Genomic DNA, 57,671 nt, shown 5'->3' on the forward strand with positions numbered 1-57,671 from the left:
GCCCAGCGGCAGCAGGGCCGCGACCGCGCTGCCGAAGACCATCACGAGCAGCACCAGGGTGATGGGCAGCGCGATGAGCTCGGCGCGGGTCAGGTCCTCCTTGATGATGCTCTGCATCTCGTGCCGGACCGCGACGATGCCGCCGACCTTCACCCGCACCGGGCCGTGCGTGCCCCGGTAGTGGGGGGCGATGCGGTCCAGGGTCCTGCCCATCGCGCTCTCGTCGCCGGTGATGCGGGCGGCGATCAGCGCCTCGTGGCCGTCCTCGGCGCGCAGGGCGGGCGACTCGCTCCGCCAGTAGGAGCCGACGCCCGTGACCCCCTTCTCCTCCGCCAGCCGGGCGGTCAGCTCCCGGGCCCGGGCGGCCACCGCGGGATCGTCGACCGAGGCGCGGCCGGCGTCGACCAGGAGCAGCAGGTTCGGCTGGGAGCCGGGGAACTCGCGCTCCAGCGCCTTGGTCGCGTACGTCGACTCGGCCGCCGGGTCCTCCCAGCCGCCGCTTCCGAGGCGGTCGGCGACACCGCTGCCGGCCACCACGGCGAGGGCGGTGAGCAGCAGGGCCACCAGCAGCGACAGGCGCGGCCGCGCGGTCACGAGCCGGGTCCAGCGGCCGGGCCGGGGTGGGCTGTTGACTTCGGTCATCCTGCGGTGTCCCCTTCACCAGGAGCCGTGCCTGCAAGGACGGAGGCACGGAGGAGCCATCGCCATAAAATGGCAAACACGAGACGTCGCTCGCGTTTCTCAAGAATGCGAGCGACCACTCGCGTTTGTCAATCGTCTTCGGAGAGCTGGGGATCACGCGTGTCGGACACCTCGGAGAAGGAGCAGCCGCGGCGGCGCCAGGCCCGCGGCGAACGCCGTATCGCCCAGCTGCTCAAAGCCGCGGCCCAGGTCTTCTGCACCACCGGCTACACGGCCGCGAGCACCAACGCCATCGCCCGGGAGGCCGGCGTCTCACCGGGCACGCTCTACCAGTTCTTCCCGAACAAGGAAGCGATCGCGATCGAGCTCGGCGACCGGCTCATGCACGAGATGCGGGAGGCCTACGGCGAGGCACTGGCACCGGTCACTCCCGGCACCCCGCTGGAGGAGGCGATCGGTTCGGCCGTCGACCGGTTCATGGCCTTCAACACCGACCACCCCGTGTTCTTCGCCCTCATGCACGGCCCCGACATCCCGGGCCGGATGGCCGAGGCGCACGACCAGCTGCACTCCACCGTGGTCGGCCGCATCGAGGCGCTGCTCACCTCCCTCATGCCCGGCACCGCACAGGCCGACATCACCCGCACGGCCCACGTCTGCCTCGGCATCTACAAGGCGGGCCTGGAGCTGGTCCTCGCCCGCGAGGGCGCCGAACGCGCGGCGTACGTCCAGGAGACCAAGGACGTCCTGGTCCGCTACCTGGACCCGCTGGTGGGCGCCTCGCTCGGCCGCGCCTGACCCGGCTGCGCCGCGATCCCCCGGACTGCGACTTCCGGCACACCTGCCTAAGGTGCGGGTAAATCGCCCAGCAGCAGTCCGAGGGGACGCACGTGACCCACTCCCCGCCGCCCGGCAGGCCCAGGGCCCGCATCCCCCGCCCGCAGCAGCCGCCACCGCCGTACCCGCACATCGGGGCGGGCCTGTGGCGGCGCGCCCTGTGCGGCGCCCTCGCCCTGTGGGCGCCGGCCGCCTGCGTGGCGTACCTGACACGGAGCACCGCCACGCTGCCGATGCTGATCCTGCTCGGCGGCTTCGCCGTACCGGTCGCCTACGTGCTGTGGGCGTACGAGCGGCACGCCCGCGACCTGGGCGTGAGCGCGGTCCTCGGCTGCTTCCTGGCCGGCGGCGCGCTGGGCGTGCTCGGCGCCGCGCTGGCGGAGGGGCACCTGGCGCACCCCTCCCTCGGGCGGTTCCTCGGCGTCGGCGTGATCGAGGAGGCGGCCAAGCTGGGGGCGCTGGTCTTCGTGCTGCGCCGCCGGCCGGGCATCCGCGGGATGCGGGCCGGACTGGTGCTCGGCGCGGCCGTCGGCGCCGGTTTCGCCGCACTGGAGAGCGCCGGGTACGGCCTCGCCGCCGTCGCCTCCGCCGACGGAACGGACCTGCGGACACTGCTGGAGACGGAGTTGCCCCGCGGGGTACTCGCTCCCTTCGGGCAGGCCCTGTGGACGGCGGTCGCGGGCGGCGCGCTGCTGTCGCTGCGCCGGCCGAACGGAACCTTCCGGTACGCCCCACCGGTGGTCGCCGCCTTCATGGGCGTCTGCCTGCTGCACACGCTGTGGGACTCCACGCACGGCATCGCGCTGCGGCTGGTGGCCCGCCTGTCCGGCACCGGCCCCGCCACCCGGCCGATCGCACCGGGGTACCCGGCCGGGCCGGGTGCCGGGCAGGAGCACCTGTTCGCGCTGTTCTCGGCCGGCGGCACGGTCCTGGTCGCGCTCGCAGGGATCGGCTGGGTGCGGTCGCTGGCGCGCCGGGACCCCTCTTGGAGAAATACCCCCTAGGGGTATAGTGTGAGAACTGTTGGGCCCCCGTGGGCCCCGCCGGCCCCACACGCCTCGACGAGGAGAACGACATGAGCGCCCAGACCGACACCCCGGGCTCCGTCACCACCGTCTACCGGGTGACCGGTATGAGCTGCGGCCACTGCGAGGGCTCCGTCTCCGGCGAGATCTCCGAGATCCCCGGCGTCGGCTCCGTGAAGGCCGTCGCGTCGACCGGCGAGGTGACCGTCGTGTCCGCGGCTCCGCTGGACGACGAGGCCGTGCGCGCCGCGGTGGACGAGGCCGGCTTCGAGCTGGCCGGCAAGGCCTGAGGAACACCCTCCCCTTCCCCGACCGGGCCGCACCGACCAGCTGATACTGGATCCGTACGGCCCGGTCCGATGTCTGGAGTCCGGACATGACCAGCACCACCGCAGAGACAGCGATAGCCACCGGCCAGGTCGCCGAGGTCGAGCTGCTCATCGGCGGGATGACCTGCGCCTCCTGCGCCGCCCGGGTGGAGAAGAAGCTCAACCGGATGGACGGCGTGAGCGCCACCGTCAACTACGCCACCGAGAAGGCGAAGGTCACCTACGCCGACGGCGTCCAGGTCGCCGACCTGATCGCCACCGTCATGAAGACGGGCTACACCGCCGAGGAGCCCCCGCCGCCGGAGCCGGCGCCCGAGGCCGGACCCGGCACCCCCGAGCGCGACCCCGAACTCGGCTCCCTGCGCCACCGTCTGCTCGTCTCCGCGGCACTCGCCGTCCCCGTGGTCCTGCTCGCGATGATCCCGGTGCTCCAGTTCGACGACTGGCAGTGGCTCTCGCTCACCCTCGCGGCACCCGTGGTGGTCTGGGGCGGCGCCCCCTTCCACCGGGCGGCCTGGACCAACCTGCGGCACGGCGCGGCCACCATGGACACCCTCGTCTCCGTCGGCACGCTGGCCGCGTTCGGCTGGTCGCTGTGGGCACTGTTCCTCGGCGACGCGGGCATGCCGGGCATGCACGACGAGTTCCGCCTCACCGTCTCCCGGATGAACGGCGCCTCCACCATCTACCTGGAGGTCGCCGCCGGAGTCGTCGCGCTGATCCTGCTGGGCCGCTATCTGGAGGCCCGCTCCAAGCGGCGCGCCGGTGCGGCCCTGAAGGCGCTGATGGAGCTGGGCGCCAAGGACGTGGCGGTGCTGCGGGACGGGCGCGAGGTGCGCGTCCCGGTGGCCTCCCTGGCGGTCGGCGACCGGTTCGTCGTACGACCCGGCGAGAAGGTCGCCACCGACGGCACGGTGGTCGAGGGCGTCTCCGCCGTGGACGCGTCCATGCTGACCGGCGAGTCGGTACCGGTCGACGTCGGCCCCGGCGACCGGGTCACCGGCGCCACCGTCAACGCGGGCGGCCGGCTGGTCGTGGCGGCCACCCGGGTCGGCGCCGACACCCAGCTCGCCCGGATGGCGAGGCTGGTGGAGGACGCGCAGAACGGCAAGGCCGAGGTGCAGCGGCTCGCCGACCGGATCTCCGCCGTCTTCGTCCCCGTCGTCATCCTGATCGCGCTCGGCACGTTCGGCGTCTGGCTGGGCGTCACCGGGGACACGGTCGCCGCCTTCACGGCCGCCGTGGCCGTCCTGATCATCGCCTGCCCCTGCGCGCTCGGCCTCGCCACACCGACCGCGCTCATGGTCGGCACCGGCCGGGGCGCCCAGCTCGGCATCCTCATCAAGGGCCCCGAGGTGCTGGAGTCCACGCGCCGCGTCGACACCGTCGTGCTGGACAAGACCGGCACCGTCACCACCGGCCGGATGACCCTCCAGGCGGTGTACACCGCCGACGGCGAGGACGACAAGGAGCTGCTGCGCCTCGCGGGCGCCCTGGAGCACGCCTCCGAGCACCCGGTCGCCCGCGCCGTCGCCGCCGGCGCCGAGGAACGCGCCGGGGCACTGCCGGCGGTCGAGCACTTCGAGAACGTCCCCGGGCGGGGCGTACGCGGGCGGGTGGAGGGCCGCGAGGTGGCCGTCGGGCGCCTGTACGACGACCTGCCGCCGGAGCTGGACCGCGCGGCACGCGAGGCCGAGCGGCAGGGCCGTACGGCCGTCCTGGCCGGCTGGGACGGACGCGCCCGCGGGGTCCTGGCCGTCGCCGACGCGATCAAGGAGACCAGCGCCGAGGCGGTGCGCGAGCTGCGCGCCCTCGGGCTCACGCCGGTGCTGCTCACCGGGGACAACCGGACGGTCGCCGAGGCGGTCGCGAGGACCGTCGGCATCGACGAGGTGATCGCGGAGGTCCTCCCCGAGGACAAGGTGGACGTCGTACGGCGGCTGCAGGGCGAGGGGCGGAGCGTGGCCATGGTCGGCGACGGCGTCAACGACGCGGCCGCGCTCGCCACCGCCGACCTCGGCCTCGCCCTGGGCACGGGCACGGACGCGGCGATCGAGGCGGGCGACCTGACGCTGGTCCGCGGGGACCTGCGGGTGGCGGCGGACGCGATCCGGCTCTCCCGGCGGACCCTCGCCACCATCAAGGGCAACCTCGTGTGGGCCTTCGGCTACAACGTGGCCGCGCTGCCGCTGGCCGCCGCGGGACTGCTCAACCCGATGATCGCGGGGGCCGCGATGGCCTTCTCGTCCGTCTTCGTGGTGACCAACAGTCTGCGACTACGCCGATTCCGCTGAAGTCGGGCGGGGTTACCGGGGGTTCGGGGGTGCGGAAGTAAGAGTCCCCCTGGAGTCCGGCGCGAGCCTCACATAAGCTCTTCACAAGGCTCGCGCATCATCCTTACGCTTGAGTCCCGATCGGCGTACCGGGGCTCTTGCGCACTTAAAGGACATATGCAAGAGACGCAGATCACAGTGATGCGAACGTAACCATCGAAGGGGTTCGAAGGTCTAAGTTGGCGATGTCGGGCCGGCGTCTTGGGGGGCGCCGACCGGCATCTGGGGATGTCTTGGGGGACTTCCTCAGAGATGCGTTGCCGGGGCACGTACACCGGGAAGCTTTGAGCGGCCCTCCCGGGCGTGCGTTGTCCCGGCAGATCGCACCGTGTCACTGGAGTACGGCGGGTTCGCCCGTCGTACTCACCGACAGCGAATTCAGGCGCTGTCCTCTCCGAGCGCCCGGCCGGATCCCGTGGGGGGAATCCGCACCGGGACATGGGAAGGCGCCCTGGTCGTCGGCCCGTGGGGGGACCGGCGTGTCAGGGCGCCTTCTGCTGTCCGGATCCCGGCATCGGCATCCCGGCATCGACAAAGGGCCCGCCGTTTCGGCAGGCCCTTTCCGCGCAGGTGCACCCGGCGCCCCTGGTCCGCACGAGCCAGGCGGCGCCGAAGCCGGGAGAGCCACCGGTCAGGACACCGGGACCGGTGCCCTCACCGGCCGGTGTCAGCGCTCCTCGACCGGGACGAAGTCGCGCTCGACGACGCCCGTGTAGATCTGGCGCGGGCGGCCGATGCGGGAGCCCGGCTCCTTGATCATCTCGGTCCACTGGGCGATCCAGCCCGGCAGCCGGCCGAGGGCGAACAGGACCGTGAACATCTCGGTCGGGAAGCCCATGGCCCGGTAGATCAGACCGGTGTAGAAGTCGACGTTCGGGTAGAGGCTGCGCGAGACGAAGTAGTCGTCGGAGAGCGCGTGCTCCTCCAGCTTGAGCGCGATGTCCAGCAGCTCGTCGGACTTGCCGAGGGCGGACAGGACGTCGTGCGCGGCGGCCTTGATGATCTTGGCGCGCGGGTCGAAGTTCTTGTAGACCCGATGGCCGAAGCCCATCAGGCGGACGCCGTCCTCCTTGTTCTTCACCTTGCGGATGAAGGCGTCGACGTCGCCGCCGGAGGCCTGGATGTCCTCCAGCATCTCCAGCACGGACTGGTTGGCGCCGCCGTGCAGCGGGCCCCACAGGGCGGAGATGCCGGCCGAGATCGACGCGAACATGTTGGCCTGCGACGAGCCGACGAGGCGGACCGTGGAGGTCGAACAGTTCTGCTCGTGGTCGGCGTGCAGGATGAGCAGCTTGTCCAGCGCGGCCACCACGACCGGGTCCAGCTCGTACTCGTCGGCCGGCACCGAGAAGGTCATGCGCAGGAAGTTCTCGACGTAGCCGAGGTCGTTGCGCGGGTAGACGAACGGGTGACCGATCGACTTCTTGTACGCGTACGCCGCGATCGTCGGAAGCTTGGCGAGCAGGCGGATCGTGGAGAGGTTGCGCTGCTTCTCGTCGAACGGGTTGTGGCTGTCCTGGTAGAAGGTGGACAGCGCCGAGACGACCGAGGACAGCATGGCCATCGGGTGGGCGTCGCGCGGGAAGCCCTTGTAGAAGTTCTTGACGTCCTCGTGCAGCAGGGTGTGCCGCGTGATGTCGTTCTTGAACGTCGTCAGCTCGTCGACGGTCGGCAGCTCACCGTTGATCAGCAGGTACGCCACCTCGAGGAAGGTGGAGCGCTCCGCCAGCTGCTCGATGGGGTAGCCGCGGTAGCGGAGGATGCCCGCCTCGCCGTCGAGGTAGGTGACGCCGGATTTATAGGCGGCCGTGTTGCCGTAACCGCTGTCCAGAGTCACCAGACCGGTCTGGGCGCGGAGCTTCCCGATGTCGAAGCCCTTGTCGCCGACGGTGCTGTCGACCACCGGGTAGGTGTACTCGCCGTCGCCGAACCGCAGTACTACAGAGTTGTCGCTCACGTCTTCCCTCACCGACGTAGTGCCTCATCTTCGAGGTGCCCTGACTGTCTCTACCATCCCCCATTTGGCTCAGGAGAGTGCACTCGGGGTCGACCATTGGGCCTATTGGCGGCACTCAGTGCCGCCAACCTGCTCATCCTGCCCCCTCGGAACGGCATCGGGAAGTGCTCTGTGACCTTCACGACTCGTTTGATCGATCATTTTTTTCGCCGCGGGTCGACGCCCCTGGTCAGAGGCCGTCAGGAACCGCCGAGCCTGAAGTCCAGTGCCGTGCACCGCCGTCCCGCGGACACCGTGCGCACCGCCTGCCCGATCGCCTTGCGTGAACCGACGAGGACGACGAGTCGCTTCGCCCGCGTCACCGCCGTGTACAGCAGGTTCCGCTGGAGCATCATCCACGCCCCCGTGGTGACGGGAATCACCACCGCGGGATATTCACTTCCCTGCGAGCGGTGGATGGTCACCGCGTACGCGTGTGCCAGTTCGTCCAGTTCGTCGAAATCGTACGGGACCTCCTCATCCTCGTCCGTCAGCACCGTAAGACGCTGGTCGACCGGATCGAGCGAGGTGACGACGCCCACGGTGCCGTTGAAGACACCGTTCTTCCCTTTCTCGTAATTGTTGCGAATCTGGGTGACCTTGTCGCCGACGCGGAAGACGCGACCGCCGAACCGCTTCTCCGGCAGGTCGGGCCGGCCGGGTGTGACGGCCTGCTGGAGCAGCCCGTTCAGCACTCCCGCACCGGCCGGTCCCCGGTGCATCGGCGCGAGCACCTGCACGTCCCGGCGCGGGTCGAGGCCGAACCGGGCCGGGATCCGCCGTGCGGCCACGTCCACGGTGAGACGTCCGGCCTCCTCGGTGTCGTCCTCCACGAAGAGGAAGAAGTCCTCGAGCCCGTCGGTGAGCGGATGCTGCCCGGCGTTGATCCGGTGCGCGTTGGTGACGACGCCGGACTGCTGGGCCTGGCGGAAGACGCGGGTGAGCCGGACGGCGGGCAGGGGGCTGCCGTCGGCGAGCAGATCCCGCAGCACCTCCCCCGCGCCGACACTGGGCAGCTGGTCCACGTCCCCGACGAAGAGCAGGTGGGCGCCCGGCGGCACGGCCTTCACCAGCTTGTTGGCCAGCAGCAGATCGAGCATGGAGGCCTCGTCCACGACGACGAGGTCGGCGTCCAGCGGCCGGTCCCGGTCATAGGCGGCGTCGCCGCCGGGCTTCAGCTCCAGCAGGCGGTGCACGGTGGAGGCCTCGGCGCCGGTCAGCTCGGCCAGCCGCTTGGCCGCCCGGCCGGTCGGCGCGGCGAGCAGCACCTTGGCGCGCCTGGCCCGGGCCAGTTCCACGATCGAGCGGACCGTGAAGGACTTGCCGCAGCCGGGCCCGCCGGTCAGCACGGCCACCTTCTCGGTCAGCGCGAGCCGGACGGCGGCCTCCTGCTCGGGGGCGAGGTCCGCGCCGGTACGGGACTTCAGCCAGCCGAGGGCCTTCGCCCAGTCCACGTCCCGGAAGACCGGCAGCCGGTCCTCCCCGGTGCGCAGGAGGCGCAGGAGCTGGGCGGAGAGGGACAGTTCGGCGCGGTGGAAGGGAACCAGGTACACGGCGGTGACGGGTTCGGAGCCTCCGCCGTCGGGGCCGGGGACGCTCTCCCGTACGACCCCGGGGTCGGCGCCGTCCTCCGGGGCGCGGGCCAGCTCGGCGAGGCACTCGATGACCAGCCCCGTGTCGACCTGGAGCAGCTTCACCGCGTCGGCGATCAGCCGCTCCTCCGGCAGGAAGCAGTGCCCCTGGTCGGCGGACTGCGAGAGGGCGTACTGCAGGCCCGCCTTCACCCGCTCCGGGCTGTCGTGCGGGATGCCCACGGACTGCGCGATCTTGTCGGCGGTGAGGAAGCCGATGCCCCAGACGTCGGCGGCGAGGCGGTACGGGTGGTTCTTCACGATCGAGATCGAGGCGTCGCCGTACTTCTTGTAGATGCGCACGGCGATGGACGTCGAGACCTCCACCGTCTGGAGGAAGAGCATGACCTCCTTGATCGCCTTCTGCTCCTCCCAGGCGTCGGCGATCCTCTTCGTCCGCTTCGGGCCGAGGCCCGGCACCTCGATGAGCCGCCCGGGCTCCTCCTCGATGATCCGGAGGGTGTCCAGCCCGAAGTGCTGGGTGACGCGGTCGGCGAAGACCGGCCCGATGCCCTTGACCAGGCCGGAGCCGAGATACCGGCGGATGCCCTGGACCGTGGCGGGCAGCACGGTCGTGTAGTTCTCCACGTGGAACTGCTTGCCGTACTGCGGGTGCGAGCCCCACCGGCCCTCCATCCGCAGGGACTCCCCCGCCTGCGCGCCGAGCAGCGCGCCGACCACCGTGAGGAGGTCTCCGCCGCCCCTGCCGGTGTCGACCCGGGCGACCGTGTAGCCGTTCTCCTCGTTGGCGTACGTGATCCGCTCCAGCACGCCCTCGAGCACGGCGAGCCGCCGCTCGGCCGTCGCGTTCCCCTCCTGGTGCGCCATGGTCCCGACGGTACCGGTGGGGTCCGACAGCGGCGCACTGTTACCGTGCCTGCCCGTGACCGAGGACATCAACAGCACGGACGCCGGGCAGCAGTTCTACGACCGCGTCGAGGCCGCCACCGCCGGCACCCGGTACCGGATGCGCCGCACGGTGCCGGGATTCGACGTGACCGTGGACGTCGAGGACCCGCAGTTCCGGGAGACGCTGACCAGGCACCGGGTCAGCCAGGTGCACACGTTCCGGGTGGCGCTGCGCCCGCACGAGAGGCGCTACACGCTGACGGACGTCGTGCGCACCGTCGAGTACGGGGCGGGACCGGACGGCGTGCGGCTCGGCAGGACGGTGACCGTCGGCCGGAGCATGTACGCCGAGAAGCGCTGGAGCCTGAACGGCACGCCGGAGTACTCCTTCTCCTCCGCCGACGGCCACCGCCTGATCCGGGGCGCGGCCCGGGAACTGGGCTGGCGGGAGATCCGGCCCGCGAGTGTCAAGGTGGCCATCGCCGCGGGCGCGTTCGGCGGCGCCATCGCCCTCGGCACGCTGATAGCCCTGGCCGCGGTGTTCTGGCTCTGAGGCCTCAGCAGCGGGTGCGCGGTGCGTTCTTGAGCCCGTCGAGGAAGACGGTGAACGCCGGGGCGGGGAAGGTGAGGAGGGCGCGGGCGGGGGTTTTCGAGTCACGGACGGCAACGTGAGTGGGGCTGTTCGCGATCTCCACGCAGTTGTTTCCGTCACCCTCGCCGGAGTAGGACGACTTCTGCCAGTTGCCCGGTGTGGTCATGGTGCGCCTCACAGCTCCTTCGACAGCCGGTGGATGAAGTCACGCGACGGGTCCGGTTCGAGCGATACGGCTTCTACCCTACGGAAGCGCGTTCGATAGGCGCTGAGCTGAGCCTCGGAATCGATCAGTAGCGCACCATGCGGCGCGTCGCGCGCAACCGTGTCCAACTTGGGCACACGTCCACCGACGTACGTCATCGTGCTGGAAGCCCTGGCGAAGCCGTCCAGGTCGAACGGAATGACGCGCAAGGTGATGCGTTCCACCTCGGATGCTTCGAGGAGTCCGAGGAGTTGAGCGCGCGCGGCGGCTCGATCACCGACCCTCATACGCAGAGCCGACTCGTGAATCACGATCTCGTGAGGGAATTGGGCCTCACGTTGTCGCGTCAGTCGATGCTGGACCCGAACTTCGAGCTCGTCGCTCGTGAGTTCGGGAATCCGGGAGGAGAAGACCGCCCGGGCGTAGTCCTCGGTCTGCAGAAGGCCCGGAACGTACAGGATGGCCACGTCCTGCTGATACGTGGCGTGGTGATCAAGCTCGGCCAGATCCAGGAAGGACGTGGGCAGCCGTCCTCGGTAGCCCTCCCACCAGCCGCGCGTCCGGTCTGTCGCCATCTCCACCAGTGCGTCGATGAACTCCGTTTCCACACAGGCGTAGTGAGACGCAAGGCGTCGCAGCCGCTGCTCACTCACCCCCGACAGTCCGGCCTCGATCTGACTCACCTGGACATTGCTGACGCCGAGCAGGGCTGCGGCCTGGCGAGCGCTGAGACCAGCCGCCTCGCGAAGCTTGCGCAGCTCTGACGCCAGGCGCAGTTGACGTGCCGTTGGTTCGCGCCTGGTGGGCATCGAGCGACTCCTCTTCCAACGCCTCTGGTGACGCGTCTCGTTCGGGGTCAGATTACGCGACCCGCTTGCCTCGCCGAAACTTTCAGGTCTACCGTCTGTGACGCAACCGATACGCAGCGGAAGTGCACCGCCCTGTCCTGCCATGACGGCCGCGGCATCGCCACCGCTCGCGAAACACCCCTCAGCTGACCGGAGTTGATGACGCATGCCCGAGAACGGGTCCTGGGACTACACCCTCTACATCCCCAACGACCTCAGAGCCGTGACCGTCTGCCGGCGCACCCTGCGCCTGATCCTGACCCTGCACGGTCTGATCGGCCTGGTGGACACCGCGGAGCTGCTGGCGACGGAGCTGGTGTCCAACGCGGTACGGCACACGAAGGGGCCGGCGGCGCTGAGGGTGCGCCGTACCGCGCAGGGGGTGGTGTGGATCGGGGCGTGGGACACGGACCCCGGGCCCCCGCCCGCCCCACGGCCGCTGGGGCAGGTCGTGGAGAGCGAGGACGGGCGCGGACTCGGCCTGGTGCGGGCCTGCGCGGACCACTGGGGCTGGCAGCCGTCGGCCCGGTTCGGGGACCGGGGCAAGTACGTCTGGTGCGAACTCGTGGCCGCCTAGCTCGTTGATCACGTCGCACCAAAGGAGATGCTGATGGTCTGACCCGGGCGTTACAGCGGGTCCTGCACGTCCCGTTCCCCGAACCCCGCGAGATCGCCGCGCTGAACGTGGACCTCACCGAGATCGGACCGGTCGAACGCCGGGTGGACACCCTGCTGCGGGCGGAGACGGACGAGGGCACCTACCTCCTCGTCGTGGAGTCGAAAGGAAAGGTGGACGAACGCAAGCGGGGCAGCCGGCCCTACTACCTCTCCTACCTCTACGAGAAGTACCGCTGCGAGCCGGTGCTCATCGTCATCACACAGAGCAGCAAGACGGCCGAGTGGGCGTCCCGCCCGATCCGCTTCGGCTTCCCCGGCTGGCACTCGCTGACGGTGCGACCCCTCGCGCTGGGCCCCGACAACGTGCCGGTGATCGCGGACGAGCGGCAGGCCGAACGGGACGTACCCCTCGCGGTGCTCTCGGCGTCGAGACCTGCACCGACCTCGACCAGCTGGAGACCTGGGCCCGACGAGCCGTCCACGCCACGAACGCCACGGAGCTGTTCACCGGGGAGTGAGCCCGTGGGCGTAGGCCGCCCACCCCGGGTCACGATCCGGTTTCGGCCACTCCTCACCCCCTTGCTTCGCGCCATGTAATCGATTCCAATACCTCCTACAGCTCATGTAATCGTTTCCATGAGGTCCACAAGGAGGTGGAGCCGGTCATGGCGAGCATCAAGGACGTCGCCGCCGCGGCGGGGGTGTCCGTGGCCACGGTGTCGCGGGTGCTGAACGCGCATCCGTCCGTCAGTGCCGACGCACGCGCACGCGTGCTGGCCGCCGTCGAGACGCTGGGCTACCGGCCCAACGCCGTCGCCCGGTCGCTGCGGACCGATCAGACGCACACCCTCGGCCTGGTCATCAGTGACGTGATGAACCCGTACTTCACGGAGCTGGCCCGCTCCGTGGAGGAGGAGGCCCGCGCCCTCGGCTACAGCGTGATCATCGGCAACGCGGACGAGCGGCCCGACCTCCAGGACCACCACGTGCGGAACCTGCTGGACCGGCGCATCGACGGGCTGCTCGTCTCCCCCACCGACGGGGGCTCACCGCTGATGCTGGACGCCGTGCGCGCGGGGACGCCGATGGTGTTCGTGGACCGGTGGATCCCGGGCGTGGACGTGCCCGTCGTACGGGCCGACGGGCAGGCGGCCGTACGGGACCTCGTGGCACATCTGCACGGCCTCGGGCACCGGCGGGTCGCGATCATCGCGGGACCGGCGGCCACCACCACCGGCAGCGAGCGGGTCGAGGCCTTCCGGGCGGCCCTCGCCGAGTACGGCATCCCGCTGCCGGACGCCTACACCGGACAGGGCGACTTCCAGGCCGAGAGCGGGCGGCGGGTGATGGAGGGGTTCCTGGACCTTCCCGAGCCGCCGGAGGCCGTGTTCGCGGCCGACAACCTCATGGCGCTCGGTGCCCTGGACGCGATCCGCGCGCGCGGGCTGCGCGTGCCGGACGACATCGCGCTGGCCGCCTTCGACGACATCCCGTGGTTCGTGCACACCGATCCGCCGGTCACCGCGATCGCCCAGCCCACCGGCGAGCTGGGCCGGGCCGCCGTACGGGCCCTCGTCGACCGGATCGAGGGGCGGACCCCGACGTCCGTCACGCTGCCCGCCCGGCTCGTCGTGCGCCGCTCGTGCGGCGAGCCCGCCCCGCCCTTCCCCTCCCCCACGCAGTCCCCCTCCCCAGTGCAAAGGAGCACGTCGTGAGCAACCCGGACGAGTTGCTGCGCATCGAGGGCATCCGCAAGGCCTTCCCCGGCGTGGTCGCGCTCGACAGCGTCGACTTCGACCTGCGTCGGGGCGAGGTGCACGTGCTGCTCGGTGAGAACGGCGCCGGCAAGAGCACGCTCATCAAGATGCTCTCCGGTGCCTACACCCCCGACGCCGGCCGGATCCTGGCCGGTGGCGAGGAGGTGCGCATCAACGGTGCGCAGGACTCCGAGCGGCTCGGGATCGCCACCATCTACCAGGAGTTCAACCTGGTGCCCGACCTGACCGTCGCCGAGAACATCTTCCTGGGCCGCCAGCCGCGCCGCTTCGGGATGATCGACCGCAAGCGGATGGAGGCCGACGCCGAGGTGCTCCTCGCGCGCGTGGGCGTCGACGTCCCGCCCCGCGCGCGGGTGCGCGAACTCGGCATCGCCCGGCTCCAGATGGTCGAGATCGCCAAGGCGCTCAGCCTGAACGCGCGCGTGCTCATCATGGACGAGCCGACCGCCGTGCTCACCTCGGAGGAGGTGGAGAAGCTCTTCGCCATCGTGCGCTCGCTGCGCGCGGACGGCGTCGGCGTCGTGTTCATCACCCACCACCTGGAGGAGATCGCCGCCCTGGGCGACCGGGTCACCGTGATCCGGGACGGCAGGAGCGTCGGGCAGGTGCCCGCCGACACGGCCGAGGACGAACTGGTCCGGCTGATGGTGGGGCGCTCCATCGAACAGCAGTATCCGCGCGAACGCGCCGAGCGTGGCGCCGCGCTGCTCACCGTCGAGGGACTCACCCGCGACGGTGTCTTCCACGACGTGAGCTTCGAGGTGCGCGCCGGTGAGGTCGTCGGCGTCGCCGGGCTCGTCGGTGCGGGCCGTACCGAGGTGGTGCGGGCCGTGTTCGGCGCCGATCCGTACGACGGCGGCGTCGTGAAGGTCTCCGGGAGCCGGCTGCGGCGGCACGACGTGAACGCGGCGATGGCCGCCGGGGTCGGTCTCGTGCCGGAGGACCGCAAGGGCCAGGGGCTGGTGCTGGACGCCTCCGTCGAGGAGAACCTCGGGCTGGTGACCATGCGTGCCGCCACCCGGGCCGGGCTGGTCGACCGCAAGGCGCAGCACGGGGCGGCCGAGCGGATCGCGGGCCGGCTCGGCGTCCGGATGGCCGGGCTCGGGCAGCACGTGCGGACCCTGTCCGGCGGCAACCAGCAGAAGGTCGTCATCGGCAAGTGGCTGCTGGCCGACACCAAGGTGCTGATCCTCGACGAGCCGACGCGCGGTATCGACGTCGGCGCGAAGGTCGAGATCTACCAGCTGATCAACGAGCTGACGGCCGCCGGGACCGCCGTGCTGATGATCTCCAGCGATCTGCCGGAGGTGCTCGGCATGAGCGACCGGGTGCTGGTCATGGCCCAGGGCCGGATCGCCGGTGAACTCGCGGCCGACGAGGCCACCCAGGACGCCGTCATGGCGCTCGCCGTCTCCACCCCGACCACCGAGAAGGAGGCCCCCCGTGGCCGCTGACACGCTCAAGAGCACGACGGGCGCGAGCGCCCCGGGCGGCCTGCGGAGGCTGCTGCTCGACAACGGCGCGCTGACCGCGCTGATCGTCCTGGTCATCGCCCTGTCGGCGCTGTCCGGCGACTTCCTGACGACGGACAACCTGCTCAACATCGGTGTCCAGGCCGCCGTGACGGCGATCCTCGCCTTCGGTGTGACGTTCGTGATCGTCTCGGCGGGCATCGACCTGTCGGTGGGTTCGGTGGCCGCGCTGTCGGCGACCGTGCTGGCCTGGAGCGCCACGAACCACGGCGTGCCGGTGTTCCTGGCGCTCGTGCTGGCCGTCGCCACGGGTGTCGCGGCCGGTCTGGTGAACGGGTTCCTCATCGCCTACGGCAAGTTGCCGCCGTTCATCGCGACGCTGGCGATGCTGTCGGTGGCGCGGGGTCTGTCCCTGGTGATCTCCGGGGGCGTGCCCATCCCGTTCCCGGACTCGGTCTCGCACCTCGGGGACACCCTCGGTGACTGGCTGCCGGTACCGGTGCTGGTCATGGTGCTGATGGGCGTGATCGCGGCGGTCGTGCTCGGGCGGACGTACATCGGCCGTTCCATGTACGCGATCGGCGGCAACGAGGAGGCGGCCCGGCTGTCGGGTCTGCGGGTGAAGAAGCAGAAGCTCGCGATCTACGCCCTGTCCGGGGTGTTCGCCGCGGTGGCGGGCGTCGTGCTGGCGTCCCGGCTGTCCTCTGCGCAGCCGCAGGCCGCCGACGGCTACGAGCTGGACGCCATCGCCGCGGTCGTCATCGGCGGTGCCTCGCTCGCGGGCGGCACCGGCAAGGCGTCGGGCACGCTGATCGGCGCGCTGATCCTCGCGGTGCTGCGCAACGGCCTCAACCTGCTGAACGTCTCCGCGTTCTGGCAGCAGGTCGTGATCGGTGTCGTCATCGCGCTGGCCGTACTGCTGGACACCGTGCGCCGCAAGGCCGGGGCGACCCCGGTGGCCGCCGGCACCGGAGGCGGGAACAAGGGCCGGCAGGCGGCGACGTACGCGCTCGCGGCCGTGGTGACGGTGGCGGTCGTGGGCGCGACCTCCCTCCTGCACGGCGGGTCCGCCTCGACGACCCCGAAGATGGGTCTGTCGCTGTCGACGCTGAACAACCCGTTCTTCGTGCAGATCCGGACGGGTGCCCAGGCCGAGGCGAAGAAGCTGGGGGTGGACCTGACCGTCACCGACGCCCAGAACGACGCCTCGCAGCAGGCCAACCAGCTGCAGAACTTCACCACGGCCGGCCAGGGCGCGATCATCGTCAACCCGGTGGACTCGGACGCGGCGAGCAACTCGGTGAAGGCCGCGGACAAGGCGCGGATCCCGGTCATCGCGGTCGACCGGGGCGTCAACAAGGCGTCCGTGGACGCCCTGGTGGCCTCGGACAACGTGGCCGGCGGTGAGCTGGCCGCGAAGACGCTCGCGGAGAAGCTGGGCGGCAAGGGCCGGATCGTGGTGCTCCAGGGGCAGGCGGGCACCTCCGCGGCCCGGGAGCGGGCAGCCGGCTTCGCGCAGGGTCTCAAGGCCTACCCGGGCATCCAGGTGGTGGCCCAGCAGCCCGCCGACTTCGACCGGACCAAGGGCCTCGACGTGATGTCGAACCTGCTCCAGGCCCACCCCGACGTGCAGGGCGTCATCGCCGCCAACGACGAGATGGCGCTCGGCGCGATCAAGGCGCTCGGCTCCAAGGCCGGCCGGTCGGTGCAGGTGGTCGGCTTCGACGGCACCCCGGACGGGCTGAAGGCGGTGCAGGACGGCACGCTGTACGCGTCCGTCGCCCAGCAGCCGACCCAGCTGGGTCGGATCGCCGTGGACAACGCCCTGCGGGCGGTCCAGGGCAAGAAGGTGGAGCCGACGGTGAAGGTGCCGGTGAAGGTGGTCACGAAGGACAACGTGGCCGGCTTCAGCGGCTGACAAGGACGGACGGGCGGGCCGCCGTACCGGGCGGGAGTCCGGTACGGCGGCCCGCCCCGCAGTCATCTCTCAGGGGAGTCAACTGATGTACGACTACGACCTCCTGGTCGTGGGTTCGGCCAACGCCGACCTGGTGATCGGCGTCGAGCGGCGGCCGGCCGCCGGGGAGACGGTGCTCGGCGGCGACCTCGCCGTGCACCCGGGCGGCAAGGGGGCCAACCAGGCGGTCGCCGCCGGCCGGCTGGGGGCGCGCACGGCGCTGCTCGCGCGGGTCGGTGACGACGGTCACGGGCGGCTGCTGCTCGACTCCCTGCGCGCGGCCGGGGTCGACACGGCGGGCGTGCTGGTGGGCGGGGCGCCGACGGGCGTCGCGCTGATCACGGTCGACCCCTCCGGGGACAACAGCATCGTGGTGTCGCCGGGCGCCAACTTCCGTCTCGTGCCCGCGGACGCCCGGGCGGCCGTGCCGCTGCTGCACGCCTCGCGGGTGGTGTCGGCGCAGCTGGAGATCCCGCTGGAGACGGTCGTGGAGGTCGTACGGAATCTGGCTCCCGGCAGCCGTTTCGTGCTGAACCCGTCCCCGCCGCGCCCGTTGCCGGCCGAGGTGCTGGCGGCGTGCGACCCGCTGATCGTCAACGAGCACGAGGCGCGGGTGATCCTGGGCGACGCCTGTGTGAGCGAGGACCCGGAGGACTGGGCGCGGCTGCTGCTGGCCGAGGGCCCGCGCTCGGTGGTGGTCACGCTGGGCGCGGACGGTGCTCTGGTGTGCGACGGCTCGGGCGTGCGGCGGGTGCCGTCGGTGAAGGTGGACGCGGTGGACACGACGGGGGCGGGCGACGCGTTCACGGCCGCGCTCGCCTGGCGGCTCGGGGCGGGTGCCCCGCCGGCCGAGGCGGCGGCCTACGCGGCGCGCGTGGGCGCGGCCGCGGTGACGAGGCGGGGCGCGCAGGAGTCGTACCCGACGGCGGCGGAGGTCGAGCTGTGAAGAGGGCGGGCATCCTCAACCGGCGGCTGTCCGGTGCCCTCGCCGAACTGGGGCACGGGCACGGTGTGCTGGTGTGCGACGCGGGCATGCCGATACCCGACGGCCCGCGGGTGGTGGACCTCGCCTTCGTCGCCGGTGTGCCGTCCTTCGCCGAGGTCCTGGACGGTCTGCTGGCCGAGCTGGTGGTGGAGGGCGCCACGGCCGCCGAGGAGGTGCGGGCGGCCAATCCGGCGGCGGCCGCGCTGCTGGAGGACCGTTTCCCGGACCTGGCGCTGGTGCCGCACGGGCGCCTGAAGGAGCTGTCGGCGGGGGCCCGCCTGATCGTCCGCACCGGCGAGGCCCGGCCGTACGCGAACGTCCTGCTGCGCTGCGGGGTGTTCTTCTAGGCGGCCCCGGCCGAGGGCGTCGGCCGGAGACGTTTCGAGGGGGTGTCCCCGGCCCGTCGGCCGGGGACACCCCCTCGTCTTTCCCCTCCTCGTCAGAACCCCCGCGAACCCCCCCGGGTCCCCTCCCGGGGTTCTGACGACAGGTACGACACGCAAGGTGCGGGAAGGGTTGCACGGCTCCTGAAGATTCTTCCGGGTCAGCCGACGACGTGCTGAAGGAACCGTTCCGCCGTCTCCGCGAGCACCTCGTGGCCGTCCCTGGCCCACAGGTCCTCGTTGAAGATCTCGACCTCGATCGGGCCCGTGTAGCCGGCCGCGTCCACGTGGGACTTCCAGGCGCGCAGGTCGATCGCGCCGTCGCCGAGCGGGCCGCGGCCGGTGAGGACGCCCTCGGGCAGGGGGGTGGTCCAGTCGGCGAGCTGGAAGGTGTGGATGCGGCCGCCCGCGCCGGCGCGGGCGATCTCGGCGGGGGCCCGGTCGTCCCACCAGACGTGGTACGTGTCCACGGCCACCCCGACCTGGTGCGCGGGGAAGCGTTCGGCGAGGTCCAGGGCCTGGGTGAGGGTGGAGACCACGCAGCGGTCGGACGCGTACATGGGGTGCAGGGGTTCGACGGCGAGGCGGACGCCGTGCTCCTCGGCGTAGGGGGCGAGCTCCGTGAGGGCGTCGGCGACGCGTTCGCGGGCGGCGCGCAGGTCCTTGGCGCCGGCCGGGAGACCGCCGGCGACGAGGACCAGGGTGTCCGTGCCGAGGGCGGCCGCCTCGTCGACCGCCCGGCGGTTGTCGGCCAGGGCGGCGGCCCGCGCGGCCGGGTCGACGGCCGTCAGGAAGCCGCCCCGGCACAGGGTCGTCACCCGCAGGCCCGCGTCCCGCACCAGCGCGGCGGTCTCCGCCACACCGTACGCCCGGACGGGCTCCCGCCACAGGCCCACCCGGCCGATGCCCAGCCGTGCGCAGCCGGCGGCCAGTTCGGGCAGGGACAGCTGCCTGACCGTCATCTGGTTGACGGAGAGACGTTCCAGTCCGGTGCCGGTCATCGGGTCACCCCGTACAGCGACAGCAGGGTCTTCATGCGTTCCTCGGCGAGTGCCGGGTCCGGGAACAGGCCGAGGCCGTCGGCGAGTTCGTAGGCGCGGGCGAGGTGCGGCAGGGAGCGGGCCGACTGGAGGCCGCCGACCATCGTGAAGTGCGACTGGTGGCCCGCGAGCCAGGCCAGGAGGACCACGCCCGTCTTGTAGAAGCGGGTGGGGGGCTGGAAGAGGTGGCGGGAGAGCTCGACCGTCGGGTCCAGCAGAGCCCGGAAGCCCTGGACGTCACCGGTGTCGAGGAGCCGTACCGCCCGCGCGGCCGTCGGGCCCAGCGGGTCGAAGACGCCGAGCAGGGCGTGGCTGAAGCCCTGCTCGTCACCCGAGATCAGCTCGGGGTAGTGGAAGTCGTCGCCGGTGTGGCAGCGCACGCCGAGGGGCAGGCGGCGGCGCAGGCCGACCTCGCGGCCGGCGTCCAGGAGGGAGATCTTGACGCCGTCGACCTTGTCCGGGTGCGCGGCGACGACCTCCAGGAAGACCTCCGTGGCCGTGTCGAGGTCGGTGGAGCCCCAGTAGCCCTCCAGGGCCGGGTCGAACATCGGGCCCAGCCAGTGCAGGATCACCGGCTCGGCGCACTGGCGCAGGAGGTGGCCGTAGACCTCCAGGTAGTCCTCCGGCCCGGCGGCGCCGGCCGCCAGGGCGCGTGAGGCCATGAGGATCGCCCGGGCGCCGGCCTCCTCCACGACCGCCAGCTGTTCCTCGTAGGCCGCCCGGATCTCGGCGAGGGTGCCCCCGGTGAGCTGGTCGGTGCCGGCCCCGCAGGCGATGCGGCCGCCGACGGCCTTCGCCTCCGCGGCCGACCGGCGGATCAGCTCGGCCGCGCCGTCCCAGTCCAGGCCCATGCCGCGCTGCGCGGTGTCCATCGCCTCGGCGACACCGAGGCCGTGGGACCACAGGTGGCGGCGGAAGGCGAGGGTGGCGTCCCAGTCGACGGCGGCGGGCGAATCGGGGGACACGTCCGCGTACGGGTCGGCGACGACATGGGCCGCGGCGAGGACCGTGCGGGAGACGAGGGGGGCACCGGGCGCCGGGGGGAGGGGGTCGGTGCGGGGCCGGTACGTCCTCAGGGTGCCGTCGGCGGCGGGGAGCCGGAGGGTCACAGCACGATCTCCGGCACGTCGACGCGGCGGCCCTCTGCGGAGGACCTCAGGCCCAGCTCGGCGAGCTGCACGCCGCGCGCGCCGGCGAGCAGGTCCCAGTGGTAGGGGGTGCCGGCGTGGACGTGCCGGAGGAACAGCTCCCACTGGGCCTTGAAGCCGTTGTCGAACTCGCCGTTGCCGGGCACCTCCTGCCACTGGTCGCGGAAGACCTCGGTGGCGGGCACGTCCGGGTCCCAGACGGGTCTGGGGGTGGCGCTGCGGTGCTGCGCGCGGCAGTTGCGCAGGCCCGCCACCGCCGAGCCCTCGGTGCCGTCGACCTGGAACTCGACGAGTTCGTCGCGGTGGACGCGGACCGCCCAGGAGGAGTTGATCTGGGCGACGGCGCCGCCGTCGAGTTCGAAGATGCCGTAGGCGGCGTCGTCGGCGGTGGCGTCGTAGCGCCTGCCGTGCTCGTCCCAGCGGTGCGGGATGTGGGTGGTGGCCAGGGCCTGGACGGAGATCACCCGGCCGAACAGCTCGTGGAGCACGTACTCCCAGTGCGGGAACATGTCGACGACGATGCCGCCGCCGTCCTGCGCGCGGTAGTTCCAGGAGGGGCGCTGGGCGGACTGCCAGTCGCCCTCGAAGACCCAGTAGCCGAACTCGCCGCGGACGGACAGGACGCGGCCGAAGAAGCCGCCGTCGACGAGCCGCTTCAGCTTGCGCAGGCCCGGCAGGAAGATCTTGTCCTGGACGACGCCGTGCCTGATGCCCTTCCGCCGGGCGAGGCGGGCGAGTTCGAGGGCGCCGTCGAGACCGGTGGCGGTGGGCTTCTCGGTGTAGACGTGCTTGCCGGCCGTGATCGCCTTCCTGATCGACTCCTCGCGGGCGGGGGTGACCTGGGAGTCGAAGTAGACGTCGACGGTGGGGTCGGCGAGGACGGCGTCGAGGTCGGTGGAGACGTGGGCGAGGCCGTGCCGGGCGGCGATCTCCCGCAGGGCGTGCTCGCGGCGGCCGATCAGGATCGGCTCGGGCCAGAGCACGGTGCCGTCGCCGAGGTCGAGGCCGCCCTGGTCGCGCAGGGCGAGGAGGGAGCGGACGAGGTGCTGTCGGTAGCCCATGCGCCCGGTCACGCCGTTCATGGCGATACGCACCGTCCTGCGTGTCACGTCGGTCCCCTTCGTGGGCGCCGGGCGCCCCGTTCAGCAGCGGCGTCGTGGTGCGACAGGCAGACGGCAAGCGCTTTCTACCCGACCCGAAGCTAGCCCCGCGCCGGGGTGTGCACAAGACCGTGTCCTCTTCGAGTTGTTCGAGGGGGCGAACAACCGGGGCGCATGGACTTAGTGTTCGCTCGACAGTCCCTCGGAACCAGGACCGGGACCTGGCTGTCTACGAGGGCGTACGACATGATGCGCGACCGGAGGACGACAGATGACGGTGACCCTGGCGGACGTGGCGGCCCGCGCGCAGGTCTCCCCCGCGACGGTTTCGCGCGTGCTGAACGGCAACTACCCGGTGGCCGCCTCCACGCGCGAGCGGGTGCTGCGCGCCGTGGACGAACTGGACTACGTCCTCAACGGTCCGGCCAGCGCGCTCGCCGCCGCCACCTCCGACCTGGTCGGCATCCTCGTGAACGACATCGCCGACCCCTTCTTCGGGATCATGGCGAGCGCGATCCAGGCCGAGATCGGCGGGCCGGGCGGGCGCGCGGGCGGTGAGCGGCTGGCGGTGGTCTGCAACACCGGCGGATCACCGGAGCGCGAGCTGACCTACCTCACCCTTCTCCAGCGGCAGCGGGCCGCGGCCGTGGTGCTGACCGGCGGGGCCGTCGAGGACGCGCCGCACGCGGCGGCGGTCGGGGCGAAGCTGCGCAAGCTGACGGAGGCGGGGACGCGGGTGGTGCTGTGCGGACGGCCGCCGGCGCCGGACACCGGGGCCGTGGCGCTCACCTTCGACAACCGCGGGGGCGCTCGCGCGCTGACGGACCATCTCATCGGCCTCGGGCACCGCCGCCTCGGCTACATCGCCGGTCCCGGGGAACGTACGACGACCCGGCACCGCCTGGAGGGGCACCGCGCGGCGCTGGCCGCGGCGGGCGTCGAGGAGGACCCCCGCTGGACGGTCCACGGCCGCTACGACCGCCGGTCCGGGCACGAGGCCACGCTGGAGCTGCTGCGCCGTGATCCGACCCTGACGGCGGTCGTGGCCGCGAACGACTCCGTCGCGCTGGGTGCGTGCGCGGCGCTGCGCGAGTCCGGTCTGCGCGTCCCCGAGGACGTGTCGGTGGCCGGCTTCGACGACCTGCCGTTCAGCATCGACGCGGTGCCCTCCCTCACGACGGTCCGCCTGCCGCTGGCCGAGGCGGGGGCACGGGCCGGCCGCATAGCCATGGGCCGCGAGGAGCCTCCGCTGGGGGGCGTCGCGTCGGTACGGGGGGAGCTGATGGTGCGGGGCTCCTCCGGAGTGCCGCGGGGGTAGTCGCGGGGCGAAGTGCTGGGTGCGGGTCCGTTGTGGCTGGTCGCGCCGTTCCCCGCGCCCCTGGGTGGGTCGGGTCGGGGTTGGCCGGGTGGTGCGGGCAGCCCGGTGCGGGCGGTGTGCTGCGTGCGGGTCCGTTGTGGCTGGTCGCGCCGTTCCCCGCGCCCCTAACCCTCGTCCCTCGCCCCTCGCCCCTGACCCTCGCCCCGCGCCCCTGACCTGCGCCCCGCGTCCCTCGCCCCTGACCCGCGCCCCGCGTCCCTCGCCCCTGACCCGCGCCCCACGCCCCTCGGCCCTGACCCGCGCCCCACGCCCCTCGGCCCTCGCCCCTCGCCCCTCGCCCCTCGCCCCTCGGCCCTAACGCAGCGTGCGGGGTGGCTGGAGGCGTGCGGCGCGTCCGGGCAGTACGCCGTGGACGTGGGGCGGGTGGGGGGTTACGGTGGGATCTCTGACTGGGTCAAGTATCCGGGGGTGAGTATGTCCGTCCAGGACGTGCGGGCGTTCAACCGGTTCTACACGGGCGTCATCGGCGCTCTCGACTACGGCCGTCACCTCTACGCGCCGTACACCCTCACCGAGGCCCGGGTGCTGTACGAGCTCGCGCACGCCGCGCAGCTGGACGCGGCCGATCTGCGGACGCGGCTCGGGCTGGACGCCGGTTATCTGAGCCGGATCCTGAACAGGTTCGAGGACGGCGGGCTGATCGAGCGCGGGCCCTCGGACAGCGATCCCCGCCGGCGCCGGGTGCGGCTCACCGACCCGGGACGGGAGGCCGCCGGGCTGCTGGACGAGCGGGCCCGTGACACGGTCGGGGCGTTGCTCGGCACCGTGGCCCCGCGGGACCGGACGCGGCTGGCCGAAGCCATGCGGACCATTCGGGGCATCCTCGGGGACTATCCCGCCCCCCGGCCCGGCGAGGTCGTGCTGCGCGAACCCGGCCCCGGTGACCTCGGCTGGATCGTGCAGCGCAACGCCGCCCTGTACGCGGCCGAGTACGGCTGGAACTCCGACTACGAGGGCCTCGTCGCCCGGATCGCCGCCGACTTCGCGCAGGACCACGATCCGCACCGGGAGCGGGTGTGGATCGCCGAGCTGGACGGCCGTCCGGCGGGCTGCGTGATGTGCGTACGGGACGATGCGCCGGGCACCGCGCGGCTGCGGCTGCTGCTCGTCGAGCCCGAGGCGCGCGGGCACGGCATCGGCGACCGGCTGGTGCGGGCCGTCATCGGCTTCGCCCGCGAGGCCGGCTACCGGGACCTGGTGCTGTGGACCAACGACGTGCTCGGCAGCGCCCGCCGCATCTACCAGCGGCACGGCTTCACCCTCGTCGCCGAGAAACCGCACCACTCCTTCGGCCAGGATCTCCTCGGCCAGGACTGGCGCCTGGAATTGCATGGACCCGGCGACTGAGGGGTACTTTCCGTGCCCATGAAGCTGGCGTTCTCCACACTCGGTGTCCCCGGCCTGCCCGTTCCTGAGGTACTGGCCCTCGCGACCGCACACGGCTACCACGGCGTGGAACTGCGCGCCCACCCCGAGGAACCGGTGCACCCCGGTCTCTCCCCCGCCGACCGCGCCCGGACCGCGGCCCTGTTCAAGGAGGCCGGGGTCGAGGTACTGGGCGTCGCCGGGTACACGCGCGTGGCCGCGCCCGGCGACGACGCCCCGGTGCTGGAGGAGATCCGGGGACTCCTCGGACTCGCCCACGACCTGGGCGCGCCGTTCGTCCGTGTCTTCCCCGGCGCCGACCCCGCCCTGCCGCCGGAGGAGTCCGACGCCGTCGCCGCCCGGCGGCTCGGCACCGCCGCCGAGGACGCCGCCGCGCTCGGCGTCCGCATCCTGCTGGAGACCCACGACTCGCACCGCACCGGCGCCGACGCGATCCGCGTCCTCGGACCGGTCGGCCACCGGCAGGTGGGCGCGCTGTGGGACGTGATGCACCCCTGGCTGGGCGGCGAACAGCCCGCGCAGACCTACGCCTCCCTCAGCCCGCATCTGGGATACGTGCAGGTGAAGGACATCGCCTCGGCCGAGGACACCGCCCCGCTGCCGCTCGGCGCGGGCGTGCTGCCGCTCACCGAGTGCGTCGACGTCCTGTGCCGGCACGGCTGGGACGGCTGGCTGTGCTGGGAGTACGAGAAGCGGTGGTACGAGACGGCCGCCCCGCTCCCGGAGCTGCTGGGCCCGGGCCGCGACCACCTCGTACGGCTGCTGGACGAGGCGGCGTAGCGCCCGCCGGGGAAGGGCCGCGCCCCGCTCCGGAGCCGGGGCGCGGCGCCCTTCTCCGCTCATGAGCCTCGCCCGCCCGCTCGTCGGCGTACGGCGGCCGCGCACCTCACCCGAAGAGTCCCCACGCCCGGCCCGGCGACGGCGTGAGATCCGAACACCCGCACACAGACGGTCGCTTCGGCGGCCCGGCGTCGGTGGGCTCCTCCCCCGGGCGGGAACCCGGCCGCGGGGCGCGCCGTCCAACGGGCAGGCTGCCGGACGAGTCTCCGTGCCGTGGTGCCGGCTCCTCGCGGCTGGACGCGAGGAGCCGGCTCACCCCTTCCGCCGCGGCACGCCCGGCAGCCCGCCGCCACCGGCGCGCCCCCCTCCCATGCGCCGGTGGCGGCCTCGTCCACCGGTACTGTGCATTGTCTTGACGGAAAGAAACTTCCCGGATTTGCTGATTCCTCGGAAGTTTCCTTCAGCGGTTCTCCTCCGGAAGGAGCGCACGTGCACGACACCAGCACGGGAAGCACCGCACGGCCGTCCAGACGCGCCGTCCTCGCCGCGACCGCGGGTCTCACCGCCGCGCTGACCGTACCGACGACCGCCCGCGCCGCCACCCCCGACGAACACCGCCTGCGTGCCCTCATCTCCCGGATGACGCTGGAGGAGAAGGTCGGCCAGCTCTTCGTCATGCGGGTCTACGGCCACTCCGCCACCGCCCCCGACCAGGCGGACATCGACGCCAACCTCAGCGAGATCGGCGTCCGCACCGCCGCCGAGCTGATCGCGAAGTACCGCGTCGGCGGGATCATCTACTTCACCTGGGCGCACAACACCCGGGACCCGCACCAGATCACGGACCTGTCCAACGGCATCCAGCGGGCGTCCCTGGACCAGCCGCGCGGACTGCCCCTGCTCGTCGCCACCGACCAGGAGCACGGCGCGGTCTGCCGGGTCGGCAAGCCCGCGACCCTCTTCCCCGGCGCCATGGCGATCGGCGCGGGCGGCTCCCGCTCCGACGCCCGCACCCTCGGCCGGATCTCGGGCACCGAGCTGCGCGCCATGGGCATCAACCAGGACTACTCCCCCGACGCCGACGTGAACGTCAACCCGGCCAACCCGGTCATCGGCGTACGGTCCTTCGGCGCCGACGCGGAGGCGGTGGCCGGGATGGTGGCCGCCGAGGTGAAGGGCTATCAGGCGGCACGGGTCGCGGCGACCGCCAAGCACTTCCCCGGCCACGGGGACACCGCCGTCGACAGCCACTACGGCTTCCCGGTCATCACGCACAGCCGGGAGCTGTGGGAGAAGCTGGACGCGGTGCCGTTCCGGGCCGCGATCCGGGCGGGCATCGACTCCATCATGACCGCGCACATCCAGTTCCCGGCCCTGGACGACTCCGGCGACCCGGCCACCCTGTCCCACCCGATCCTCACCGGCATCCTGCGCGGCGAACTCGGCTACGACGGAGTCGTGATCACCGACTCCCTCGGCATGGAGGGCGTCCGCAGCAAGTACGGCGACGACCGGGTGCCGGTCCTCGCGCTCAAGGCCGGCGTGGACCAGCTGCTCAACCCGCCGTCCATCGACGTGGCCTGGCACGCGGTGCTCAAGGCGGTCCAGGACGGCGAGCTGACCGAGGCCCGCGTCGACGAATCGATCCTGCGCATCCTGCGCCTCAAGGCGCGGCTGGGACTCTTCACCGACTCCCACGCCGACCGCGCGGGGGTGGACCGCGCGGTGGGCATCCCGTCCCATCTGGCCGCCGCCGACCGGATCGCCGAACGGACCACGACCCTGCTGGTCAACGAGGGCGGTCTGCTCCCGCTCAGCCGCCGCACCGAGCCCCGCGTCCTGGTCGTCGGCGCCGATCCGGCCTCCCCGTCGGGTACTACCGGCCCGCCCACCGGCGTGCTCGCCGCCGCCCTCACCGAGCTGGGCTTCACCGCCACGGCCCTGTCCACCGGCACCGCCCCCTCGGCCGCGACCGTCACCAAGGCGGTCGACGCGGCACAGGACGCGGACGCGGTCGTCGTGGCCACCTACAACGTGACGGCGGGCAGTGCGCAGCGGACCCTGGTGGACCGGCTGCTGGCCACGGGCAGGCCGGTGGTCGCGGTGGCCGTCCGCAACCCCTACGACTTGGCCCAACTGCCCTCGGTGAAGGCCTGCCTGGCGGCCTACTGCTGGACCGACGTGGAGGTGCGGGCCGCCGCACGGGTGATCGCCGGACGCGTGTCCCCGCGCGGCAGGCTGCCGGTGCCGGTGCAACGGGCGGACGATCCGGCGCGGGTGCTGTACCCCATCGGGCACGGGCTGTCGTACTAGCCGTCCGTCACGCGTCGGGCGCCCCGCCCCCGGCGGGGCGCCCGGGACCGTGAACGCGACGGGCGGCCACGACGGCGGTGGCCGACGGTGCCGTGCCGGGCCGTCGTGGCCGCCCGTCAGGTGTCAGGGCCGCAGCGCCGGTTCGCGCTCCACGTCCCGGACGTCGAGCTTCGCGTCGTGGCGGGCCAGCGGCCTGGCCGCCGACGGGTTCGCCAGGACCGCCGGGGAGGCCACGCCCGCCCACCGCAGGATCCGCGCGGTGGCCAGGGCCTTCTGGTCGGGGACCAGACCCGCCACGTTCGCGCCGTGGTTCATGCCGGGCGCGGTGAAGACGTACGCGTCACGCGCCCCGTCGCCCAGCCGGAACCGCTCCGAACCCCAGGGGTCGTTCTGGCCGTAGACGAAGAGCATGTGCGAGGCGTGGTGGCGGACCCAGGAGTCCACGTCCCGCATCGCCTGCGGCTGGAAGCGCATCGGGATGGAGCGGGGCACGAAGTTGCGCGGCGGCTGGTAGCCGTAGCGGATCAACTTCCGCTCGATGTACGGGAAGTGGATCGTCGGCGCGCCCAGCTGGGTGCCCGCCTGGTAGTAGTACGGCGTGTACTGCTCCAGGCCCTGGTCGGTGTAGGCGGAGAAACCGGAGATGGTGTCGACCGAGTTCCAGATCTCGTCGTCGGTCGCGGTGGCCGCGTGCGCCGGGACGGTGTCGCAGTCCGCCAGCAGGCTGTACTGCCAGAAGCCCCACACGTAGTCGAGGACGACCGCCTCGTACGCCTTGTCCAGGCTGCCGACGGTGCCGAACGTGTAGCCGTTGTCGGCGGCGTACTGCGCGTACTTCTTCTCCAGCGGCTCGCGGCGCACCAGCGCCTCCCGCTGCACGGCGTTCAGCCGGTCCCGGCACTCCTTGGTGCCGACCCGGGTGAAGAAGCGGTCGTAGGCCGAGTCCTCCTTGTTCACGACGTCGTTGGGGGCCACGTAGGCCACCACACCGTCCATGTCGCGGGGGTAGAAGCGCTCGTAGTACGTGGCCGTCATGCCGCCCTTGGAGCCGCCCGTGGCCAGCCAGTTGGCGGGGTAGACCGACTTGAGGGCCGTGAAGACGCGGTGCTGGTCGCTCGCGGCCTGCCAGATGTCGAGCTTGGACCAGTCGGCCGGCGCGGGGCGGGACGGGGTGAAGAAGCGGTACTCCAGGGAGACCTGGTTGCCGTCCACGATCTGGGTGGGCTCGCGGCGCGAGGGCGTCGTGGAGACGTTGTAGCCGCCGGTGTAGAAGACCGTCGGGCGGCTGGTGTCCTTGTGCAGCACGGTGATGCGCTGCTGGAAGGTCCCCCGCTCCGGGTGGCGGTGGTCGATCGGCTGGGTGTAGTTCAGGACGAAGTAGCGGTAGCCGGGGTACGGCTTCTCCTGGATCAGGCTCATGCCCGGTATGGACAGCAGCCGGTCCTTGATGTCGGAGGGCTCGGACTGTGCGGCGGTGGCCGCGCCCGCCGTGCTCAGCGTGCCTATGAACACGGTGAGCGCCAGCAGCCATCTGAGCACCTTGCGCATGCGCACTCTCCCCTGTGAGACAGATGTGCGCCGGAAGTTATCCCAGCAACTGCCGTCACACCAGGGGGTATTGAGTGTTCTTCAGGATGTGGTCAAGTGGGTCAGCACAGGATCCAGCCGGAGCTGACCGCGTAGTGGTCCACCACGCCCTTGATCCATACGCAGCGGTGCCCGGCGTGCACGGTGACCGGGCCCGCGTGGTGCTTGTAGCGGCCCCGGTCCACGACGGGCCGGTTGCCGCGGGCCTGCACGCTGACCGACATGGTGCGAGTGGCCCCGGGGTGCCGGGCGACCGTGACGGCGCAGACGTAGCCGCCGCGCTTGTAGACGTGGGTGACACCGGTGCGGAACGGCAGGGTGCGCACCTCGCGGCCCGCGCAGCCGTCGGCCGCGGCGGCCTGCGCGGTGCCGGTCGCGGTGAGCCCGAGCAGTCCGGACGCGGCCAGCGCGGCCGCGCCGAGCGCCAGTCTCCGGCGTATCGCACCCATGTCCATGTCGACCTCCCCGAACACCTGTCCCGCGTTCCCCCGGTCACCGTACTGATGTACGGACGCAGGACATGTGTCGGATGGTTGCACGACCGTCAGCGGGACGCGCCGACCGGCTCCTCCGGCTCGGACTGGCCGACGAAGGTCCGCCACAGTGCGGCGTACCGGCCGTCGCGGGCCAGCAGCTCCTCGTGCGTGCCGTCCTCGACGACCCGGCCGTGGTCCATCACCACCACCCGGTCCGCGCGGGCGGCCGTGGTCAGCCGGTGGGCCACCACCAGCGTCGTACGACGGCCCGCCAGGCGGTCGGTGGCCAGGTTGACCTGCGCCTCCGTGGCCAGGTCCAGGGCGGCCGTGGCCTCGTCGAGGAGCAGGACGTCGGGGTCGACCAGTTCGGCGCGGGCGAGCGCGATCAGCTGACGCTGGCCGGCCGACAGGTTCCGGCCGCGCTCGGCGACCTCGTGCAGATAGCCGCCCTCCAGCGTGGCGATCATCTCGTGGGCGCCCACCGCGCGGGCCGCCGCCTCCACCTCGGCGTCGGTGGCCTCGGGACGGCCGTAGGCGATGGCGTCGCGGACGGTGCCGGGGAAGAGGTACGCCTCCTGCGGCACGACCCCGAGGCGGTGCCGGTACGAGGTGAGGTCCAGGGCGCGCAGGTCGGTGCCGTCGGCGGTCACCCGGCCGGCGGTGGGGTCGTAGAACCGGGCCACCAGCTTCACCAGCGTCGACTTCCCGGCGCCCGTCTCCCCCACGAACGCGACGGTCTGCCCGGCCGGGATCGTCAGGTCGACGCCGGTCAGGGCCTCCTCGCCGTCCCCGTACGCGAAGTGCACGTCCTCGAAGGCGATGTCCCCGCGCAGGGACCGTACGCCGAGCGGGTCGGCGGCCGCCTCGGTGGAGGTCGGCTCGCGCAGCAGCTCCTGGATGCGGCCCAGCGACACGGTGGCCTGCTGGTAGCCGTCGAACACCTGGGAGAGCTGCTGGACGGGGGTGAAGAACAGGTCGATGTAGAGCAGGTAGGCGACGAGCGCGCCGGTGGTGAGGGTGGCCGCGTCGACCCGTCCCGCGCCGGCGATCAGCACGGCCGCCGCGGCGATGGAGCTCAGCAACTGGACGAACGGGAAGTAGACCGAGATCAGCCGCTGGCCGCGGACGCGCGCGGCGCGGTAGCTGTCGCTGCGCTCGGCGAACCGCCGCGCGCCGTCCCGCTCGCGCCGGAAGGCCTGCACGACCAGCAGTCCGGACACCGACTCCTGGAGGTCGGCGTTGACCAGCGACACGCGCTCGCGGGCGAGTTCGTACGCCTTCACGCTGGCCCGCCGGAAGAAGAAGGTGGCGACGATCAGCGGGGGCAGGGTGGCGAAGACGACGAGGGCCAGCTGCAGGTCGATCACCAGCAGCGCGACCATGATGCCGAAGAAGGTGACGACCGAGACGAACGCCGTGACCAGACCGGTCTGGAGGAACGTCGACAGCGCGTCGACGTCCGTCGTCATCCGGGTCATGATCCGGCCGGTCAGCTCGCGCTCGTAGTAGTCGAGGCCGAGCCGCTGGAGCTGGGCGAAGATCTTCAGCCGCAGCGTGTACAGGACGCGCTCGCCGGTCCGCCCGGTGATCCGGGTCTCGCCGATCTGCGCGGCCCACTGGACGACGACGGTCAGCAGGCCGAGCAGCGCGGCCGCCCAGACGGCCCCGACGGCCATCCGGGTCACGCCCTGGTCGATGCCGTGCCGGATCAGCACCGGCAGCAGCAGTCCCGCGCCCGCGTCCACGGCGACCAGCAGCAGGCTGACCAGCAGGGGGGTGCGGAAGCCGCGCAGCAGGCGGCGCAGGCCGTAGGAGTCCTCCGGCCGGACCGCGCGCCCCTCGTCGACGTCCGGGACGTCGGTGGCCGGGGGCAGCGCCTCGACCTGGGCGAGCAGCTCGGGCGTGGCCGGGGTCCCGCCGAGCGCCCGGTCCTTGGGCTCGCGGTCGCCGGTCCACAGCCGCGGGGTGAAGCCCCGCTCGGCGTCGAACTCGGCGTCCAGCTCGTCGCGTACGGAGGTGTCCTCCTGCGGCTCGGCCGGGCGCTCGTGGCCCGGGGAGACCCCGCCCAGCTCGTCCGGGTCGGTCAGCAGCCGTCGGTAGAGGGCCGAGCGCTCCTGGAGCTCGTCGTGGGTGCCGATGTCGGCGAGCCGGCCGCCGTCCAGGACGGCGATGCGGTCGGCGAGGTTGAGGGTGGAGCGCCGGTGGGCGATGAGCAGGGTGGTCCGGCCCCGCATCACCTGCTGGAGCGCCTCGTGGATCTCGTGCTCGACCCGGGCGTCCACGGCCGAGGTGGCGTCGTCGAGGACCAGCAGGCGGGGGTCGGTGAGCAGGGCGCGGGCGAGCGCGACGCGCTGGCGCTGGCCGCCGGAGAGGGTGAGGCCGTGCTCGCCGACCTTGGTGTCGTAGCCCTCGGGCAGCTCGGCGACGAACCGGTGCGCCTGGGCGGCGCGGGCGGCGGCCTCGATCTCCTCCTGGCTCGCGTCCGGGCGCCCGTAGGCGATGTTGGCGCCGACGGTGTCGGAGAAGAGGAAGGAGTCCTCCGGGACCAGTCCGATCGCGGCCCGCAGCGAGTCCAGGGTCAGCTCGCGCACGTCGTGGCCGCCGATCAGGACGGCACCGTGGGTGACGTCGTAGAAGCGCGGCAGGAGCAGGGAGAGCGTGGACTTGCCCGAGCCGGAGGAGCCGACGACGGCCAGGGTCTCGCCGGGCCGGATCTCCAGGCTGAGCCCGTCGAGGACCTTCGGGCCGCCGGCGTACCCGAAGGACACGTCGTCGAACTCGACGGTCGCGGGCGCGTCGGCGGGCAGCTCCTTCGTGCCCTCCGTCAGCGTCGGCTCGGTGTCGATGAGCTCCAGCACCCGCTCGGTGCCGGCGCGGGCCTGCTGGCCGACCGTGAGGACCACGGCGAGCATCCGGACCGGGCCGACGAGCTGGGCCAGGTAGGTGGAGAAGGCGACGAAGGTGCCGAGGGTGATGTGGCCCTGTACGGCGAGCCAGCCGCCGAGGGCCAGCATGGCGACCTGGCCGAGCGCGGGCACGGCCTGGAGCGCGGGGGTGAACCTGCTGTTCAGGCGGATGGTGCGCAGGCGTCCCGCGAAGAGACGGTGGCCGACCTCGCGGAGCTTGCCGGTCTCCTGGTCCTCCTGCCCGAAGCCCTTCACCACGCGGACGCCGCTGACGGCGCCGTCGACCACGCCCGCGACGGCGGCGGCCTGCGCCTGGGCGTACCAGGTGGCGGGGTGCAGCTTGGACCGGCTCCGCTTGGCGATCCAGCCGAGCGCCGGCGCCACGGCCAGCGCGACCAGGGTCAGCGGCAGCGACAGCCACGCCATGATGACCAGGGAGACCAGGAAGAGCAGGATGTTCCCGATGGTCATCGGGAGCATGAAGAGCAGGCCCTGGATCAGCTGGAGGTCGCTGGTGGCCCGGCCGACCACCTGCCCGGTGGACAGCTCGTCCTGGCGGCGGCCGTCGAGGCGGGTGATCGTGTCGTACATCTCGGTGCGCAGGTCGTACTGCACGTCGAGGGCGAGCCGGCCGCCGTAGAAGCGCCGGACGTACGTGGTGACGTAGACCAGGACGGCCGCGCCTATCAGGGCGCCGGCCCAGGGGCCCATGGCGCGGCTGTGGTCGCCGATCACGTCGTCGATGACCACCTTGGTGATCAGCGGGACGACCGCGAGGACGGCCATGCCGGCGAGGGACGAGCCCAGGGCGAGGACGACGTCCTTGGGGTACCGCCATGCGTAGGCCGCCAGCCGTCGTGCCCATCCCCGTTGCGCTGCCACGCCGGTGCCTTCCTGTCGACCTGCTCTACCGGAAGGCACCAACGCCGTGAGCGGGCGATTTCATCCCGCCGTAACAATCGCGCGGTCCGGGCGGCCGGCGCCGTCACGTTCCGTGACGGGTGGGACGGGCGAGCCGGTGTCCGCGGGCCCGGCGGCGGGCCGAGAGGCCGTCGCCGCCGGGTCGCGGTCGGGACGCCCGGTGTCAGCCCTGGGGCGGGGTGGCGACGAACGCCTCGCTGGGGCGGCTGGTCGGGGTGTAGCGCGTGACGCCGGAGGTGGTCGGCACCAGGTCCTTGTGGATGGCCTTGGCCACGTTCTGGATGGTGGTGACGCCGTAGCTCATGGTGCTGTTGTCCTGCGTCAGCACCGAGATCATGTAGTCGTGCCCGGCGCCGTTGAAGGTGCCCAGGCTGTGCACGCGCCAGCCGTGCGTGGAGCGCTGCAGCCAGCCGTTCTTGACGTGCACGGCGACGGAGGACGGCGCCCCGGCGGGCGTGCCCCAGCGCTGCGAGGAGACGACCTGGCCCATCAGCTTCAGGATGTACGCGCGGGAGTTGTCGCTCAGGACGGTGTTCTTGGCGGTGACGAGCTTGAGCAGCTTCTGCTCGTCGGTGACGTTCTCCTGGGTCAGGCCCCAGTAGCCGTTGGCGCCGGGCGTGGTCTTCGTCATCCCGGCGGCGGTCAGGAAGCCCTTGATCTTCGTCGTGCCCAGCTGCTTCCACAGCTTGCTGGTCGCGTCGTTGTCGGACTTGGTGATCATCGCCTTGGCGAGCGCGGTCTCGGTGTCCGTCAGGTAGCGGTTGTGCTTCTTCGCGTCCCACAGCAGCGTGGCGAGCACGGTGACCTTGACGGTGCTGGCCGAGTCGTAGGCGCTGGTGGCTCGCAGGGTGCACGTGGTCTTCGTGCTGCGGTCGTACAGGCCGACGGCGACCGTTCCCTTGCGGCCCGCCAGGGCGGCCGTGATGTCCTTCTTCAGCTTGGCCGCGAGGCCCGCCTTCGCGGACGTGCAGCTCACCGCGGGCGTGACGGCGGCGGCCGGCGTGGCGGCGGTGACCGCCGGAACGAGCAGCGCGGCGCCGACGGCGGCCGCGAGCGCCCGACCGGATATCCGGTAAGTCATGGAAAGTTCCCCTAAAACGTCTACGGGCGTCCCCCTGAACGCCGTCGAGCGCACCCGTGCGCTGCCTGACTGGACTCGCGAGGGCACGCGAAAGTTGTACACGCTTTCGCCGTGCGGGAGTTCGAGAGGGGGGCGGGGGCGGGGCGGGGCTTCGCTCATGACGGGGCGCCTGTCCGCCTCTCCTTTCCGAGGAACGGCCCGGGCACCCGACGCCAGACGCACCGGCCCGGGGCCCGGGTCCGCTCATCACACTTCGTCACTCACACCGGTGAAGACGTTCTCCTCCCGGGCGTGTTTAGGCAGCCGCCCAGGACGGTGGCGAGGTTCCGGGTACCTCCGCCAGGGACTTGGGGCCTGGCACGCCACGGGAGCCGGTCGTCGTTCGACGCGCTCGGCGTACACAGTTTTGAACCGATCTTTACTGACGCTTGATATCGCTTTCGATCGCGAACTCCCGTGCACGGTTAGGGTCTTCGGGCCAGTGAGTCGCACAACGGGGAGCAGGACGGCACCATGGCTGACCAGGGAAGCGCCGGCAGGGGCGAGATACTCGACATCAAGATGGCCGATCTGAAGAAGACGGCTCCGCATTTCCAGACGCACAGCCATGACCTCGCCAAAGCGCTGACCAAGCTCAAGGCGGCACTTTCGGCCGCAGGTTCCCCGTGGGGCGACGACAAGCAGGGCAAGGAGTTCCACAAGGCCTACGGGCCGAACGTGACGAAGATCGAGAATGCCGCGTCCATCCTCGCCGAGGGTCTCGCCAGCATCCGCGAGGCGATGGTCGACATGGCGGACGGTCACATCGACAACGAGCAGCTCGTCCGCTCGATGTTCAGCAAGGTCCAAGTGAAGGACCACGGCGAGGCCGGAGGCCACGGCAAGTGAGCGCGGCCGACAAGGCGAAAGAGATCGTCCAGGACCTCACCGGCATGTGGTGGCCCGACGCCGACGAGGACGGGCTGCGGGACGCGGCCAAGGCGTGGCGGGACTTCGCCGACGATCTGGAGGACGTGCTGTCGGCGGCGAACAAGTCGGCCCGCGGCATCATCGAGAACAACAAGGGCGAGGCGATCTCGGCCTTCGACGACCCGTACTGGCGTCGCTACTACCACGACGGCCACGGTTGGCTGAAGGACATGGCCGACGGCGCCCGCGACATGGCCAAGGCGCTCGACAAGTACGCGGACGCCGTGCACAAGGCGGTCAAGCAGCTCGAACACGAACTGGAGATCGTCGGCGCGACCATCGTCGCGGGCACCGCCCTCGCCATCTTCACAGCCGGCATCTCCGAGGCCGCCGCGGCGGCGGCCACCGCGGGCATCGTCGAACTCGCCGGAAGTCTGGGGGTCGCCCTCTCCACCGAGGTGGCCACGATCGCGGGCACCACCCTGGCCACCGCCGCGATCGGCGGCATCGAGTCGGTCACCGTCGACCTGGCCGTCACGCAGCCCGTCGCCGTGGCCACCGGCGAGAGCAAGGGCTTCAACCTCGACGAGGTGAGCGACGCGGCGACGGCCGGAATGGTCTTCGGCGGCGCCTTCGGCGGCGGCGCAGGAATCGCCAGGGTGGCGGGCGAGGCGGGCGGCTTCCGGGCTCTGTTCGACGGAATCTCCATCCCCGGTGCCCGTGCTCTGCCGAGCGAACTCGACGGGCTGGGCCCAGGCCTGCGTACCAGTGAGCAGGCCGCGACCGGCGACGCCCGCAGTGCCGCCCGTCAGGCCGCGGGCGACGACCCGCAGGGCACGGCGGAGAACCCGAAGAACAAGGTCCAGGACGACAACACGGACCCCGTCGACCTGGTCACCGGCAAGATGTACCTGCCGCAGACCGATGTCACCCTCCCCGGCGCTCTGCCTCTCGTCTTCACCCGCCGCGTGGAGTCCGGGTACCGCTTGGGCCACTGGTTCGGCCCCTCCTGGTCCTCCACTCTCGACCAGCATCTGGCCGTCGACGCCGAGGGCGTCGTCTTCGTCACCGAGTCCGGCCTGCTCCTCTCCTACCCCCACCCCGAGCCCGGTGCCTCGGCCCTGCCCAGCCACGGCAGCAACCGCTGGCCCCTGACTCGGGTGGACGGCGGCTACACCGTCGCCGACCCCCGCGCGGGCCGCGTCTGGCACTTCGCCGACCAGAGCGAGGACCGGGCGGTGATCGAGCAGATCGACGACCGCAACGGCAACTGGCTCTCCTTCGAGTACGACGCCCAGGGCACCCCGCTCGCGATCGTCTCCTCCGGCGGCCACCGGCTGAGAATCACCACGCTCGACGGACGGGTCACGGCCCTCCACCTGGCAGGAGCGGCACCGGACGGCACCGACCAGGAGATCAAGCGCTACGGCTACCGCGACGGCAACCTGACCGAGGTCGTCAACTCCACCGGCCTCCCCCTGCGCTTCGGCTACGACGAGGCGGCCCGGGTCACCTCCTGGACCGACACCAACGACCGCTCGTACACGTACGAGTACGACGACCGGGACCGCTGCACGGCCGAGGGCGGTTCCCACGGTCACATGTCCCTGCGCCTCTCCTACGACGGCACCGACCCGGCCACCGGCCACCGCGTCACCACCACGGTCACCGGCGAAGGCCATACCCGCCGCTACCTCATCAACGCCGACAGCCAGGTCGTCACGGAGATCGACCCCTCGGGCGCGGCGACCCACTTCACCCGGGACCGCTACAACCGGCTGCTCTCCACCACGAACCCGTTGGGCCACACCACGAGGTTCCACTACGACGACGCGGGCAACCTCGTCTCGGTCATACGCCCGGACGGCCGTGAGGCGACGGCGGAGTACAACGGTCTCGGGCTTCCGGTGAAGGTGACGAACCCGGACGGCACGGCGATCCGCCAGACGTACGACGAACGGGGCAACCGCACCTCGGTGACGGACCCGGCCGGCCAGACGACCCACTTCACGTACACGGAGGCCGGCCACCTGACGGCGGTGACCGACCCTCTCGGCAACACGACGAAGGCCGTCGGCGACCGCACGGGGCTCCCGGTGGAGGTGACGGATCCGCTGGGCGCCACCACACGCTACGAACGGGACGCCTTCGGCCGCCCGACCGCCATCACGGACCCGACCGGCGGAACGACCCTGCTGGAATGGTCGGTCGAGGACCACCTGACCCGCCGCACGGCCTCCGACGGCGCGACGGAGGCGTGGACGTTCGACGGCGAGGGCAACTGCACCAGCCACACCGACCCGGTCGGCGGCGTCTCCCGCTTCGAGTACACCCACTTCGACCTGCTGACGGCCCGCACGGGTCCGGACGGGGTGCGCCACGAGTTCGACCACGACACGGAACTGCGCCTGACGAAGGTCACGAACCCGCAGGGCCTGACGTGGACGTACGAGTACGACGCGGTCGGCCGTCTGGTGGCCGAGACGGACTTCGACGACCGCACGCTGACGTACACGTACGACCTGGCCGGCCGCCTGGCCGGGCGCCGCAACGCACTCGGCGAGGCCGTGTCCTTCGAGCGCAACGAACTCGGCCAGACGCTCAGGAAGAACGCCGCGGGCCGGATCACCACGTACGCCTACGACCTGACCGGCCAACTCGTCGAGGCACGAGGCCCGGACGGCACCACGCTGACGATGCTGCGGGACCGCTACGGCCGCCTGCACTCGGAGACGGTCGACGGCCGCACCCTGAGACTCACGTACGACTCCCTGGGCCGCCGCACCAGCCGCACGACCCCCACCGGCGCGACGACCAGCTGGTCCTACGACGCGGCAGGCCGCTGCACGGGCATGGTGGCGTCGGGCCGCGCGATCAGCTTCGGCTACGACGCGGCGGGCCGCGAGCTGTCCCGTCACATCGGCGGCGGGGTGGCCCTGGAACACACCTTCGACGCACTGGGTCGCCTGACGACCCAGTCGGTGACCGGCGCCGGAGGCCGCGCGGTCCAGCACCGGAGCTACTCCTACCGAGCCGACGGCAACGTGATCGGCACGGAGGACCGGCTCTCCGGCACCCGCCGCTTCGACCTGGACGCGACGGGGCGGGTGACGGCGGTCCACGCGGCGGGCTGGACGGAGCGGTACGCCTACGACGAGGCGGGCAACCAGACCCAGGCGTCCTGGCCGGCGGACCACCCGGGCGGCGAGGCGGTGGGCCCGCGCGCCTACACCGGCACCCGCATCACCCGGGCGGGCAACGTCCGCTACGAACACGACGCGCTGGGCCGCATCACCCTCCGCCAGAAGACGCGTCTGTCCCGCAAGCCGGACACCTGGCACTACGCATGGGACGCCGAGGACCGCATGACCTCGGTGGTGACCCCGGACGGCAGCCGCTGGCACTACACGTACGACCCCCTGGGCCGCCGCACGGCGAAGCTCCGCCTGGCGGACGACGGCGAGACGGTCGTGGAACGGGTGGACTTCACCTGGGACGGCACCACGCTCTGCGAACAGACGACGACCTCTGCCGGCCTGCCCCACCCGGTCACGCTCACCTGGGATCACCAAGGCCTGCGCCCGCTCGCCCAGACAGAGCGCATCACCGCGGCCGACGCGTCCCAGGACGAGATCGACTCCCGGTTCTTCGCCATCGTCACCGACCTGGTCGGCACACCGAGCGAACTCGTCGACGAGCAGGGCCGGATCGCCTGGCGCACCCGCAGCACCCTGTGGGGAACGACGGCATGGGCGGCGAACAGTACGGCCTACACGCCCCTGCGCTTCCCGGGCCAGTACTACGACCCGGAAACCGGCCTCCACTTCAACTACTTCCGCCACTACGATCCCGAGACCGCGCGCTATCTCACCGCGGATCCGCTCGGCCTCGAACCGGCCCCCAACCCCAGTGCCTACGTTCCGACGCCGCTGACCGGTTCCGACAGTCTGGGCCTGGCTCCGGACTACCACGAGTTCTACACCGTGCAGGACCCCGCGAACGCGGCGCGCTTGCGGGGAGACGGAACGCCCTGGCCCTCGGAGATGCATCGCGCGGCGTACGGTGAAGGTGTCTACTCGTGGGAGACACGTGCCCACGCGGAGCGATACTTCGAACGAGTGAGTGGGCGTGGCGCGAACGTGGAGATCGTCCCCTTCAGGATCGGTGCGGACGACTTCGCCAATCTCAAGAGGATCGACCTGCTCGCGATCAGCGAGGACGAGGCCACCGCATTCGCGGACAAGCACAGCCTGGTGTGGGGTGAGGGAACCCCGCACGGCTATGACTACGTCCGGGCGCCGACGGGAATGGGCCAACCCGAAAACTACTTCAATAAATCAATTTTCCATCTACTGAAATTCTAGGAAAGTCCGTGAGCCGCACCTTCCGATACCGCTTCCGCAGTCCGCTCGGAGGTCTCGCCGCAGATCTGACCGCCGAGTGGGCCTCGCCGGGCACCGATGACGGTTTCCTCCTGCAGGTGGACCGGAAGATTCGTCTCGCACCGCCCAGCGGCATGCACTGGCGCGACGTCTCCTGGCTGTCCTTCGGGCTGGCCGCGCACGCGTCCGATCTGATGGCACGGCACACCGAAGGACTCGTGCTGCGCGTCACCGCACTCACCTATCCACTCGCTCACTTCCGGTCGGAAGCGGCAGCCCTGGCCATGGACGGCTGGCTCAGGGAGGAGTTCGGCCTCCCTGAGCGTGGGCTGCGCGTCTCCTTCGACAGCGCGACGGGTGGCTACGACTTCGAGTGGGGTTCCTACGGTGACCCCTTCGAGGACGACCTCTTGAGGTAGGAACAGGGAGACGAGAGGGACCGGCCGGGCTCAGCCGATGAGTTCGCGGAACTGCTCGATCGTGCGGCGCATGGTGAGGAAGGCGAGCCAGGAGCCGTCGGTGAAGTGCAGGCGGAAGCGGGCCATCAGCTGTGTCCGGGGCCGGCGTTCGACCCGGGTCACCCAGGCCCGCTGCACCTCCCACAAGAGTTGACCAGCCGGTTCGCGACCACCGCGCCGACACCGACGCCCTTGGCGGAGACGACGGAGCCGTATGCCAGGAGCCGCTCACCGGGGGCCAGTCGACTGTGGGCGGAACGCTCATGCAGGGCAGACATGCCCAGGCCCCGGCGGCACGGACTCAATCCAGATGCGTCGCCGCGAACATCCGCAGCACCGCCGGGAGTACGACCACCGACGGGCCCGGGGTGGCGAGGGCCTTCGTCAGGTCCGTCTCCAGGGATTCCGGGGTCGTGCGGGTTCCCGGGACGCCGAAGGACTCCGCCAGGGCCACGTAGTCGGGGCGGGTGAGTTCCGTCGCCGTCGACTGGCCGAAGGCGTCGGTCATGTACTCGCGGAGAATGCCGTAGCCGCCGTCGTCGACGATCAGCCAGGTGACCGGCAGGTCGTACTGCCTCGCCGTCGCCAGCTCGGCGATGGAGTACAGGGCCCCGCCGTCGCCGGAGACCGCGAGGACCGGGCGGGACGGGTCCGCCGCGGCCGCGCCCAGCGCCGCCGGGAAGCCGTAGCCGAGGCCGCCCGCGCCCTGCGCCGAGTGCATGGTGTTGGCACCGCGCGCGTCGAAGGCCGACCACGCCCAGTACGCCAGGATCGTCATGTCCCAGAAGGACGGGGAGCCGGCCGGCAGGGCGCGGCGGACCGAGGCCAGCACGTCCTGTTCCAGGGTGAGTTCCTGGGCGGCGATGCGCTCCGCGACCCGGGCGAGCAGGTCCCGTACCCGGCCGGCCGCCTGGTCGTCCTCGCGCGGCGACACCGTCTCCAGCAGCGCCTGGAGCGCGAGGCGGGCGTCCGCGTGGATGCCGAGGGCGGGGTGGTTGGACTCCAGCTTGCCGAGGTCGGCCTCGATCTGGATCACCCGGCCACGCGGCTTGAACGTGTGGTAGTTCGAGGAGAGTTCACCCAGGCCCGAGCCGACCACCAGCAGCACGTCCGCGTCCTCCAGGAGGTCCGTGGTGTACCGGTCCTCCAGCCAGGACTGCATCGACAGCGGGTGCTGCCAGGGGAACGCGCCCTTGCCGCCGAAGGTGGTCACCACGGGGGCGTCGAGCCTCTCGGCCAGCTGCAGCAGCTTTCCTGAGGCGTCCGCGCGTACGACGCCGCCGCCCGCGATGATCGCCGGACGGGCCGCGCGGGACAGCAGGTCCGCCGCCACCGCCGTCAGTTCGGGGCGCGGCGCCAGGTCGTCCGGGGTCGCGTCCATCGCCGTCACCACCGGCAGGCCGGTCTCGGCGAGGAGGACGTCCTGCGGGATCTCCACCCACACCGGTCCGTGCGGAGCCGTCAGCGCCGACTTCCAGGCCGCCGCGATCGCGGACGGGATCTGGGACTGGCTGCGCACCGTGTGGACGGACTTGACCACACCGCGGAACGAGGCCGCCTGGTCCGGGAGTTCGTGGAGGTAGCCGTGGCGGCCGCCGCCGAGACCGGCCGTCGGGATCTGGCTGCTGATCGCCAGGACGGGGGCCGAGGCGGCCGCCGCCTCCTGGAGCGCCGCCAGGGAGGTCAGCGCGCCCGGGCCGGTCGAGAGCAGCAGCGGGGCCGCCTCACCGGTGATCCGGCCGTACGCGTCCGCGGCGAAGCCCGCGTTGTTCTCCACCCGCAGGCCGATGTAGCGCAGGGAGGAGCGGCGCAGGGCGTCGAACATGCCGAGGGCGTGCTGGCCGGGCAGGCCGAAGACGGTGGTCGCGCCGAGCCCGGCCAGGGTTTCCACGACCAGGTCTCCGCCGTTGCGCCCCGGGGGCGGGTTCAGCGCGGTCGAGATCTGTGCCGCCGTCGGGCGGAGTACCAGGTCGTGGTCGTGAGTCACTGCGCTTACGCGTCCTTCCGGGCCGCCGCGATCTGACGGCTCATGATGGTGGTGAGTTCGTACGCGGTGTGCGAGGCCGCGACCGAGGTGATCTCCGCGTGGTCGTACGCCGGCGCGACCTCGACGACGTCCGCGGAGACCAGGTTGCACGAGGCCAGGCCGCGCAGGATCTCCAGCAGCTCGCGGGAGGTCATGCCGCCCGCCTCCGGGGTGCCGGTGCCGGGCGCGTGGGCCGGGTCGAGGCAGTCGATGTCGATGGAGATGTACAGCGGGCGGTCGCCGATGCGCTGGCGGAGCTGGTCGGCCACCTCGTCGGCGCCCCGGCGGTAGACGTCGGCCGAGGTGACGATGCCGAAGCCCATCTTCTCGTCGTCGGTGAGGTCCTGCTTGCCGTACAGCGGGCCGCGGGTGCCGACGTGGGAGAGGGCGGAGGTGTCGAGGATGCCCTCCTCCACCGCACGGCGGAACGGGGTGCCGTGCGTGTACTCGGCGCCGAAGTACGTGTCCCAGGTGTCCAGGTGGGCGTCGAAGTGGAGCAGGGCGACGGGGCCGTGCTTCTTCGCGACCGAGCGGAGCAGCGGCAGCGCGATGGTGTGGTCGCCGCCGAGGGTCATCAGACGGGCGCCGGTGCCGAGCAGGTCGTCGGCCGCGGCCTCGATGGTGTCGACGGCCTCGTTGATGTTGAACGGGTTCACGGCGATGTCGCCGCCGTCCGCGACCTGCGCGAGGGCGAAGGGGGACGCGTCCTGCGCGGGGTTGTAGGGGCGCAGCAGCCGGGACGCCTCACGGATGGCGTTGCCGCCGAAGCGGGCGCCCGGCCGGTACGAGACGCCGGAGTCGAACGGCACGCCCACGACGGCGACGTCGGCGGTGCCGACCTCGTCGAGGCGGGGCAGCCGGGCGAAGGTCGCGGGACCGGCGTACCGCGGGATGCGGGAGGAGTCGACGGGGCCGCGGGGCGTCTCGTTGCTGCTCATGATGAAATGCCTTCTTTCCTGCGCTTCGTCGCGCATGTACTGCTTCTCATACGACTCTACTGGTGAGCCGGGACCGGTTCGGACACGAGTTCGGGGTTCCGCCCGGCCAGGCGCTCGCGCCAGGTGGCGAGGACGGCCGCGTCGGTGGGCTTCGTCGCCAGGGACACGGCGACGTAGGCGATGAGGGAGGCCAGCAGGCCGTAGTAGACGGGCTCGTTGGCGAGGATGCCGTAGCCGGCCATCAGGCCGATCACGGCGAGGCCGCCGACGATCACCGAGGCGAGCGCGCCCTGGACGGTGCCGCGCTTCCACAGCAGGCCGCCGAGGATGGGCACGAGCAGGCCGCCGACGAGGAGGTTGTAGGCCACGGTCAGCGCCTCGACCACGTTGTTCAGGGCGATCGCGGTGCCGATCACGCCGATGCCCATGATCAGGATGAAGACGCGGTTGCCCTTGACCTCGTCATGGGTGTCGTCGGTGCGGCGCACCGCGCCCCGCAGCCGGGACCAGATGTCGTTGTTGGCGACCGTGGCGCAGGCGATCAGGGCGCCGGAGGACGTGGACATCACGGCGGCGAGGGCGGCGGCCAGCACCAGGCCGCGCACGCCGACGGGCAGTTCGTCCTTGACGATGGTGGCGAAGGCGTCGTCGGGGCTGCCCAGCTTGGGGTAGATCACCTTGGCGGCCGTACCGATCACCGCGCCGGCGAGGGCGTAGACCAGGCAGTAGGTTCCGGCCACCGTGCCGCCCCACTTGGCGGTCCGGTCCCCGCGGGCGGTGAACACGCGCTGCCAGATGTCCTGGCCGATCAGCATGCCGAACGTATAGATCAGGACGTACGTGAAGATCGTCTCGCCGCCGATGCCCAGCGGGTCGAAGTACGAGGTGGGGAGCTTGGCCTTCATCTCCGAGAAGCCGCCCGCCCTGACCACGGCGATGGGCAGGAGCAGGAGCAGCACGCCGATCGTCTTGACGACGAACTGGACCATGTCGGTCAGCGTGATGGACCACATGCCGCCGAGGGTGGAGTAGGCGACGACGATCGAGCCGCCGAGGATGATCGCGACGGTCCGGTTCATGTCGAACAGGACGTCGAAGATCGTGGCGTAGGCGATGGTGGACGTCACCGCGAGCATGAGGGTGTACGCCCACATGACCACACCGGAGATCACCCCGGCCCGGCCGCCGTAGCGCAGGTCCAGCATCTCGGAGACGGTGTAGACCTTCAGGCGGGCGATGCGGGCGGAGAAGAACACCGACAGGGCCAGCAGGCCGAGGCCGATGGTGAAGACCATCCAGGCGCCGGAGAGGCCGTACTGGTAGCCGAGGCCCACGCCGCCGATGGTGGACGCGCCGCCGAGGACGATCGCGGCCATGGTGCCCGAGTACATCACGGGGCCGAGGCGCCGGCCGGCGACCAGGAACTCGCTCTTCGACCTGGCGCGGCGCATGCCCCACCAGCCCATGGCCAGCATGCCGGCGAGATAGACGACGATCACTGTGTAGTCGACGGCCATGTGGGGCCCTCCTTCGCGCACTGTCGGTGGCGTGTCGTGCAGAGACGTGGGGGTTCCTCGGGAGGGGGTCCTCGGGTTGAGGGCTTCCTCCGGAGCGGGGGTGACGGCAGCGGATCGCGGGGACATCCGCCCGTACCCGCGGCTGCCGTTCCGTGTTGACCCTAGGTGGCCGGAAAGCGACTGCGAAGAGTACGTTTCATCCATATGAACGGGGTGGGATGGAGGAAACGCACATCATGCCGGAGACGATCACCCCAGCCGTCCCACCGACCCCACCGGTCCCGCTGACGGCCCTGCTGGCACGGGAGGACCTGGGCCTGCGGCAGATCGCGGGCCCCACCGACCCGGACACCGTCATCCACTGGGCGCACACCTCGGAGATGGCCGACCCGTACCCGTACCTGCTCGGGGGCGAGCTGCTGCTGACGGCCGGGGTGCACATCCCGGAGGCGGCCGGAAGCGGCACGTACTTCGACGACTACGTGTCCCGGATCGTCGCGGCGGGCGGCGCGGCCCTCGGCTTCGGGCTGGTTCCGGTGCACGACACGGTGCCGCCCGCGCTGGTCACCGCCTGCGACCGTCACGGCCTGCCGCTGCTGGAGGTCCCGCCGCAGACCACCTTCTCCGGGGTGGCCCGCGCGGTGTGGCAGCTGATGGCACAGGCCCGTCTGGCGGAGCTGCGGCGCGTCACCGAGGCCCAGCAGAGCCTGGCCGCGGCGGCCGCGCGCCCGGATCCCGTCCCCGCCGTCCTGCGGCAGCTGGCCCAGCGCCTGGGCGGGCGCGCGGTGCTGTACGGGCCGGACGGCACGGAGGTCGCGGGGGCGGGCCGGGATGCCGCACGGGAGGTGCGGCCGGCGCTGGCGGAGCTGGCAGGGGTGGTGAGACCGCCGGCCGCGGCGGGCGCGGACCACGCGGCGGGCGGCGCTCCCGTCGCCTCCCGGCCGCTGCCGGCGTCCGCCACCGACACCCTCGGCCCGTCCCATCTCGCCGTCTACGCCCTCGGCGCCGGCGAGGGCTTCGTGCTGGGCGTGGCCACCACCCGGCGCGAACCCGGCGACCACACCATCGCCTCCGTGGCCGCCGTCCTGCTGTCCCTGCTGACCGGTGAGCACCAGAGCGGGGCCGGGGCGGCCCGGTCCTCCGCCCTGGTACGGCTGCTGCTGGGGGCTCCGCCGGAGGAGGCGGCGCCCTTGCTGGGCGGGGAGGGCGGGTGGCGGGTCGTGCACGCGCGGCCGGACTCCCAGGCGCCGGACGCCGTCGCCGCCTCCGCCCTCGGCGCCGCCCTGGGCTCCCCCCTGGTCGACCTGGCCCGTGACGTCGTACGCGTGCTGGTGCCGGCCGGGCGCGAACCGGAACCGCAGCCCGGCTGGACCCTCGGGGTGAGCGCCGCGGCCGAGCCGTCCGAGTGGCCGTCCGCCGACACCCAGGCGGCCCGCGCCCTCGCCCGCGCCCGCGCCACCCGCACCCCGCTGGTCCGGCACGCCGCCCGGCCGGCGCTGGAGGACCTGGTGCCGCGCGCGGACGCCGAGTCGCACGCCCGCACGCTGCTCGCTCCCCTCGCGGGGCAGGCCGCGCTCGCCGAGACACTGCGCACCTGGCTCTCCCTGCACGGCAGTTGGGACCGTACGGCGGTGGCGCTGGACGTGCACCGCAACACCGTGCGGCAGCGGATCGCCCGCTGCGCCGCCCTGTTGGACACCGATCTGGACGACGCGGACGTCCGCATGGAGTTGTGGTTCGCGCTGCGGCGGGGCTGAGGGCGGGAGCCGAGTGACCCCCGTCCCACGGGGCGATATGCCGAGGACGCCCGCGGCGCGCTGCCCCACAATGGGAGGCATGCCGATATCCGGGACACCCAGCCGCGCCCAGCTCGTCGACCACCTGGTGAGGACCCGTATCGCGGGGGACGTCGCCACGCCCCGCGAGAACAACCTCTCCCACTACCGTCAGCTCGCCAACGGTGTCCGCAACTTCTGGCTCGGCCTGGAGCTGGGCGACCGCTGGACGGACGAGCAGGACGTGCTCGCGGTCATGGCCGAACGGGTGGGTGTCAACGACGATCCCGAGTACCGGTACGGGCAGGACACCATCGACCCCGAACTCACCGTGGACGCGCTGGACCGCATGGCGGCGCGGCTGCGCAAGGCGGCCGAGGGGCAGCAGCGGGTGCTGTTCGCGACCGGCCACCCGGGCGGCCTGCTGGACGTGCACCGGGCCACGGCCGACGCGCTGCGGGCCGCGGGCTGCGAGATCGTGGTCATCCCGGAGGGGCTGCAGACGGACGAGGGGTACGTCATGCAGTTCGCCGACGTCGCGGTGCTGGAGCACGGGGCGACGCTGTGGCACACCCACTCGGGCGAGCCGATGCGCGCCATCCTGAACGGGCTCGAGCGCGCGGGGCGTCCGCTGCCGGACCTGGTCGTCGCCGACCACGGCTGGGCCGGGTACGCGGGCCAACACGGCCTGGACTCCGTCGGATACGCCGACTGCAACGACCCGGCGCTGTTCCTCGGCGAGTCCGAGGGCACCGTGCAGGTGGTCGTGCCGCTCGACGACCACGTCGTGAGCCCGCGCCACTACGACCCCATGACGGCGTATCTGCTGGCGGGGGCCGGCCTGGCGTAGGGCCTGTCGTCTGGATCAGGCCGGCCCGGCTCACGGTGCCTTGTCGGCCGCGGGCGTGATCCAAACGACAGGCCCTGGGAGCCGCGCGACCGTCGGCGGACGCGACGGTGCGACCCCGCGAGCAGGGCCGCACCATCGCCTCAGATCGTGTTCGGGTCAGTGACCGCCGTGGCCTCCGCCACCGTAGCCGCCACCGCCGTGGCCTCCGCCGCCGTAGCCGCCACCACCGTGGTCGCCGCCGTAGCCGCCGCCACCGTGGTCGTAGCCACCGTGGTCGCCGCCGTAGTCGTCGTCATCGTCGTCCCACCAGCTGTTGTGGCCGTTGTGGCCGCCCCAGCTGTCGCTGTAGGAGCCGTGGTCGCCGTGATCCGACGCCGAGGCAGTGCCCGCCGCCCCGATCGCGGCTCCGCCGGCCAGCAGGATTCCGGCTGCGGACGTCGCGACAAGACGCCTCGTGCGTGTAGCTCGCATGGGAAGTACCTTCCATCGTCTCTCGCACGTTCCCGACGGGGACGTCACGAGGTGGATGGCCGTCACCGCACGGAAAGACGGAAAGAGTGCGGCGCGGTCTTCTGATGTCGCCGCTGGCTCATGAGCGGCACCTGGGTCCGGCCGACGCCTGTGACCCCTTGCCTCGGGTGTCACGGCTGAGGTCAGAGCTTCCCCGGGACCTCGTCGGCCGCGTGTGCCGTGCACTTGCGGCTTTCACTCGAAGAGCCTAGTACCGCACCCGTCACTCGTCATCTCGGGCGACTAATCGCGCCACATCTATTTCACGAGCCTGACCGGCATGACCCGACCTGGGGGAAGACATCAGCAGCTCACACATCATCTCCGCCGTCGGAGTCGACCTCTTCTACGGCACCAGGCGGGCCGTGCACGGTGCTCATCTCTCCGTCGCGCCCGGCGAGGTCGCGGCGGTCACCGGGCAGAGCGGCTCCGGCAAATCCTCGCTTCTGTACTGCCTGGCCGGGGTTCTGCCCGCCGCGCGCGGCCAGGTGCGGTTCGACGGGCGCGTACTCGGCGAGCTCCCCGACGAGGAGATGAGTGCGCTGCGCCGTGAGCGCTTCGGCTTCGTCTTCCAGTACGGCGAGCTGCTGCCCGAGCTGACCGTCGAGGAGAACGCGGCCCTGCCGCTGCGTCTGGCCGGGCGGAGCAAGAAGCACGCCCTGGCGGAAGCCGGCCGGGTACTGGACCGGCTCGGTCTGGGCGAGCTGCGCGAGCGTCGGCCCTCACAGGTGTCGGGCGGTCAGAGTCAGCGTGTCGCGGTCGCCCGGGCCCTGGTGCACCGCCCGGCGGTGGTCTTCGCCGACGAGCCGACCGGCTCGCTGGACAGCGCCAACGCCGCCGCCGTACTGCGGGAGTTCCTCGACCTGGCACGTTCTCAGGGCACGGCCGTGATCCTGGTGACGCACGATCCCGCGGTCGCCGCGCAGGCCGACAGCCACTACGCCATGGCCGACGGAGTCCTCACCCCGCGAGGTGCGGCGTGAGGGAGTTCCTGCTCGGCCTGCGGCTGCTGTCCGGCGCCGGCCGGGGCAACCGCGTCCGCTTCTTCCTCATGGCCGTCGGAAGCTCCCTCGGCGTGTGCGCTCTCGCCCTCGTGCTGACGATCCCGGCCATCCTGGACGCGCACGACGGACGGACCGCGGCCCGCGAACCGCAGACGACCTCCGCCGGCAAGGCGCAGCCGGGCTCGACGCTCGTACTGCAGCGGCGGGACCCGCACGGCTCCCAGCCGTTCACCCGGGTGTTCGTGGCCCGCGGCGACAAGGACACCCCCCAGCCACCGCCCGGCCTGGACGCGCTCCCCGGCCCCGGCGAGCTGTTCGTCTCCCCGCGCCTGCACGAACTGATGCGCGCGGAGCCGGCCCTCAAGGGGCTGCTGCCGGGACGCGAGAAGGGCCGGATCGGCGGGGCCGGCCTCGGCGATCCGGACGAGCTCTACGCCTACGTCGGCACCTCCCGGGCCGCCCTCGCGCACGACCCGGACACCGGGGCGCTGCGGTCCTTCGGCTACCCCTACGCCCCCGTCCCGGTGGTCGAGCCCTCCACCCTCACCAACCTCCGCTTCGCCCTCGTCACGCTGGTCCTGCTGCCCCTGGCCGTCTTCCTGTCGGTATGCGCCCGGCTCTCCGCCGCCAGCCGTACCCGCCGCCTGGCCTCGCTGCGCCTGCTGGGCCTGAGCACCAGGGGCACCCAGCGCGTCAACGCCGCCGAGACCGTGGCCGCGGCACTGCTCGGCGCCGTGCTCGGACTCGGCGAGTACTGGCTCCTCAACCAGGCGATGTCCCGCCCCGGCCTGCCCGCGCTGCGCTGGTACCCGGCCGACGGCAGCCTGTCCTGGACCACCGTCGTCGTCTGCCTCCTCGGCTGCCCGGCTCTCGCCTGGTTCGTCGGACGGGCGAGTGCGCGCAGCGCCGCGGCGAACCCGCTGGCGGTCCGCCGTACGGCCGTGCCGAAGCCCCCCTCGAAGTGGGGCGGGCTGCTGTTGGTCACCGGTCTTGGCATCGTCTCCGGCTTCTGCGCGACGGGCCTCACGGACCACCCCGCCACGAGCGACGGGATCTTCGCGGTCCTCGTCGTGGGCGGAGTCCTGCTGACCGGGTCGGGCCTGGTGCTGACCCTGCCGTGGCTGTCGTACCTCCTCGCCCGCAAGGTGGCCGGGACCACCCGGTCCCTGACGCTGAACCTGGCCATGCGCCGCAACGAGGTCGAGCCGGGCAGCACCATGCGGGTCGTCACCGGCCTGGTCCTGCTGGTGTACGCGGCCTCTCTCGCCCAGGGCGTCCTGATCGAGTTCGAGCAGGTCAGCAAGCCCGGCAACCCCGTCCAGGACTACTCCCTGCCGCTGTCGGCCCTGTCCGAGGAGCAGGAGAGCCGGCTCGCCGGGATACCGGGAGTCCGCGCCCACGCCCGGACGATGGTCTCCTGGAGCAAGCCCGGGCCCGCCGGCATCCCGCCCCGGGCCACCGCGCTGGTCGCCACCTGCGCCCAGCTGACCCGGCTGGTGCGGCACACCGAGGGCTGCCGGGAGGGCCGGGTCATGCGTCTGGTGGACCCGAACAGCTCGGCCGATCCGGACATGCGCCCCGGCGCCTCGTTCCCCTTCGAGCTGCGGACCGGCCGGCGCCATGTGGCGGTCACCCTGACCATCCCTTCGGCCACGGTCGTCATGCGTCCGTACGACCCGTCGGCGATCGGCGACGCGTCGATGATCGTTCCGCCGACGGCGCTGCCGGCGCACGCCCGTCCGCGGTCGGGCTCCCTCGTCCTCGACAGCGACTCCGAACCGCGGGTGGTCCGCGGGGTCCTGGACGGCATCGGCGGCGTCGCGCCGACGGTCTCCGTGGAGCCGGTCGGCGTCAACGTGGACAGCCTGCAGCAGATCGCCGTGATCGAGACCCTGCTGGTGCTCGGCATGATCATGGGTCTGGTGATCGGTGTCGCCGCGTTCCTGGTCGCCGTCACGGACCGGGCCGTCGAGCGCCGTGCCCAGGTCACCGCGATCACCCTGATCGGGGCGCGGGCCCGCACGCTGCGCGCCGTGCAGAGCACCCAGGTGGTGCTGCCGCTGGCCGTCGGCCTCGTCCTGGCCCTGGTGACCGGCAAGCTCGCCGAGTCCAGTTATCTGGTCACCGGGGGCGGTGAGGTCTTCTGGGACTTCGCCGGGATCCCGGTCCTGGCCTGCGCGGCGCTGGGGGTGGTCGCGGTGGCGGCCCTGGGCACCCTGCCGCTGGTGGGACGCCGTATCGATCCGGAACTCATCCGCCGGGACTGAGTCGTCGGCCCGCCCACGGCCGTCCCGGGCATGGGCCGGCGGGTGGTGCGCGTCACCTGGGGACGCGCACCACGCCCTCCTGGATCACCGTGATCGCGAGGCGGCCGTCCTGGGTGTGGATGCGGGCCTGGCCGAGGCCGCGGCCACCGTGGGCGGTGGTCGACTCCTGGTCGTACAGCAGCCATTCGTCGGCGCGGAAGGGGCGGTGGAACCACATCGCGTGGTCCAGGGACGCCCCCACGACGTCGCCGACGGCCCAGCCGCCGCGGCCGTGCGCGAGCAGCACCGAGTCCAGCAGGGTCATGTCGGAGACGTAGGTGGCGAGGACGACGTGCAGCAGGGGGTCGTCGTCGAGCTTGCCGTTGGTGCGGAACCACACCTGGGAGTGCGGTTCGCGCGGCTCGCCGAAGCGCCCGTACGGCGGCTCGTCCACGTACCGCAGGTCGATCGCCTCGCGGGCCTCCAGGAACCGCTCCACCACGTCCGGCGCGAGATGGTCGTACCCGCGCAGCCGCTCCTGGGAGGTCGGCAGGGTCGCCGGGTCCGGTGCGGGCGGCATCGTCGCCTGGTGGTCGAGGCCCTCCTCGTGGACCTGGAAGGACGCCGACAGGTGGAAGATCGGCTTGCCGTGCTGCACGGCGACCACGCGGCGGGTGGTGAAGGACCGGCCGTCGCGGATCCGGTCGACCGTGTAGACGATCGGCGCGCCCGGATCACCGGGGCGCAGGAAGTACGCGTGCAGGGAGTGCGCGGGCCGGTCCGCGGGGACCGTCCGGCCGGCGGCGACCATCGCCTGCGCCGCCACCTGCCCGCCGAAGACGCGGGGGACGACGGCGGCGCGGGACCGGCCGCGGAAGATGTTCTCCTCGATCTGCTCGAGGTCGAGCAGATCGAGGAGATCCTGGAGTGCCTGACTCATGGCTTGTAGTTGTACCCGCCGGTGATTGCGGGGACCTTACAGACCCATGTCCTTGGCGATGATCGACTTCATGATCTCGCTGGTGCCGCCGTAGATGCGGTTGACGCGGTTGTCCGCGTACAGGCGGGCGATCGGGTACTCGTTCATGTAGCCGTAGCCGCCGTGCAGCTGGAGGCAGCGGTCGATCACGCGGTGGGCGACCTCGGTGCAGAACAGCTTCGCGGAGGCGGCCTCGGCGGGCGTCAGCTCACCGGCGTCCAGGGCCTCCGTGGCGCGGTCGGCGACGGCCTCGGCGGCGTCCACCTCGGCCTGGCAGGCGGCCAGCTCGAACTTGGTGTTCTGGAAGTGGGCCACCGGCTTGCCGAAGACGGTGCGGTCCTGCACGTACTGCTTGGCGAACCGGACGGCGGCCTTGGCCTGCGCGTAGGCGCCGAAGGCGATGCCCCAGCGCTCGGAGGCGAGGTTGTGGCCGAGGTAGGAGAAGCCCTTGTTCTCCTCGCCGAGCAGGTCCTCGACCGGCACCTTGACGTCGACGAAGGCCAGCTCGGCGGTGTCGGAGGTCTTCAGGCCGAGCTTGTCGAGCTTGCGGCCGACGGAGTAGCCCTCGGACTTGGTGTCCACGGCGAACAGCGAGATGCCGTGGCGGCGGTCCTCGGCGGTGGGCGCGGCCGTACGGGCGCAGACGATCACCTTGTCGGCGTGCACACCGCCGGTGATGAAGGTCTTGGCGCCGTTGAGCACGTAGTGCGTGCCGTCCTCGGACAGCTTGGCGGTGGACTTCATGCCCGCGAGGTCGGAGCCGGTGCCCGGCTCCGTCATCGCGATCGCCCACATCTCCTCGCCGCTGACGAACTTCGGCAGGAAGCGCTTCTTCTGCTCGTCGGTGGCGAGCATCTTGATGTACGGCAGGGCGAGCAGCACGTGCACGCCGGAGCCGCCGAACTGGACGCCGGCGCGGGCGGTCTCCTCGTAGAGGACGGCCTCGAACTTGTGGCTCTCCATGCCCGCGCCGCCGAACTCCTCGGGCACGTTGATGCCGAAGATGCCGAGCTCGCCGAGCTTGTAGTAGAAGTCGCGCGGCGCCTGGCCGGCGGCGAACCACTCGTCGTACACGGGTACGACCTCGGCCTCGATGAAGGCGCGGATGGTCTCCCGGAACGCCTCGTGATCCTCGTTGAACACCGTACGGCGCACGCCGCCCACCTCCACGTACCTCGGCATGTCTAAGCGCTTGCTCACTCAACCGTACCGGCGGGTAGGTACCCCGTCCAGGGGTATCCGCCCGTAACGCTCGTCACGCCGGGCACGACGGCGGACCGAGGCGGGTCTCCGTCCCGGCAGCGGTTCCGGCGGTACGCGACGGCTTTGCCGAGGGAAGGCCTAGCGCTCCCCGGCCGCCGCGAACGCCCCGCGCGCCATCCGGTGCAGCAGCGTCGCCATGGCCCCGCGGCCGGGCAGCGTGCCGGCGCGGCCCAGGTGGGGCGTGGAGTTCAGCAGGCCGAAGACGGAGTGGACGGCCGAGCGGGCCGACGGCTCGGTCAGGACCGGGTAGACCTCGCGGACCACCTCCACCCACAGCTCGACGTACTGCCGCTGGAGCTGCCGCACCAGCTTGCGGTCGCTGTCGCGCAGGCGGTCCAGCTCACGGTCGTGCAGGGTGATCAGCGGGCGGTCGTCGAGGGCGAAGTCGATGTGGCCCTCGATGAGCGAGTCCAGGACCTCGGGGGCGCCGGTGGCCCCGTCGGCCTCCGCCAGACGGCGCTTGGCGCCCGTGAGCAGCTGGCCGCTGATGCCGACCAGCAGCTCGGCGAGCATCGCGTCCTTGCCCGGGAAGTGGCGGTACAGGCCGGGGCCGCTGATGCCGACCGCCGCGCCTATCTCGTCGACCCCCACACCGTGGAAGCCGCGCTCGGCGAAGAGCCGGGCGGCCTCCTTGAGGATCTGCTCGCGCCGGGTCGGGGCGTCGGTTCTGGTGACCATGCAGGCAATTCTAGACAGGGAGGTTAGCGGTCGTTAACCTGATGGAAATGGTTAACGCTCATTAACAGGTTCGACCACCGGGTGAGGGGACCGCAGGATGCAGGAGGCACCGGAGCTTCGGAGCGCGGCAGATCCCGCGTCGGAGGCCTGGCGGGCCAACGAACAGGGCCATCTCGCGCTCGTCGAGGAGCTGCGCGGCAAGCTGGCCGCCGCGGCGCTCGGCGGCGGCGAGAAGGCCCGGGCCAGGCACACCGCGCGCGGCAAGCTGCTGCCGAGGGACAGGGTGGACACGCTGCTCGACCCGGGCTCGCCCTTCCTGGAGCTGGCCCCCCTCGCGGCCGACGGGATGTACGAGGGACAGGCTCCGGCCGCCGGTGTGATCGCCGGGATCGGCCGGGTCAGCGGGCGCGAGTGCGTGATCGTCGCGAACGACGCCACCGTCAAGGGCGGCACGTACTACCCGATGACCGTGAAGAAGCACCTGCGCGCGCAGGAGGTGGCCCTGGACAACCGGCTGCCGTGCGTCTACCTGGTCGACTCCGGCGGCGCCTTCCTGCCGATGCAGGACGAGGTGTTCCCGGACCGCGACCACTTCGGGCGCATCTTCTACAACCAGGCCCGGATGTCCGGCGCCGGGATCCCGCAGATCGCGGCCGTGCTCGGCTCGTGCACGGCCGGCGGCGCGTACGTCCCGGCGATGAGCGACGAGGCCGTGATCGTCCGCAACCAGGGCACGATCTTCCTCGGCGGTCCGCCGCTGGTGAAGGCGGCCACCGGCGAGGTCGTGACGGCGGAGGAGCTGGGCGGCGGCGAGGTGCACTCCCGGGTCTCCGGAGTCACCGACCACCTCGCCGAGGACGACGCGCACGCCCTGCGGATCGTGCGCGACATCGTCGCCACACTGCCGGCCCGGCGGTCCCTGCCCTGGGAGGTCCGGCCGGCCGTCGAGCCGAAGGTCGACCCCTACGGCCTCTACGGCGCCGTCCCCGTCGACTCCCGCACCCCCTACGACGTGCGCGAGGTCATCGCGCGCGTGGTGGACGGCTCCCGGTTCGCCGAGTTCAAGAGCGAGTTCGGGCAGACCCTGGTCACCGGCTTCGCCCGGATCCACGGCCACCCGGTGGGGATCGTCGCCAACAACGGCATCCTCTTCTCCGAGTCCGCCCAGAAGGGCGCCCACTTCATCGAGCTGTGCGACCAGCGCGGCATCCCGCTGGTGTTCCTGCAGAACATCTCGGGCTTCATGGTGGGCAAGGACTACGAGGCGGGCGGCATCGCCAAGCACGGCGCCAAGATGGTGACGGCCGTCGCCTGCACGCGCGTGCCCAAGCTGACCGTGGTGGTCGGCGGTTCGTACGGCGCGGGCAACTACTCGATGTGCGGCCGGGCCTACTCCCCCCGCTTCCTGTGGATGTGGCCCAACGCCAAGATCTCCGTCATGGGCGGCGAGCAGGCCGCCAGCGTCCTCGCCACGGTCAAGCGGGACCAGCTGGAGGCGCGCGGGGAGGACTGGCCGGCCGATGCCGAAGACGGCTTCAAGGCGCCGATCCGCGCCCAGTACGAGCGCCAGGGCAACGCCTACTACGCCTCCGCCCGCCTGTGGGACGACGGCGTGATCGACCCGCTCGAGACCCGTCAGGTGCTGGGACTCGCCCTGACGGCCTGTGCCAACGCGCCGCTGGGAGACCCCCAGTTCGGCGTCTTCCGGATGTGAGGAGGGGAACCGTGTTCGACACAGTGCTGGTGGCCAACCGGGGCGAGATCGCCGTACGCGTCATCCGTACGCTCCGCTCCCTGGGCGTGCGCTCGGTGGCGGTCTTCTCCGACGCGGACGCCGACGCGCGGCACGTGCGCGAGGCCGACACCGCGGTACGGATCGGTCCGGCGCCCGCGGGCGAGAGCTATCTGTCGGTGGAGCGGCTGCTGGAGGCCGCCGCCCGTACCGGCGCCCAGGCCGTCCACCCCGGGTACGGCTTCCTCGCCGAGAACGCGGGCTTCGCGCGCGCGTGCGAGGAGGCGGGGCTGGTCTTCATCGGCCCGCCGGCCGACGCGATCGCGCTCATGGGCGACAAGATCCGGGCCAAGGAGACCGTGCAGAAGGCCGGGGTCCCGGTCGTGCCGGGTTCGAGCGGCAGCGGGCTGTCGGACGGCGAACTCGCCGCGGCCGCCCGGGACATCGGGGTGCCGGTGCTCCTGAAGCCCTCCGCGGGAGGCGGCGGCAAGGGCATGCGCCTGGTGCGCGAGGTGAGCGCGCTGGAGGAGGAGATCGCCGCCGCCCGCCGTGAGGCCCGCGCCTCCTTCGGCGACGACACCCTGCTGGTGGAGCGGTGGATCGACCGGCCCCGGCACATCGAGATCCAGGTGCTGGCCGACGGCCACGGGAGCGTGGTCCACCTCGGCGAGCGCGAGTGCTCCCTGCAGCGGCGCCACCAGAAGATCATCGAGGAGGCGCCGAGCGTGCTCCTCGACGAGGCCACGCGTGCGTCGATGGGCGAGGCGGCCGTGCAGGCGGCCCGCTCGTGCGGGTACCGCGGTGCGGGCACGGTGGAGTTCATCGTGCCCGGCGGCGACCCCTCGCAGTACTACTTCATGGAGATGAACACCCGTCTCCAGGTGGAGCACCCGGTCACCGAACTCGTCACCGGGCTGGACCTGGTGGAGTGGCAGCTGCGGGTGGCGGCCGGCGAGACGCTGGGCTTCGCGCAGGACGACGTCACGCTGACCGGACACGCGGTCGAGGCCCGGATCTGCGCCGAGGACCCGGCGCGCGGCTTCCTCCCCTCGGGCGGCACGGTGCTGCTGCTCGACGAGCCGCGGGGGGACGGCGTCCGCACCGACTCCGGCCTCAGCGAGGGCACCGAGGTCGGCAGCCTGTACGACCCGATGCTCTCCAAGGTCATCGTCCACGGCCCCGACCGCGAGACGGCCCTGCGCAAGCTGCGGGCGGCCCTCTCCGGGACGGTCACCCTGGGCGTCCAGACCAACGCGGGCTTCCTGCGCCGGCTGCTGGCCCACCCGGCGGTGATGGCGGGCGAGCTGGACACCGGACTGGTGGAGCGCGAGGTGGACGGGCTCGTCCCGGACGGCGTGCCGGCGGAGGTGTACGCGGCGGCGGCGCTGCTGCGCCATGCCGCGCTCGTGCCCGCCGGCGGCTCCGGCTGGACAGACCCGTTCGCCGCGGCCGACGGCTGGCGGCTGGGCGGTGAGGCGGCCTGGACACCGCACCACCTGCGGGTACCGGGTCAGGAGGCCGTGACCGTCCGCGTGCGCAGCACACCGGGCGGCGGCACGGAACTGCTGCTCCCCGGGACGGACCAGCCGCTTAGGGGGTCCGGCGGCACGACCGTGCGGTCCGGCGCCGGGCACCGGTTCACCTTCCGGCTCGACGGCCTCACCCACACCTTCGCCGTCCTGCCGGACGGCACCTGGCTGGGCCGCGACGGCGACACCTGGCAGGTGCGCGACCACGATCCGGTGGCCGACTCCCTCACCCGGTCCGCGCACGCGGGCGCCGACTCGCTGACCGCCCCGATGCCCGGC

Annotated in this window: 44 protein-coding genes and 1 pseudogene (2 of these 45 cut by a window edge); 25 read left to right on the forward strand and 20 right to left on the reverse strand. The window is 72.0% G+C overall.

The annotated features are described in order from the left end of the window. Positions 1–642 carry the 5' end (the start) of an MMPL family transporter gene (locus ACF08B_RS20735; protein WP_392318690.1) on the reverse strand. It extends 1,545 nt beyond the left edge of the window, so the window shows 642 of its 2,187 coding nt (coding positions 1–642); its start codon is at positions 640–642; its stop codon lies off the left edge, out of view. A gap of 159 nt (positions 643–801) precedes the next feature. Here ACF08B_RS20735 and ACF08B_RS20740 point away from each other — a divergent pair, with 159 nt between their 5' ends. From ACF08B_RS20740 to ACF08B_RS20755, 4 genes are all read left to right on the forward strand, one after another. Further along, the gene (locus ACF08B_RS20740; protein WP_392318691.1) at positions 802–1,440 is read left to right on the forward strand and encodes a TetR family transcriptional regulator; all 639 of its coding nucleotides are present in this window, start codon (positions 802–804) and stop codon (positions 1,438–1,440) included. Between the two features lie 92 nt (positions 1,441–1,532). Next, positions 1,533–2,483, forward strand: coding sequence for a PrsW family glutamic-type intramembrane protease (locus ACF08B_RS20745; protein ID WP_392318692.1), 951 nt, complete (start codon positions 1,533–1,535; stop codon positions 2,481–2,483). Between the two features lie 71 nt (positions 2,484–2,554). After that, the gene (locus tag ACF08B_RS20750) at positions 2,555–2,794 is read left to right on the forward strand and encodes a heavy-metal-associated domain-containing protein (RefSeq protein WP_392318693.1); all 240 of its coding nucleotides are present in this window, start codon (positions 2,555–2,557) and stop codon (positions 2,792–2,794) included. 86 nt (positions 2,795–2,880) lie between these two features. Continuing rightward, the gene (locus ACF08B_RS20755) at positions 2,881–5,127 is read left to right on the forward strand and encodes a heavy metal translocating P-type ATPase (protein WP_392318694.1); all 2,247 of its coding nucleotides are present in this window, start codon (positions 2,881–2,883) and stop codon (positions 5,125–5,127) included. Between the two features lie 706 nt (positions 5,128–5,833). Here ACF08B_RS20755 and ACF08B_RS20760 read toward each other — a convergent pair. After that, positions 5,834–7,123, reverse strand: a complete 1,290-nt coding sequence (locus ACF08B_RS20760; protein ID WP_073900549.1) for a citrate synthase — start codon at positions 7,121–7,123, stop codon at positions 5,834–5,836. 239 nt (positions 7,124–7,362) lie between these two features. Further along, a complete protein-coding gene (locus ACF08B_RS20765; RefSeq protein WP_392318695.1) occupies positions 7,363–9,621 on the reverse strand; it encodes an ATP-dependent RecD-like DNA helicase in 2,259 nt (752 codons plus the stop codon). A 55-nt stretch (positions 9,622–9,676) separates the two neighbouring features. Here ACF08B_RS20765 and ACF08B_RS20770 point away from each other — a divergent pair, with 55 nt between their 5' ends. After that, positions 9,677–10,195 carry a hypothetical protein gene (locus tag ACF08B_RS20770; protein ID WP_392318696.1) on the forward strand — a complete coding sequence of 173 codons (519 nt, stop codon included), beginning with the start codon at positions 9,677–9,679 and terminating at the stop codon, positions 10,193–10,195. Between the two features lie 4 nt (positions 10,196–10,199). Here the strand turns inward: ACF08B_RS20770 and ACF08B_RS20775 are convergent, their stop codons facing one another. Together ACF08B_RS20775 and ACF08B_RS20780 are read right to left on the reverse strand one after the other, a co-directional pair. Next, positions 10,200–10,400 (reverse strand): DUF397 domain-containing protein, encoded by a 201-nt coding sequence (locus tag ACF08B_RS20775; protein ID WP_392318697.1) that lies wholly within the window; start codon positions 10,398–10,400, stop codon positions 10,200–10,202. 8 nt (positions 10,401–10,408) lie between these two features. Further along, positions 10,409–11,248: a helix-turn-helix transcriptional regulator gene (locus ACF08B_RS20780; RefSeq protein WP_392318698.1), complete on the reverse strand. Its 840-nt coding sequence runs from the start codon at positions 11,246–11,248 to the stop codon at positions 10,409–10,411. Positions 11,249–11,453: 205 nt separating this feature from the next. Here ACF08B_RS20780 and ACF08B_RS20785 point away from each other — a divergent pair, with 205 nt between their 5' ends. From ACF08B_RS20785 to rbsD, 7 genes and pseudogenes are all read left to right on the forward strand, one after another. Continuing rightward, positions 11,454–11,864: an ATP-binding protein gene (locus ACF08B_RS20785; protein ID WP_392318699.1), complete on the forward strand. Its 411-nt coding sequence runs from the start codon at positions 11,454–11,456 to the stop codon at positions 11,862–11,864. A 38-nt stretch (positions 11,865–11,902) separates the two neighbouring features. Continuing rightward, positions 11,903–12,331 (forward strand): annotated as a pseudogene (locus ACF08B_RS20790) (hypothetical protein); the annotation flags it as partial. A gap of 239 nt (positions 12,332–12,570) precedes the next feature. After that, a complete protein-coding gene (locus ACF08B_RS20795) occupies positions 12,571–13,620 on the forward strand; it encodes a LacI family DNA-binding transcriptional regulator (RefSeq protein ID WP_392318700.1) in 1,050 nt (349 codons plus the stop codon). Further along, complete coding sequence (locus ACF08B_RS20800; protein ID WP_392318701.1) at positions 13,617–15,137, forward strand: sugar ABC transporter ATP-binding protein; 1,521 nt, start codon at positions 13,617–13,619, stop codon at positions 15,135–15,137. The genes ACF08B_RS20795 and ACF08B_RS20800 overlap by 4 nt, the downstream gene beginning before the upstream one ends. Then, positions 15,127–17,073: a substrate-binding domain-containing protein gene (locus ACF08B_RS20805; protein WP_392318702.1), complete on the forward strand. Its 1,947-nt coding sequence runs from the start codon at positions 15,127–15,129 to the stop codon at positions 17,071–17,073. Before ACF08B_RS20800 ends, ACF08B_RS20805 begins: the two co-directional genes overlap by 11 nt. Before the next feature lie 85 nt (positions 17,074–17,158). Beyond that, a complete protein-coding gene (locus ACF08B_RS20810; protein WP_392318703.1) occupies positions 17,159–18,058 on the forward strand; it encodes a ribokinase in 900 nt (299 codons plus the stop codon). Continuing rightward, positions 18,055–18,444 (forward strand): D-ribose pyranase, encoded by a 390-nt coding sequence (gene rbsD, locus ACF08B_RS20815; protein WP_392318704.1) that lies wholly within the window; start codon positions 18,055–18,057, stop codon positions 18,442–18,444. The genes ACF08B_RS20810 and rbsD overlap by 4 nt, the downstream gene beginning before the upstream one ends. A gap of 197 nt (positions 18,445–18,641) precedes the next feature. Here rbsD and ACF08B_RS20820 read toward each other — a convergent pair whose 3' ends face one another. The 3 genes from ACF08B_RS20820 to ACF08B_RS20830 are packed head-to-tail and all read right to left on the reverse strand — an operon-like array spanning position 18,642 to position 21,777. After that, positions 18,642–19,481 carry a sugar phosphate isomerase/epimerase family protein gene (locus ACF08B_RS20820; RefSeq protein WP_392318705.1) on the reverse strand — a complete coding sequence of 280 codons (840 nt, stop codon included), beginning with the start codon at positions 19,479–19,481 and terminating at the stop codon, positions 18,642–18,644. Further along, on the reverse strand, positions 19,478–20,629 hold the full coding sequence (locus ACF08B_RS20825) for a dihydrodipicolinate synthase family protein (protein WP_392318706.1): 1,152 nt from the start codon (positions 20,627–20,629) through the stop codon (positions 19,478–19,480). The genes ACF08B_RS20820 and ACF08B_RS20825 overlap by 4 nt, the downstream gene beginning before the upstream one ends. Then, entirely contained in the window at positions 20,626–21,777 is a 1,152-nt protein-coding gene (locus ACF08B_RS20830) for a Gfo/Idh/MocA family protein (protein ID WP_392318707.1), read from the reverse strand. The genes ACF08B_RS20825 and ACF08B_RS20830 overlap by 4 nt, the downstream gene beginning before the upstream one ends. A gap of 262 nt (positions 21,778–22,039) precedes the next feature. On the opposite strand from ACF08B_RS20830, the gene ACF08B_RS20835 reads away from it, so the two are divergent. The 4 genes from ACF08B_RS20835 to ACF08B_RS20850 all read left to right on the forward strand — a co-directional run bounded on the left by ACF08B_RS20835 (position 22,040) and on the right by ACF08B_RS20850 (position 27,625). Next, positions 22,040–23,086, forward strand: a complete 1,047-nt coding sequence (locus tag ACF08B_RS20835) for a LacI family DNA-binding transcriptional regulator (RefSeq protein ID WP_392318708.1) — start codon at positions 22,040–22,042, stop codon at positions 23,084–23,086. A gap of 474 nt (positions 23,087–23,560) precedes the next feature. Beyond that, complete coding sequence (locus ACF08B_RS20840; RefSeq protein WP_392318913.1) at positions 23,561–24,493, forward strand: GNAT family N-acetyltransferase; 933 nt, start codon at positions 23,561–23,563, stop codon at positions 24,491–24,493. Between the two features lie 18 nt (positions 24,494–24,511). Next, positions 24,512–25,312: a sugar phosphate isomerase/epimerase family protein gene (locus ACF08B_RS20845; RefSeq protein ID WP_392318914.1), complete on the forward strand. Its 801-nt coding sequence runs from the start codon at positions 24,512–24,514 to the stop codon at positions 25,310–25,312. A 489-nt stretch (positions 25,313–25,801) separates the two neighbouring features. Beyond that, entirely contained in the window at positions 25,802–27,625 is a 1,824-nt protein-coding gene (locus tag ACF08B_RS20850) for a glycoside hydrolase family 3 protein (RefSeq protein WP_392318709.1), read from the forward strand. A gap of 123 nt (positions 27,626–27,748) precedes the next feature. Here ACF08B_RS20850 and ACF08B_RS20855 read toward each other — a convergent pair whose 3' ends face one another. The 4 genes from ACF08B_RS20855 to ACF08B_RS20870 form a co-directional block, all read right to left on the reverse strand. Further along, entirely contained in the window at positions 27,749–29,173 is a 1,425-nt protein-coding gene (locus ACF08B_RS20855; protein WP_392318710.1) for a S28 family serine protease, read from the reverse strand. A 101-nt stretch (positions 29,174–29,274) separates the two neighbouring features. Continuing rightward, positions 29,275–29,667: a hypothetical protein gene (locus ACF08B_RS20860; protein ID WP_392318711.1), complete on the reverse strand. Its 393-nt coding sequence runs from the start codon at positions 29,665–29,667 to the stop codon at positions 29,275–29,277. An 89-nt stretch (positions 29,668–29,756) separates the two neighbouring features. Then, complete coding sequence (locus tag ACF08B_RS20865) at positions 29,757–33,476, reverse strand: ABC transporter ATP-binding protein (protein ID WP_392318712.1); 3,720 nt, start codon at positions 33,474–33,476, stop codon at positions 29,757–29,759. A gap of 202 nt (positions 33,477–33,678) precedes the next feature. Further along, positions 33,679–34,596, reverse strand: a complete 918-nt coding sequence (locus tag ACF08B_RS20870) for a serine hydrolase (protein ID WP_392318713.1) — start codon at positions 34,594–34,596, stop codon at positions 33,679–33,681. Positions 34,597–35,109: 513 nt separating this feature from the next. On the opposite strand from ACF08B_RS20870, the gene ACF08B_RS20875 reads away from it, so the two are divergent. Genes ACF08B_RS20875 through ACF08B_RS20885 form a run of 3 tightly spaced genes read left to right on the forward strand, consistent with a single transcriptional unit; the run spans position 35,110 to position 40,306 of the window. Beyond that, positions 35,110–35,484, forward strand: a complete 375-nt coding sequence (locus tag ACF08B_RS20875) for a hypothetical protein (RefSeq protein ID WP_392318714.1) — start codon at positions 35,110–35,112, stop codon at positions 35,482–35,484. Beyond that, complete coding sequence (locus ACF08B_RS20880; RefSeq protein ID WP_392318715.1) at positions 35,481–39,869, forward strand: DUF6531 domain-containing protein; 4,389 nt, start codon at positions 35,481–35,483, stop codon at positions 39,867–39,869. Before ACF08B_RS20875 ends, ACF08B_RS20880 begins: the two co-directional genes overlap by 4 nt. Positions 39,870–39,877: 8 nt before the next feature. Next, a complete protein-coding gene (locus ACF08B_RS20885) occupies positions 39,878–40,306 on the forward strand; it encodes a hypothetical protein (RefSeq protein ID WP_392318716.1) in 429 nt (142 codons plus the stop codon). Between the two features lie 30 nt (positions 40,307–40,336). Here ACF08B_RS20885 and ACF08B_RS20890 read toward each other — a convergent pair whose 3' ends face one another. The 4 genes from ACF08B_RS20890 to ACF08B_RS20905 all read right to left on the reverse strand — a co-directional run bounded on the left by ACF08B_RS20890 (position 40,337) and on the right by ACF08B_RS20905 (position 44,826). Beyond that, entirely contained in the window at positions 40,337–40,468 is a 132-nt protein-coding gene (locus ACF08B_RS20890) for a hypothetical protein (protein WP_392318717.1), read from the reverse strand. 178 nt (positions 40,469–40,646) lie between these two features. Beyond that, positions 40,647–42,332, reverse strand: a complete 1,686-nt coding sequence (locus ACF08B_RS20895) for a thiamine pyrophosphate-binding protein (RefSeq protein ID WP_392318718.1) — start codon at positions 42,330–42,332, stop codon at positions 40,647–40,649. A 5-nt stretch (positions 42,333–42,337) separates the two neighbouring features. Next, complete coding sequence (gene speB / locus ACF08B_RS20900) at positions 42,338–43,309, reverse strand: agmatinase (protein ID WP_073900511.1); 972 nt, start codon at positions 43,307–43,309, stop codon at positions 42,338–42,340. Between the two features lie 56 nt (positions 43,310–43,365). Beyond that, the gene (locus tag ACF08B_RS20905) at positions 43,366–44,826 is read right to left on the reverse strand and encodes a sodium:solute symporter (RefSeq protein ID WP_392318719.1); all 1,461 of its coding nucleotides are present in this window, start codon (positions 44,824–44,826) and stop codon (positions 43,366–43,368) included. 218 nt (positions 44,827–45,044) lie between these two features. On the opposite strand from ACF08B_RS20905, the gene ACF08B_RS20910 reads away from it, so the two are divergent. Continuing rightward, on the forward strand, positions 45,045–46,583 hold the full coding sequence (locus tag ACF08B_RS20910; RefSeq protein WP_392318720.1) for a PucR family transcriptional regulator: 1,539 nt from the start codon (positions 45,045–45,047) through the stop codon (positions 46,581–46,583). 79 nt (positions 46,584–46,662) lie between these two features. Beyond that, positions 46,663–47,451 (forward strand): phosphatase, encoded by a 789-nt coding sequence (locus ACF08B_RS20915; protein WP_093696433.1) that lies wholly within the window; start codon positions 46,663–46,665, stop codon positions 47,449–47,451. 156 nt (positions 47,452–47,607) lie between these two features. Here ACF08B_RS20915 and ACF08B_RS20920 read toward each other — a convergent pair whose 3' ends face one another. Further along, positions 47,608–47,922 carry a hypothetical protein gene (locus tag ACF08B_RS20920; protein ID WP_392318721.1) on the reverse strand — a complete coding sequence of 105 codons (315 nt, stop codon included), beginning with the start codon at positions 47,920–47,922 and terminating at the stop codon, positions 47,608–47,610. 404 nt (positions 47,923–48,326) lie between these two features. Here ACF08B_RS20920 and ACF08B_RS20925 point away from each other — a divergent pair, with 404 nt between their 5' ends. Both ACF08B_RS20925 and ACF08B_RS20930 read left to right on the forward strand, forming a co-directional pair. Continuing rightward, entirely contained in the window at positions 48,327–48,944 is a 618-nt protein-coding gene (locus ACF08B_RS20925) for an ABC transporter ATP-binding protein (RefSeq protein WP_256339572.1), read from the forward strand. Continuing rightward, positions 48,941–51,232: an FtsX-like permease family protein gene (locus ACF08B_RS20930; protein WP_392318722.1), complete on the forward strand. Its 2,292-nt coding sequence runs from the start codon at positions 48,941–48,943 to the stop codon at positions 51,230–51,232. The genes ACF08B_RS20925 and ACF08B_RS20930 overlap by 4 nt, the downstream gene beginning before the upstream one ends. A gap of 52 nt (positions 51,233–51,284) precedes the next feature. Here ACF08B_RS20930 and ACF08B_RS20935 read toward each other — a convergent pair whose 3' ends face one another. The 3 genes from ACF08B_RS20935 to ACF08B_RS20945 form a co-directional block, all read right to left on the reverse strand. Further along, positions 51,285–52,151 (reverse strand): acyl-CoA thioesterase, encoded by an 867-nt coding sequence (locus tag ACF08B_RS20935; protein WP_392318723.1) that lies wholly within the window; start codon positions 52,149–52,151, stop codon positions 51,285–51,287. A 36-nt stretch (positions 52,152–52,187) separates the two neighbouring features. Continuing rightward, a complete protein-coding gene (locus ACF08B_RS20940; protein WP_392318915.1) occupies positions 52,188–53,345 on the reverse strand; it encodes an acyl-CoA dehydrogenase family protein in 1,158 nt (385 codons plus the stop codon). Positions 53,346–53,531: 186 nt separating this feature from the next. After that, entirely contained in the window at positions 53,532–54,131 is a 600-nt protein-coding gene (locus ACF08B_RS20945; protein ID WP_392318724.1) for a TetR/AcrR family transcriptional regulator, read from the reverse strand. Between the two features lie 97 nt (positions 54,132–54,228). On the opposite strand from ACF08B_RS20945, the gene ACF08B_RS20950 reads away from it, so the two are divergent. Beyond that, positions 54,229–55,845, forward strand: coding sequence for a carboxyl transferase domain-containing protein (locus ACF08B_RS20950; RefSeq protein WP_392318725.1), 1,617 nt, complete (start codon positions 54,229–54,231; stop codon positions 55,843–55,845). Between the two features lie 11 nt (positions 55,846–55,856). Then, positions 55,857–57,671, forward strand: the 5' portion of a protein-coding gene (locus ACF08B_RS20955) for an acetyl/propionyl/methylcrotonyl-CoA carboxylase subunit alpha (RefSeq protein WP_392318726.1). Its footprint extends 201 nt past the window's final position; only the first 1,815 of its 2,016 coding nucleotides appear in the window; it begins with the start codon at positions 55,857–55,859; the stop codon falls past the right edge of the window.

It is taken from the genome of Streptomyces sp. NPDC015139, assembly GCF_043079785.1.
GTDB lineage: Bacteria > Actinomycetota > Actinomycetes > Streptomycetales > Streptomycetaceae > Streptomyces > Streptomyces albidocamelliae.

Coding starts and splice junctions, on each gene's coding strand:
- ACF08B_RS20870 (WP_392318713.1), bottom strand. CDS start 34,596: ATGACTTACCGGATATCCGGTCGGGCGCTCGCGGCCGCCGTCGGCGCC.
- ACF08B_RS20855 (WP_392318710.1), bottom strand. CDS start 29,173: ATGCGCAAGGTGCTCAGATGGCTGCTGGCGCTCACCGTGTTCATAGGC.
- speB (WP_073900511.1), bottom strand. CDS start 43,309: ATGAGCAGCAACGAGACGCCCCGCGGCCCCGTCGACTCCTCCCGCATC.
- ACF08B_RS20785 (WP_392318699.1), top strand. CDS start 11,454: ATGCCCGAGAACGGGTCCTGGGACTACACCCTCTACATCCCCAACGAC.
- ACF08B_RS20780 (WP_392318698.1), bottom strand. CDS start 11,248: ATGCCCACCAGGCGCGAACCAACGGCACGTCAACTGCGCCTGGCGTCA.
- ACF08B_RS20775 (WP_392318697.1), bottom strand. CDS start 10,400: ATGACCACACCGGGCAACTGGCAGAAGTCGTCCTACTCCGGCGAGGGT.
- ACF08B_RS20950 (WP_392318725.1), top strand. CDS start 54,229: ATGCAGGAGGCACCGGAGCTTCGGAGCGCGGCAGATCCCGCGTCGGAG.
- ACF08B_RS20765 (WP_392318695.1), bottom strand. CDS start 9,621: ATGGCGCACCAGGAGGGGAACGCGACGGCCGAGCGGCGGCTCGCCGTG.
- ACF08B_RS20845 (WP_392318914.1), top strand. CDS start 24,512: ATGAAGCTGGCGTTCTCCACACTCGGTGTCCCCGGCCTGCCCGTTCCT.
- ACF08B_RS20860 (WP_392318711.1), bottom strand. CDS start 29,667: ATGGACATGGGTGCGATACGCCGGAGACTGGCGCTCGGCGCGGCCGCG.
- ACF08B_RS20840 (WP_392318913.1), top strand. CDS start 23,561: ATGTCCGTCCAGGACGTGCGGGCGTTCAACCGGTTCTACACGGGCGTC.
- ACF08B_RS20795 (WP_392318700.1), top strand. CDS start 12,571: ATGGCGAGCATCAAGGACGTCGCCGCCGCGGCGGGGGTGTCCGTGGCC.
- ACF08B_RS20750 (WP_392318693.1), top strand. CDS start 2,555: ATGAGCGCCCAGACCGACACCCCGGGCTCCGTCACCACCGTCTACCGG.
- ACF08B_RS20755 (WP_392318694.1), top strand. CDS start 2,881: ATGACCAGCACCACCGCAGAGACAGCGATAGCCACCGGCCAGGTCGCC.
- ACF08B_RS20905 (WP_392318719.1), bottom strand. CDS start 44,826: ATGGCCGTCGACTACACAGTGATCGTCGTCTATCTCGCCGGCATGCTG.
- ACF08B_RS20910 (WP_392318720.1), top strand. CDS start 45,045: ATGGAGGAAACGCACATCATGCCGGAGACGATCACCCCAGCCGTCCCA.
- ACF08B_RS20920 (WP_392318721.1), bottom strand. CDS start 47,922: ATGCGAGCTACACGCACGAGGCGTCTTGTCGCGACGTCCGCAGCCGGA.
- ACF08B_RS20810 (WP_392318703.1), top strand. CDS start 17,159: ATGTACGACTACGACCTCCTGGTCGTGGGTTCGGCCAACGCCGACCTG.
- ACF08B_RS20935 (WP_392318723.1), bottom strand. CDS start 52,151: ATGAGTCAGGCACTCCAGGATCTCCTCGATCTGCTCGACCTCGAGCAG.
- ACF08B_RS20945 (WP_392318724.1), bottom strand. CDS start 54,131: ATGGTCACCAGAACCGACGCCCCGACCCGGCGCGAGCAGATCCTCAAG.
- ACF08B_RS20875 (WP_392318714.1), top strand. CDS start 35,110: ATGGCTGACCAGGGAAGCGCCGGCAGGGGCGAGATACTCGACATCAAG.
- ACF08B_RS20835 (WP_392318708.1), top strand. CDS start 22,040: ATGACGGTGACCCTGGCGGACGTGGCGGCCCGCGCGCAGGTCTCCCCC.
- ACF08B_RS20915 (WP_093696433.1), top strand. CDS start 46,663: ATGCCGATATCCGGGACACCCAGCCGCGCCCAGCTCGTCGACCACCTG.
- ACF08B_RS20820 (WP_392318705.1), bottom strand. CDS start 19,481: ATGACCGGCACCGGACTGGAACGTCTCTCCGTCAACCAGATGACGGTC.